General features: G+C 40.9%; 39 protein-coding genes, 2 pseudogenes and 1 riboswitch. Of the genes and pseudogenes, 29 read left to right on the forward strand and 12 right to left on the reverse strand.

The genetic code is table 11. The features are described 5' to 3' along the window. The first annotated feature begins 75 nt into the window (after positions 1 to 75). Both tnpA and B2V22_RS02395 read left to right on the forward strand, forming a co-directional pair. A complete protein-coding gene (tnpA, locus tag B2V22_RS02390) occupies positions 76 to 498 on the forward strand; it encodes an IS200/IS605 family transposase (RefSeq protein WP_290490264.1) in 423 nt (140 codons plus the stop codon). Positions 499 to 564: 66 nt separating this feature from the next. Next, positions 565 to 1,407 (forward strand): glycosyltransferase family 8 protein, encoded by an 843-nt coding sequence (locus B2V22_RS02395; RefSeq protein ID WP_290490266.1) that lies wholly within the window; start codon positions 565 to 567, stop codon positions 1,405 to 1,407. 156 nt (positions 1,408 to 1,563) lie between these two features. Here B2V22_RS02395 and B2V22_RS02400 read toward each other — a convergent pair whose 3' ends face one another. Together B2V22_RS02400 and B2V22_RS02405 are read right to left on the reverse strand one after the other, a co-directional pair. Next, complete coding sequence (locus B2V22_RS02400) at positions 1,564 to 5,517, reverse strand: ABC transporter permease (protein WP_290490268.1); 3,954 nt, start codon at positions 5,515 to 5,517, stop codon at positions 1,564 to 1,566. A gap of 13 nt (positions 5,518 to 5,530) precedes the next feature. Continuing rightward, positions 5,531 to 6,232, reverse strand: a complete 702-nt coding sequence (locus B2V22_RS02405) for an ABC transporter ATP-binding protein (RefSeq protein WP_290490270.1) — start codon at positions 6,230 to 6,232, stop codon at positions 5,531 to 5,533. A 179-nt stretch (positions 6,233 to 6,411) separates the two neighbouring features. Between B2V22_RS02405 and B2V22_RS02410 the strand changes: the two genes are divergently transcribed. Then, entirely contained in the window at positions 6,412 to 6,996 is a 585-nt protein-coding gene (locus B2V22_RS02410; protein WP_290490271.1) for a TetR/AcrR family transcriptional regulator, read from the forward strand. A 121-nt stretch (positions 6,997 to 7,117) separates the two neighbouring features. Here B2V22_RS02410 and B2V22_RS02415 read toward each other — a convergent pair whose 3' ends face one another. After that, on the reverse strand, positions 7,118 to 7,990 hold the full coding sequence (locus tag B2V22_RS02415; RefSeq protein WP_290490273.1) for an alpha/beta hydrolase: 873 nt from the start codon (positions 7,988 to 7,990) through the stop codon (positions 7,118 to 7,120). Between the two features lie 446 nt (positions 7,991 to 8,436). Here B2V22_RS02415 and B2V22_RS02420 point away from each other — a divergent pair, with 446 nt between their 5' ends. Continuing rightward, positions 8,437 to 8,571 carry a hypothetical protein gene (locus B2V22_RS02420; protein ID WP_290490275.1) on the forward strand — a complete coding sequence of 45 codons (135 nt, stop codon included), beginning with the start codon at positions 8,437 to 8,439 and terminating at the stop codon, positions 8,569 to 8,571. A 156-nt stretch (positions 8,572 to 8,727) separates the two neighbouring features. Further along, a pseudogene (locus tag B2V22_RS02425) lies at positions 8,728 to 10,167 on the forward strand (6-phospho-beta-glucosidase). 83 nt (positions 10,168 to 10,250) lie between these two features. Here the strand turns inward: B2V22_RS02425 and B2V22_RS02430 are convergent. From B2V22_RS02430 to B2V22_RS02440, 3 genes are all read right to left on the reverse strand, one after another. Beyond that, positions 10,251 to 11,612: a DNA/RNA non-specific endonuclease gene (locus B2V22_RS02430; RefSeq protein ID WP_290490277.1), complete on the reverse strand. Its 1,362-nt coding sequence runs from the start codon at positions 11,610 to 11,612 to the stop codon at positions 10,251 to 10,253. Between the two features lie 449 nt (positions 11,613 to 12,061). Continuing rightward, positions 12,062 to 12,349, reverse strand: coding sequence for a YkvA family protein (locus tag B2V22_RS02435; protein ID WP_227869132.1), 288 nt, complete (start codon positions 12,347 to 12,349; stop codon positions 12,062 to 12,064). 74 nt (positions 12,350 to 12,423) lie between these two features. Then, positions 12,424 to 12,921: a GNAT family N-acetyltransferase gene (locus B2V22_RS02440; RefSeq protein ID WP_290490280.1), complete on the reverse strand. Its 498-nt coding sequence runs from the start codon at positions 12,919 to 12,921 to the stop codon at positions 12,424 to 12,426. Between the two features lie 232 nt (positions 12,922 to 13,153). Further along, positions 13,154 to 13,244, forward strand: a riboswitch (TPP riboswitch). Positions 13,245 to 13,428: 184 nt separating this feature from the next. On the opposite strand from B2V22_RS02440, the gene B2V22_RS02445 reads away from it, so the two are divergent. The 14 genes from B2V22_RS02445 (at position 13,429) to B2V22_RS02510 (ending at position 30,501) form a co-directional block, all read left to right on the forward strand. Continuing rightward, entirely contained in the window at positions 13,429 to 14,268 is an 840-nt protein-coding gene (locus tag B2V22_RS02445) for a hydroxyethylthiazole kinase (RefSeq protein WP_290490281.1), read from the forward strand. Beyond that, positions 14,268 to 14,894, forward strand: coding sequence for a thiamine phosphate synthase (gene thiE, locus B2V22_RS02450; protein WP_290490283.1), 627 nt, complete (start codon positions 14,268 to 14,270; stop codon positions 14,892 to 14,894). Before B2V22_RS02445 ends, thiE begins: the two co-directional genes overlap by 1 nt. Then, positions 14,895 to 15,719 carry a bifunctional hydroxymethylpyrimidine kinase/phosphomethylpyrimidine kinase gene (gene thiD, locus B2V22_RS02455; RefSeq protein ID WP_290490284.1) on the forward strand — a complete coding sequence of 275 codons (825 nt, stop codon included), beginning with the start codon at positions 14,895 to 14,897 and terminating at the stop codon, positions 15,717 to 15,719. Positions 15,720 to 16,463: 744 nt separating this feature from the next. Continuing rightward, positions 16,464 to 17,600 (forward strand): glycerate kinase, encoded by a 1,137-nt coding sequence (locus B2V22_RS02460; RefSeq protein WP_290490286.1) that lies wholly within the window; start codon positions 16,464 to 16,466, stop codon positions 17,598 to 17,600. A gap of 154 nt (positions 17,601 to 17,754) precedes the next feature. After that, the gene (locus B2V22_RS02465; protein WP_290490287.1) at positions 17,755 to 18,852 is read left to right on the forward strand and encodes an SLC13 family permease; all 1,098 of its coding nucleotides are present in this window, start codon (positions 17,755 to 17,757) and stop codon (positions 18,850 to 18,852) included. A 338-nt stretch (positions 18,853 to 19,190) separates the two neighbouring features. After that, a complete protein-coding gene (locus tag B2V22_RS02470) occupies positions 19,191 to 20,369 on the forward strand; it encodes an ABC transporter substrate-binding protein (protein ID WP_290490289.1) in 1,179 nt (392 codons plus the stop codon). Positions 20,370 to 20,635: 266 nt separating this feature from the next. After that, positions 20,636 to 21,793, forward strand: a complete 1,158-nt coding sequence (gene nagA, locus B2V22_RS02475) for an N-acetylglucosamine-6-phosphate deacetylase (RefSeq protein WP_290490291.1) — start codon at positions 20,636 to 20,638, stop codon at positions 21,791 to 21,793. A 438-nt stretch (positions 21,794 to 22,231) separates the two neighbouring features. After that, complete coding sequence (locus tag B2V22_RS02480; protein ID WP_290490293.1) at positions 22,232 to 23,458, forward strand: M20 metallopeptidase family protein; 1,227 nt, start codon at positions 22,232 to 22,234, stop codon at positions 23,456 to 23,458. After that, a complete protein-coding gene (locus B2V22_RS02485; RefSeq protein ID WP_290490295.1) occupies positions 23,430 to 24,716 on the forward strand; it encodes a M20 metallopeptidase family protein in 1,287 nt (428 codons plus the stop codon). Before B2V22_RS02480 ends, B2V22_RS02485 begins: the two co-directional genes overlap by 29 nt. Next, positions 24,709 to 25,659 carry an ABC transporter permease gene (locus B2V22_RS02490; protein WP_003142184.1) on the forward strand — a complete coding sequence of 317 codons (951 nt, stop codon included), beginning with the start codon at positions 24,709 to 24,711 and terminating at the stop codon, positions 25,657 to 25,659. The genes B2V22_RS02485 and B2V22_RS02490 overlap by 8 nt, the downstream gene beginning before the upstream one ends. Before the next feature lie 81 nt (positions 25,660 to 25,740). Then, the gene (locus tag B2V22_RS02495) at positions 25,741 to 26,685 is read left to right on the forward strand and encodes an ABC transporter permease (protein ID WP_290490298.1); all 945 of its coding nucleotides are present in this window, start codon (positions 25,741 to 25,743) and stop codon (positions 26,683 to 26,685) included. A gap of 20 nt (positions 26,686 to 26,705) precedes the next feature. After that, complete coding sequence (locus B2V22_RS02500) at positions 26,706 to 28,334, forward strand: ABC transporter substrate-binding protein (RefSeq protein WP_290490299.1); 1,629 nt, start codon at positions 26,706 to 26,708, stop codon at positions 28,332 to 28,334. A gap of 23 nt (positions 28,335 to 28,357) precedes the next feature. Next, the gene (locus B2V22_RS02505; RefSeq protein ID WP_290490301.1) at positions 28,358 to 29,542 is read left to right on the forward strand and encodes an ABC transporter ATP-binding protein; all 1,185 of its coding nucleotides are present in this window, start codon (positions 28,358 to 28,360) and stop codon (positions 29,540 to 29,542) included. An 11-nt stretch (positions 29,543 to 29,553) separates the two neighbouring features. Next, positions 29,554 to 30,501: an ABC transporter ATP-binding protein gene (locus B2V22_RS02510; RefSeq protein ID WP_290490303.1), complete on the forward strand. Its 948-nt coding sequence runs from the start codon at positions 29,554 to 29,556 to the stop codon at positions 30,499 to 30,501. A 76-nt stretch (positions 30,502 to 30,577) separates the two neighbouring features. Here the strand turns inward: B2V22_RS02510 and B2V22_RS02515 are convergent, their stop codons facing one another. Genes B2V22_RS02515 through B2V22_RS02530 form a run of 4 tightly spaced genes read right to left on the reverse strand, consistent with a single transcriptional unit; the run spans position 30,578 to position 33,659 of the window. Beyond that, positions 30,578 to 31,771, reverse strand: a complete 1,194-nt coding sequence (locus tag B2V22_RS02515) for a hypothetical protein (RefSeq protein ID WP_290490304.1) — start codon at positions 31,769 to 31,771, stop codon at positions 30,578 to 30,580. 16 nt (positions 31,772 to 31,787) lie between these two features. Next, positions 31,788 to 32,603, reverse strand: coding sequence for a hypothetical protein (locus B2V22_RS02520; RefSeq protein ID WP_290490305.1), 816 nt, complete (start codon positions 32,601 to 32,603; stop codon positions 31,788 to 31,790). Continuing rightward, positions 32,603 to 33,289 carry an ABC transporter ATP-binding protein gene (locus B2V22_RS02525; RefSeq protein WP_290490307.1) on the reverse strand — a complete coding sequence of 229 codons (687 nt, stop codon included), beginning with the start codon at positions 33,287 to 33,289 and terminating at the stop codon, positions 32,603 to 32,605. Before B2V22_RS02525 ends, B2V22_RS02520 begins: the two co-directional genes overlap by 1 nt. Next, positions 33,282 to 33,659 (reverse strand): GntR family transcriptional regulator, encoded by a 378-nt coding sequence (locus B2V22_RS02530; RefSeq protein WP_290490309.1) that lies wholly within the window; start codon positions 33,657 to 33,659, stop codon positions 33,282 to 33,284. Before B2V22_RS02530 ends, B2V22_RS02525 begins: the two co-directional genes overlap by 8 nt. 751 nt (positions 33,660 to 34,410) lie before the next feature. Between B2V22_RS02530 and B2V22_RS02535 the strand changes: the two genes are divergently transcribed. The 9 genes from B2V22_RS02535 to B2V22_RS02575 all read left to right on the forward strand — a co-directional run bounded on the left by B2V22_RS02535 (position 34,411) and on the right by B2V22_RS02575 (position 41,509). After that, complete coding sequence (locus B2V22_RS02535; RefSeq protein ID WP_290490311.1) at positions 34,411 to 35,217, forward strand: ATP phosphoribosyltransferase regulatory subunit; 807 nt, start codon at positions 34,411 to 34,413, stop codon at positions 35,215 to 35,217. Further along, complete coding sequence (gene hisG / locus B2V22_RS02540) at positions 35,214 to 35,822, forward strand: ATP phosphoribosyltransferase (RefSeq protein ID WP_290490313.1); 609 nt, start codon at positions 35,214 to 35,216, stop codon at positions 35,820 to 35,822. Before B2V22_RS02535 ends, hisG begins: the two co-directional genes overlap by 4 nt. Next, positions 35,823 to 37,073 (forward strand): histidinol dehydrogenase, encoded by a 1,251-nt coding sequence (hisD, locus tag B2V22_RS02545; RefSeq protein ID WP_290490315.1) that lies wholly within the window; start codon positions 35,823 to 35,825, stop codon positions 37,071 to 37,073. A 3-nt stretch (positions 37,074 to 37,076) separates the two neighbouring features. Next, positions 37,077 to 38,117, forward strand: coding sequence for a pyridoxal phosphate-dependent aminotransferase (locus B2V22_RS02550; protein ID WP_290490317.1), 1,041 nt, complete (start codon positions 37,077 to 37,079; stop codon positions 38,115 to 38,117). Continuing rightward, complete coding sequence (hisB, locus tag B2V22_RS02555) at positions 38,107 to 38,691, forward strand: imidazoleglycerol-phosphate dehydratase HisB (protein ID WP_290490320.1); 585 nt, start codon at positions 38,107 to 38,109, stop codon at positions 38,689 to 38,691. Before B2V22_RS02550 ends, hisB begins: the two co-directional genes overlap by 11 nt. Before the next feature lie 99 nt (positions 38,692 to 38,790). After that, entirely contained in the window at positions 38,791 to 39,489 is a 699-nt protein-coding gene (locus tag B2V22_RS02560; protein WP_290490322.1) for a HisA/HisF-related TIM barrel protein, read from the forward strand. A 3-nt stretch (positions 39,490 to 39,492) separates the two neighbouring features. Beyond that, on the forward strand, positions 39,493 to 40,239 hold the full coding sequence (hisF, locus tag B2V22_RS02565; RefSeq protein ID WP_290490324.1) for an imidazole glycerol phosphate synthase subunit HisF: 747 nt from the start codon (positions 39,493 to 39,495) through the stop codon (positions 40,237 to 40,239). 3 nt (positions 40,240 to 40,242) lie between these two features. After that, positions 40,243 to 40,881, forward strand: coding sequence for a bifunctional phosphoribosyl-AMP cyclohydrolase/phosphoribosyl-ATP diphosphatase HisIE (hisIE, locus tag B2V22_RS02570; protein WP_290490326.1), 639 nt, complete (start codon positions 40,243 to 40,245; stop codon positions 40,879 to 40,881). A 490-nt stretch (positions 40,882 to 41,371) separates the two neighbouring features. Continuing rightward, positions 41,372 to 41,509 (forward strand): hypothetical protein, encoded by a 138-nt coding sequence (locus B2V22_RS02575; RefSeq protein WP_290490327.1) that lies wholly within the window; start codon positions 41,372 to 41,374, stop codon positions 41,507 to 41,509. A gap of 55 nt (positions 41,510 to 41,564) precedes the next feature. Here the strand turns inward: B2V22_RS02575 and B2V22_RS02580 are convergent, their stop codons facing one another. After that, positions 41,565 to 42,287, reverse strand: a complete 723-nt coding sequence (locus B2V22_RS02580) for a GntR family transcriptional regulator (protein ID WP_059134355.1) — start codon at positions 42,285 to 42,287, stop codon at positions 41,565 to 41,567. A gap of 592 nt (positions 42,288 to 42,879) precedes the next feature. On the opposite strand from B2V22_RS02580, the gene B2V22_RS02585 reads away from it, so the two are divergent. Further along, positions 42,880 to 43,344, forward strand: a complete 465-nt coding sequence (locus tag B2V22_RS02585) for a glutathione peroxidase (RefSeq protein WP_290490330.1) — start codon at positions 42,880 to 42,882, stop codon at positions 43,342 to 43,344. A 280-nt stretch (positions 43,345 to 43,624) separates the two neighbouring features. On the opposite strand, the pseudogene B2V22_RS02590 reads toward B2V22_RS02585, so the two are convergent. Continuing rightward, positions 43,625 to 44,245: pseudogene (locus B2V22_RS02590) on the reverse strand (metal-binding protein ZinT); the annotation flags it as partial. Positions 44,246 to 44,476 lie beyond the last annotated feature (231 nt).

Raw genomic sequence — 44,476 nt, forward strand, 5'->3', positions numbered from 1 at the left:
TATATTATACCATACGTATGACTGTTGTTTATAGCGATAGCAATTGCTATAATGTAGTTGAAGAGGTGTTTACATATGATTGTGAAAACAAGGACAAATGTCTATGATTTTAATTTCCATTTGGTTTGGGTAACAAAGTATCGTAAGGAAATATTTACAACCATTGAAAAACAAAACGCCATGCAAGATATGTTGACGCACATTTGTGATGAACATGATATTGTGATCCAATCGCTGCAAGTTATGCCTGACCATATTCATATGTTGATTTCGTTCAACCCTAAACATGCCGCAAGTAGTATCGTCAAGACACTTAAAGGGAAATCTGCACGTCTATGGTTCAAAGCATATCCAGAAACAAAAGCAGTGTTATGGGGTGGCCATTTATGGACACCTAGTTATTTCATGTCAACAGTAGGCAGTATGTCTAAAGAAACTGTTAAAAAGTATATAGAAAATCAATTAACGGAATACAATGACGGTCGACCTAGAACTTGATTCATCCATGTAATGAATTACACGGTTTTCTCAAGAAGCGACTTTAAATAAATAAATTGGAGGATTATGCTCTTGGACAAACAGATTGAATTATTATTTACCATAGATGAAGGCTATTTGAATCCCTTAAAAGTGGCTTTAACATCGATTCGCCAAAATAATCCAGGCCAAGCCATCCGTATTTGGTTGATTCATGAATCAATTGCAATGCCAACTATTCGCGAATTGCAGAAATTAACGGATTATTTACAGTTTGGCTTTGAAGCGATTAAAATTGATGGTAGTCGATGGAATAGCGCTAAAACTGAAGATAGGTACCCAAAAGAGATGTACTTCCGCTTGCTTGCGGGTGAAATATTACCTAAAGAAATGAAACGTGTGATTTATTTAGATCCAGATATTTTAGTGGTTAACCCTTTATTAGAGCTGTGGCAAACCGATTTAGAAGGTCATATGCTAGCAGCTGCTACACATGTTGGATTGACGGACGTTTCTACCCGAGTAAACCAAGTGAGACTTGACGTTGACCATGCTTATTACAATTCTGGTGTGATGGTGATTGATTTAGATAAAGCGAGAGAAATTGTCAAATGGTCAGATATTGCGCAAATGATTGAAAAATATAACTTGCTATTAATCTTACCCGACCAGGATATCCTCAACCGATTATATGGTAAGTACACTAAAGAAATTCCAGAAGAAATTTGGAATTATGATACGCGCAAATATATGCGGTACTTCACCAAAAGTTTCGCTCAACATGATATTCACTGGGTGATGGCGAATACTGCTATTCTCCATTTCTGTGGCGGACCAAAACCATGGGACGATAAACATGACAATCGCTTTACCAGTCTTTATCTTAACTATCAAAACCAATTAAAACGTATTGAAGATTCGATAAAGTAAATTGAATTAAGTGTTTTTCATTACCTATGGAGGTTAATTTCATATTTACTGTCGTCAATTCAGTCATAGACACTTTGGCATCTAATAAAAAATCCCTAGAAGTAAACATATACATGCATACTTCTAGGGATTCTTTTTTATAGAATTATGAGCCAACTAATCGACTGATTTTAATGCTTCTAGCATATCTACGTGTTGTAAACGTTTATAAATGATATAGGCGAGAACGGCTGTAATTGATCCAATAATAACAGCTGGAACAATAAAGCTTGTCGCTGCTAGTGCAGGGTTAAACATGACATCAGCAGGTGGAACGATTCGAATAATATATTGATGGAGCATTTCACCAATACCGAAACCTACTAATATACCTAGGGCAGTTAAAACAATCGTTTCACGGTAAATATATAAGGTAACTTCATTATCAAAGAAACCAAGTACTTTGATAGTGGATAATTCACGCATCCGTTCAGAAACATTAATATTCGTTAGGTTATATAGGATAACGATACCTAGTAAACCGGCAACAACAATGAGTACAGTCATGATTTTATCCAATGAATGAACAATTGTATCGATTTGATTCATTAGGGTAGTGTTTTGTACTACACCGGCAACACCGTCTAATTCAATGAATTTCGCCGCTTGATTTTCTGTGTTATTAATTGAATCATCTTTTAAGTTGACTAGATAAGCATTAGATTGGTAATCCTCACCATAAATTGTTTCATAAACTTTCGGACTAGCGAAGACAAAGTGACCAATATACATTTCTGTAATTCCTGATACTTTCATTTCACGGTCTTTGCCGTTCGTATCTTGAAGGGTAATTGTATCACCCACTTCAGCATCTAATAGGTTGGCTAGTCGTTCAGAAATCACTACGCCATCATCTGGTAAGTTTAGCGTTTCATCAGAACCACGTTCAGTTAATTGAATATAGTCTGAAAATTCATCTATATTTTCAGGGGAAATTAAAGTGATATCTTGTGTATCGTTTTGTTTTCCACCGACAGTTGTTAACTCTTGATATGCTACTTCACCGAATTGATCAATGTCTTGAGAAGATAAAGTATCCTTAATCTCATCATTTTGTTGATCAGAGACATAGTCATTTTCTGCTACAATCATATCGTATTGGATTAATTCACCAAATTGACGTTGGTTAATTTCGCCAATAGATGATTGGACGCTAAGTCCTGAGAATAATAATGCAGTAGCACCGGCAACACCAAAGATTGTCATTAGCATCCGTTGTTTATAACGGAAGATGTTTCTTGCTGTTACTTTATGAGTGAAGGACATCCGGTTCCAAATTGGTGTAATCCGTTCTAATAAAATCTTAGATCCAGCGCTAGGTGCTTTTGGTAAGAGCAGTTGCGCAGGTTGTTCTTGTAATTCTCTCTTAGCGACTAAGTAGGCTGGTAAAACAGCTGCTAATAAGGCTAAAAGAATGGCAACCAAGGAAATTGCCCAGTGGAAGTGTAATTCAATGGCTGGCAAGGTATAGCTTGCACTATAAGCATTGTAAACTATATAAGGGAGTAGGGTATGTCCTAAGATAATCCCTAAAATAGTACCGGATAAGCTGGCGGTTAAACCGTAGAAAGTAAATTTCTTAATAACGTCTTGGTCATCATAACCAAGGGCTTTCAAGGTACCTGATTTAGTCCGTTCTTCGTCTACAAAGCGTGTCATGGTAGTAAAGGTAACGAGTGCAGCAACAAAGTATAAGAAGATTGGGAAGATATTTGCTAGGGAATCTACAATATTTGAAATGGTACTGTAGATTTTATATCCATCGCTTCCTGGAATCTCCCGACGACTATTTACGGAATAAGTTGGTAAGGATAAATTATCCACCTTTTCTTGCGCTTCGGCTAGTTCATCTTCTTTATCTGCTATCTCATCTTCAGCATCCGCTTTGGTTTTAGCGAATTCAGCGGCTTTATCTTCGTATTCTGCCTGACCCTCAGCAAGCTTTTCTTTGGCATCTGCAATTTGGGCTTCAGCATCCGCAGATTCAGTTGCTAATTGGTCTTCTGCTTGGGCTAATTCCGCTTCTTTATCTGCTAATTCCGCTTTTGCTTGGGCTAACTTATCTACATTCGCTTGGTATTCCGCTGATTTCTTATCTAATGTCTCAACACCAGCAGTCCATTGTGCTAGACCATCATAGTAAGTATTTAACCCGTCATTATAAGATTGAATACCGGCATTGTATTTGGATAGGCCATCTTGGTATGACGCTTCTTTTTCTTGTAAGAGGGCTTCATTCTCGCTTAAGCTAGCAGTTGCTGCTTCAATTTGAGCTTTACCATCATCAATTTTGGCTTGGTTGCTAGATAACGCTGCGTATCCATCACTTAATTGTTTGTTAGCAGTGTCTAGTTGTGCTTTGGCACTGTTTAATTGTTCTTGGCCAGCATCTATCTGACTTTTAGCACTTTCTAATGCTGATTTTTGTTGATCTAACTCAGCTTGACTAGCCTCTATTTTTGCCATTCCAGGAGTGTAGGTTGAATTCATGAAAGATTCATATTCACTTTGGCTAGCATCTAATTTTTCTTGTAAGTCAGCAATTTGTTCTTGAAGATCAGCAGTATCAGCTTCATTTAAATCGCCTGCATCTAATTTATTTTGTAGGCTAGTGATTCGTTCGGTTAAAGCTTGAATACCTTTTTCGTAACTTGCTTTTCCATCCGTCAATTCTTGCTTGTTTTGATCAAGTTGATTTTGTGCGTTAGTTACTTGACTGGCTTTTGCTTCATAGTCAGCTTGTTTTTCCTCAAAAGCATTTAAGTTTTCCGTGTATTCATTGTACTTGTTATCGTACTCAGCTTGTTTGCTGTCGAGCGTTTCTTTGGCTTTGGCAACTTCTGCCTCAGCGCTATTTATTTGAGCTTTCTTTTCAGCTAATTGACTATAGCCATTAGCAATCGCTGTTTGACCTTGATCTAATTGGCTTCTTGCTGTAGTTAACTGACTTTGACTATCATTTAACTGTTTCTTTGCTTGGTTTAATTTAGCTTTACCATCTTGTAGCTGGTTCCACTTTTCGTCCAATGTAGCTTGCCCATTAGCTAACTGGGTTTTAGCAGCATCTAATTGTGCTTGACTATCATCAATTGTCGTTTGAGCATTTGCAATTTGATTGGCGCCATCATTAATTTGTGCAGTGGCGTCAGCTACTTTAGTGTCTAATTGATTTTGTGCATCTTCAATCTCAGCTTGGCCATCAATTAATTGTTGTTTGGCATCATCTAGTTGTGCTTGTCCATCTGCCAATTGTTGTTTGGCATCATCAATTTGTTTTTGGCCATCATCAATTTCCGATTGATAATCATTTTTAATTGCTTCTAGACGATTTTCTGGTTGGTTTGCTAGGGCAGTATCTAAATCGTCTTTGTGAACTTGAAGTCTTTCAGTGTAAGTATCTGAATAAGGATCGACATCAATTAAATCATCGAATCGTAGTCGAGCTAGCATGTAGACATCTGAATCAAACGCAGATTCAGGTACAATCGCGTAACCTTTTAAGGCACCAGTTCCGGCTGTAGAAGCACCTTGGTTTAGATTGGATAAAATTTCACCAGAATAAACAAAACCGACAATTTCATAGGTGTCTTCTTTTAGTACAGTATCGCCAGAGGCATCTGCTTGTTCTGATAGGTCAATTTTATCGCCTAATTGATATTGATCATCAAAGCTTGCATCTATCGCTATTTCGTTATTTGCTTTTGGTAATTGACCTTCCACTAATTCATAATCTGAGATATCTTCTCCCATTGAGAATACGCGAATAGCTGTATGGCTATCATCAATAGTGACATCCTTTAAATAGCCATATTCAATATCTGCCAAGCCAGAGGTTTTATCCAAGATGTCAACATCATCATCATCAATCCCCATTGAACCAATTACAGTAATATCTGCAACGTTTAAATCATCAAAATAATGTTCACCAGTTGTTCGCATATCTGGTCCAGTCACTTTTAAACCAATTAAGGCAAAAGATCCTATCAACATTAACCCCATGATAGAGAAAAATCTACCTTTAGATTTAGTGATTGATTTTCGAATATCCTTCCATAACATTTTCTTTTTCATGTTTATTTGTCACCTACCATTCGATATCTGAGATATTTTCAGGTGCATCATTTACTTCAATGGATTCCACTGTAGCGTTACGCATGTGAATAACTCTATCTGCAATAGGTGCTATGGCTGCATTATGTGTCACGATAACTACAGTGGCACCATTCTTGCGACTCATATCTTGTAAGATTTGTAGGACTTGTTTACCTGTCTCAAAGTCTAAAGCACCTGTTGGTTCATCACATAATAAAATTTTTGGTTTTTTAGCAACCGCTCTAGCGATCGAAACGCGTTGTTGCTCACCACCGGATAATTGTGCAGGGAAGTTATTGATTCTCTCACCTAAACCTACACCCTCTAATACCTCGATAGGATCACTCGCATCTTTAACTATTTCAGAAGCCAACTCTACATTCTCCTTAGAAGTCAAGTTAGGCACTAAATTATAAAATTGAAATACGAAACCTACATCTTCTCGGCGGTATTTTGTTAATTGTTTCTTGTTATAAGTAGAGATGTCATTGCCATCAATTATGACTTGACCTTCATCATTTGTGTCCATTCCACCAAGAATATTTAGCATGGTAGATTTTCCGGCACCGGATGATCCTAGAATAATGGCTAATTCACCTTCTTCAATTGAAAAATTTACATCATTATTCGCAGTGATGACATTCTCACCCATTTTATAATGTTTAGAACTATTAATAACCTCTATGTAACTCATTTTCATTTCCTTCCTTATAAATATAAAATGATTGCTCAAGTAAATGAACAACGTGTTGATTTATTTACTTAGAGAGTATATAATGATTGTGCAAGAGATTCAATAAACAAAATACAAAAAAGTGTTCATTTTATAACAAAATTTGTCAATTAATCTATTCAAAGAAAGTAGGGTAATCAATGAGCCGGAAGATAGAAACAAAAGAAAAAATTAAGGCAGCCTTTATTGATTTAGTACACGAAAAGGGATTTGAAGCGATGACTGTGAGTGATATCGCCAGAAAATGTGATATCAATCGTGGCACCTTTTATCTGCATTATGTAGATAAGTATGACTTAATGAACAAGCTGGAAGAAGAAGTGATGTTCGATTTAGAGGCGATTATTTTAAAGGATTCTGGTCAAAAAGGAGCCGAGGATTCTTTAGAATTGATTCCTTATGATGAAATTTTAGAAGCCTTAGTCTATGTTAAAGGTGAATTTGACTTTGTAAAAGCGATTGCCAGCCCAGGTGGGGATCCCAATTTCATGCAAACCTTAAAGTCTATTATTGGACAACTTATTGATATAAAGGTGAAGCAGTCTAATCGCGTAAAGTTTGAGAAACTAGACCTGCCTGAAGACTATGCGATTGAAATCTTACTATCATCAATTGTGGGGATCATGACTTTGTGGATTAAAAAAGATGGAAAAGAGTCACCGGAAGAAATTACGCACATGATTACCAAAGCGAAACTATTGTCGCCATATGAACTGCTAATGTAGAAAAATATACAGGATAAAGGATTGATCGTCGTTTTTAATGGATATCTATCCTTTTTCGATGATATAAAAAAATAAAGCCAGTAAACCATGATGAACATGATTACTGACTTTATGTCATTTTCTAACACATATGTTTTCTAAAGAAACCAATTTGATCTAGGTTACAGTCTTTTGCAACACCGGATTTTTGATCAATGTGAAATACATGGTTTAGTGGTGTACCATCAGTGTTTCTATAGATTTTAAAGTAGACTTCATTCCCTTTAGAAATTAAAAATTGACCAAATTGGATAGCAGTTTCTTTTAGGAAATCATGGCTTGATGTCATGACAAAAGCAGGTGGAAAGTTGGTAGTGATGTTTTGTTCAACGGGTAACTGAGCTTTTAGTTGATCAGTCATCTTTCCATCGAGGTAATAAGGAAAATCATCAGCGGAACCGATATTATTGCCGATGTAATAGGCACCACAATTTAAACCAACAGCGTTAAATTGGATGTTAGGTACTTGAAAGTCAAATAAATTTTGATAATTAGGATTTGAAGCAATTGTAGCGTACTGTTGAGTGAGTTGACCACCTGCAGAATCGCCCAATAAAAATAAATTGTCTAAATCGATGTAGTATTCTTCGCTATTTGCAGTCATCCATTGTAGCACTTGGTTGATATCTTCAAGCGGTGCTGGGTATGTATGGTCTGGTGCGAGACGGTAATTGAAATTAATTACCGTTAAGCCTTGCGTAGCTAAAAACATGGTATAAAAACGATAAAGTTCCTTATCGCCGTAAAAGAACCCACCCCCATGAATATGAATTAAGGTTGGTAATTTTTGGCTTGTTCCAATTGGATAGTAAACATCCAAAGTATTCTCAATACCATGAGGGCCATAAGAAATATCACGAAACTTCTCAATTGATGTAGGCTCAACTAGACCTGCATCTCTTTTAGCATCGACTTCTTTAAGTTCTATACGCATTTTTTCAATATCGATTTCCATGAGGCATAACTCCTTCTACTTTAATTTCATTTCGTTTGATCGAAATTATTCCAATTGTAAGTAATATAAATAATAATCGAAAACCTAAACTATCAGTTATCATGCTAAAGGCGATATACATGTAAAATCACTTAAAATATTATCGATATGATAACGTATTCATTAACTATTGTATGGTTCTAATGACGACATTCCGATTTCTAAGGTTACATTTTAAGTATACGTTAATTGAAAAAATGTCAGGGTACAATGTATCATTGAATCATCAAATGAAAGGGCTACCATTTTGATGGTGAATAGTAGAATTATATTTTGAGGAGGAAAAAAATATCTGCAGCAAATGAAATGCAAGCGGTTAAGGATGAAGATTTAATCAAACCGCTAAAAAAAGGAGCAAGATTATCTTTAGACCAAGTAGAAGATTCAGTATTTTCATCAGGAGAGCTATGGGTCAAGAGGTAGCCGTTGAACCAAGCGAAGGGATCTTAGTAGCACCAGCTGATGGTGAAATGAGGCTACTAGCGGATACATTACTCGAAATTGATTTAGCGACGATAAAAGCAGTTGGAAAGCCGCAATAACCACAATAACACCAGTCATTGTAACAAATGCGCGAGACTATACTGAAGTAAAAGTGAATAACGATGCTGCAGATGGTCAACCATTGATTAAATCAGGTATTAAATTGAATCAGTAAATATGTAACTAAGTGAGTTTAAAAAAGGAGATTTAATATTATGGCGAAATTACCAAAAGATTTCTTATGGGGTGGCGCAATCGCTGCTCATCAAGCTGAAGGTGGCTGGGATGCTGGTGGGAAAGGGCCAAGTGTTGCTGACGTAATGACTGCCGGTGGGGCTAACCAACCGCGTGAAATTACTGATACAGTTGAAGAAGGTCGCTACTATCCAAACCATGTGGCCGTTGACTTATACGGTCACTACAAAGAAGACGTGGCTTTATTTGCGGAAATGGGCTTAAAAGCTTTCCGTACGTCAATCAACTGGACGCGTATTTTTCCAAATGGGGACGACGCTGAACCAAATGAAGAAGGGTTACAATTCTACGATGACTTCTTTGATGAATTATTGAAATACAACATCCAACCAGTCATTACCTTATCGCATTTTGAAGTACCTTTAAACTTGGCTAAAAACTACGGTGGTTTCAAAAACCGTCAAGTAGTGGACTTCTTCGTGAAATTTGCAGAAACAGTCTTTGAACGCTACAAAAACAAAGTCAAATACTGGATGACCTTCAACGAAATCAACAATATGATGGACTATTCAAATCCTATCTTCTTGTGGACTAATGCAGGTGTCACGGTTGAAGAGGGCGAAGACGCCAAACAAGTGATGTATCAAGCAGGTCACCATACTTTAATTGCCTCAGCCTTAGCGGTTGCAGCTGGTAAGAAAATTAACCCAGACTTTGAAATTGGTGCCATGGTATCTCACGTGCCGGTTTATCCAAAAACGGGTGACCCAGCCAACGTATTCTTAGCTGAAGAAACGATGCGTATGCGTTATTTCTTCCCAGACGTACAAGTTCGTGGGTATTATCCAAACTAAGCCTTGAAAGAATTTGCCCGCGACGGCATTGAAATTTCTTTCCTAGATGGCGATGAAGAAATCCTTAAAAACGGTAAAGTTGACTACCTAGGCTTCTCTTACTACATGTCGACAATGGTGGACAAAGATGCCCCGTTAGCACCAACAAATAAGGTTCATGGTGGTATACCGCATGAAGTTGAGAACGAATATATCGAACGCTCAGACTGGGGTTGGGCGATCGACCCAATCGGTTTACGTTATACCCTAAACCGCTTCTACGACCGTTATCAAGTGCCATTATTTATCGTGGAAAATGGCTTGGGACTTGGTCATGAATTTGACGCTGACGGTCAAATCCATGACCAAGCACGGATTGCTTACTTACGCGATCATATTGAACAAATCAAATTAGCTGTTGACGAAGACGGCGTTGATTTAATGGGTTACACACCGTGGGGCGTGATTGACATCGTATCCTTTACAACTGGAGAAATGAAAAAACGCTATGGTATGATTTACGTTGATCGTGACAATGAAGGAAACGGAACGCTAGCCCGTTCTAAGAAAGCATCATTTGCATGGTACCGTAAAGCCATTGATTCAGACGGCGAAGACTTAGCTTAATCATTACAATAATAAAAGACGAAATGCACTTTTCTTGAAGCGCATTTCGTCTTTTTTCGCGTATATACAACTTGTAGGGCGGATTACTCACCAACCATACCATCGCCGTCACGGTCGTCCATATATGGATACAACCAATGGTCTGAATAAATAGGCATTGAAAATCCTGCTGCTTTGGCTTCTTTAATGGTTACCTGACCGTTGCCATTGGCATCAACCGAACTGACATCACCGCCGGAAGCGGGCGCTGTAGTAGCGGGTGCACTTTCGGCTGCAGGGGCAGTTTCAGAAACGGTTGAAGATTGGTTTAAGTTTGGTAATGATTCATCTTGTGTTGGGCCTTCAGGACCTACTGATGAGCCGTCTGCATAATTGATTTCAACGTCTGGTTGGATGTTTGGTACATAGATATTGAATTGGATAGTCGCTCCGTTATCTTCAATAGAGAAACCTTCCATGTAAACACCGGATGCCAGTAGGTTATCACCTTCGAATGCTGGTGTAATGCGGTAGCGGACATGGTTTTCTGTTTGCTCAATATAGTTAGCCACAAAGTTTTCAAATGGCAACATCCCTTCAACATTAAACCATCTAGTACCAGTCATCAAGTTGCGGGCATTGGCATCTTCACCAGTTAGTTGGTGGCCAATCAAATGAGATCGGTTATACAACCAACCACCAGAAACGTTGGCATACTTAGCTTGTTGCCAGCCAGTGGGTTTGATATCTGAAATATCACCACGTTCTGTAGTAGGCATCAGTTCGACCCCGAGGACAGCGTTTGCGGCGGTTACCCGACCTAAACTATCCAGTTCACCATATGATTCGTAGGCTTCAGTCGATGTAATATCCGCATCTGTAAAGTAAGGGATATTATTGTTAATTTCTATATAAGTTTGCCCAGCAGGTACTGTACGTACTTTTGTGAATTCAGCGCTTGCTTGGCTGGCAATTTCACTTTCAGCTTTTGCTTTAGATTCAGCTGCTGCTTTTTCCTTAGACTCTGATTCAGCACGTTTCTTAGAAGAGGCTTGGCGTGCACTTGATTCAGCGGCTAATTTTTTGTCATAAGATTCCTTGGAGGATTTTTGTGACGCATCTTTAGCGGACTTAGCAGCCGCTTCTTCGGCCGCTGATTCAGAATCATCAGCGGAATTCTCATCAGCATCTTGATCTGAGGATATGACTTGTTCTTGTGGTTGAAGGTCGGATTGATTGGCTTCGGTTTCACCTGTGTCTATTGAAAAGATGACAATCGTACCGATTAATGCAGCTGCTGAGGCAATCAAGCTGTTTCTCAACCATTGATTATTTGGCTTAATCTTGTAGAAAAACAAGGCCAGAATAGGCGCAACAACTAAAATGAATGGTGATAACAAGATAAATATTATCAATAGAGCCAAGTAAGCCAACAAACGTAACCAGTTAATATTCTTTTTCTTCATTATTTATATTTCTCCCAAATGTATCTAAACTTTCCCATATTGCCTAACATTATATCGGCCGTCATTAGAAACTGCAATAACTATCGTACTTTTATTTATAAAATGTAAAATAGACAAAGGTAATTCTCGTCAAAGGGTCACTAAATCGATGTCTGTAGTCTTTTAACAATAATTATCAGGCAAGTTTCTGGTATGATACTTGTAACAGAAAGTCGATTGAGGTGAAATCATGTTAGCGAAAGAAGAATTACCGGTATGCCCAGTGGCGACAACACGATAACTGTTTTAGCAGCCGTCGGAACGCAATGGCATACGGATGTCTATGCGTAAGAAGAGCCCAATATTGAGACTAGAGTTAGTCTTAAAAATGTTAGAGCATAAATCAATAAAAATAAGCCGTGATACCCGGGGTACTGGGTTTCACGGCTTTTAGGGGTAGGTATTTTAATCTAATTGATCACTTTATTTGGATCAAAGTCTGTGTGTGTATTGGCTGTTTGTGTAGCTTGTTTTTCATTGTAATTATCTAATAAGGACATGGCAATCGTCGTCAAGACACCAATTACAGCTGCGTCATCCACGAATCCTAAAGGACCAAAGATATCCGGCAACACATCAGCTGGGAAGACGGTATATGCGAGTGCTAATCCAGTAATCGCCTTGATGTAGGTAGGTGTTTCCTTATTAAATAAGGCTTTGGCGAACTTGCCCAAGGTCATTTTTGATGTTTGTTTCATTGCGTACATCATCCTTTCTCATGTCTATATATTAAATGGAAAAGGGCTTTGATGTATCCGTCCAAAGACCTAATTTAGAGATTTGTCTTCGCTAAGTCTAGATACATGATGTGTATGTCCACATAACGACTGTCTTTCACTTGGAAACCGCCTGGAATCGTACCCACAATTTCAAAGCCAAATTTCTCGTAAGTATGGACAGCAGCCTTGTTTTCGGCCACAACTGCGTTGAATTGAATCCCTCTAAAGCCACACGCTTTAGCTGTTTCAATCGATTTTGCTACCAAGTCATTGATTAAACCTTGACCACGGAAGGCTTGATTCACTGCGTAAGTCCCGTTGGCTACGTGACTTGCCCGACCTTCGTTATTTGCTTTAATCAGGTAGTAGCCAGCAATCTGATCATCCACCAACAAGACGTCAACTTGATCATAAGCAGCCAGTTTCTTCTCAAATGCGGCACTTGAATAGAGGTCTAAACCAGGGAAAGCGACACCGTCCACCAAAATATCGTTCCATATTTTTCTAAGAACTTCCGTGTCGACTTGTGTGTAATTTTTAAAAGTTTTCATACTTTTAGGCCTCCTATAAATTTGTATCGCATTCCCTTATTATACCCATACCAATCATATGCTTACAACAGTCCGTAAACAATAGCATTCTTTGGAAAGACGATATGCCATCTATGGTTATGGTAGATGAAGCATAAGACCGAAGGCTTAATTTTTAAACTATCGTTCAATAATCCCTCAAATTGAAAGGGTTGACATTCCTTTAAAAAATTGTTTGAATAGAGTTAATTCATAGAGACATTTGGGGTGCTGTGACAGCTGAGATTATACCCATGGAACCTGATACAGTTAATACTGGCGAAGGAAAATGTAGTAAATATTGTCAAAAATATGATTCGTTTGGCTTTTTGCCTTGCTAACATTCATTTGGACACTGTTTCCCCCTTTTGTCGAATACTGACAGGAAAGGGGGCTTTTTTTGTTTTCCAAAAGGTGTCTAGATAATTGAATACCAATGATACTTCACCATATTGATTTAAAAGATGCGATATTGAAAGGATTTAAAAGATGACAATCGATTTGTATACATTGAAAGCTTTACCAACTTACGACAACCCCTTCCCATTAGCCAAAAGCCCGCTAATCCAGTGCTTAACCAATACCGTGACGGTGGAATCGGTGGCCAACGCCTTATTATATGTGGGGGCGGCACCAGTCATGGCAGACCAGGCAGCTGAGATGGAAGATTTCTTCAATCAGAACGATGGGGCCTTGATCAATATTGGGAGTTTATCGCCTGAAAAAATCCGCAACATTTTATTGGCTGCTAGAACAGCTGACGAAACAGACACGCCTTTCGTTCTGGATTTAGTAGGGGTTTCAGCCAGTCCCTTGCGTAACGACCTAGCCCAAGAAATCAGCACATCCGCACCAGATGTTATCAAAGGCAACTTGTCTGAAATGCGGACTTTCTGTGGTTTAGGGTCAACTGGACGAGGTGTTGACGCAGGGGCCGATGACCAAAGCGAGGCGGCCTTAGTGGAACTGGGCCAAGCTATGCAAGAATGGGTGTCAGACCATGCGGGTACAACCTTATTAGCGACAGGACCAGTAGACGTGGTCGCTGATGCGTCAGGCATTTACTACTTGAAAAACGGCGTAGACAATCTTGGTCGCTTTACTGGGACGGGAGACATTGTCGGTGCCTTGATTACAGCCTTATTAGGTGCTGGCCAACCCGTCCTAGATGCTGTGATTTTAGCGGTATCTTACTTTAATTTATGTGGTGAAAAAGCGGACGCCACAACAAGAGGACTAGCCGATTTTAGACAAGCAACATTGAATAACCTGTCCCTATTGTTAGAAGACGATGATTGGTTAACAGGTATTAAGGGAGGTCAGCTATAATGGATTACAGTTTATACCTAGTCACAGCGGGTTTTGATTACCAAGAAGACGCCTTTTTACAAGTGGTTGAAGATGCGGTCAAGGCGGGGATTACTTTGGTTCAATTCCGAGACAAAACGGCAACCAGCCACGATGCTTATGCCTTAGCCAAAAAATTGAAAGCCATCACTGACCGATATGATGTGCCATTGATCATCAACGACCGGGTGGACTTAGCGCTAGCGGTGGATGCAGCGGGCGTCCACATTGGTGACGACGAATTGCCAGTTGACGTGGTCAGAAAACTCATCGGACCAGATAAAATTTTAGGGGTTTCAGCCAAAACCCTAGCGCGAGCTGAAGAGGCCTACCAACAAGGGGCGGATTATTTAGGCGTGGGAGCCATCTTCCCAACAACCACCAAGGATTCCAGCCTAGTGACGGTGGATACATTACAGACAATTACCAACCAAGTAGCTATCCCAGTTGTCGCAATTGGCGGCATTCAGCTAGACAATGTCAAAACATTAGCCGGAAGTGGGATTGCAGGGATTTCAGTCGTTTCTGAAATCATGCTGGCAGATTCGGTGACACAACGCGTAAGGGACTTAAAAGCTGAAGTAGCAGATATGTTGGAGGTGGACTAAATGGTAAATTCAACACCACAAGTATTGACAATCGCTGGGTCTGACTCAGGTGGGGGCGCAGGCATTCAAGCTGACTTGAAAACTTTCCAGGCCCTTAAAGCCTTTGGTATGTCGATTGTGGTCGCCTTGACTGCACAAAATACTTTAGGCGTCCAATCGGCCTTACCAGTGCCACTGGACTTTATTGATGCCCAATTTGCCTCATTGAAAGCGGACTTCAAAATAGGCGCTGTCAAAACAGGCATGTTATTTAACGGGACATATGTAGAGAATGTGGTTAAAAATCTGAAAGAGGTAGACTTTGGACCTTTAATCGTTGACCCAGTCATGGTGGCTAAGGGTGGTCACCAATTGTTGGACCAAGACGCCATCGACGCCATTCAAAATAAATTACTCCCTCTTGCAACCTTAGTTACACCAAATATTCCAGAAGCAGAAATTATCGCTGACATGACTATCAAATCAGAAGCAGATATGTTAAAAGCTGGTTTACAACTACAAGGATACGGGGCTAAAAACGTGATTGTCAAAGGCGGCCATTCAAAAGCAGAACAGGCCAGAGATTTAGTTCTCTTTGAAAATGGGGAACACTTATGGCTGTCTAGTCCACGGGTTAATACGGAAAATACCCACGGGACAGGGGATACCTTGTCAGCTGCGATTGCAGCTGAATTGGCTAAAGGAACTGACTTGAAGGATGCCATCATTATCGGTAAGCAATTTATCCAGGGTGCTATCTCAGACGGCATCGACGTCGGTCATGGACACGGACCAACCAACCACTGGGCTGATTTGTCAGATGATGTAGTCGTTGAAAGTAAATAAAAAATAAGAAAAAGGACCTAGACTAGGGACGAAAGTGCAGGCGCACTATCCTAGAGCTGGGTCCTTATTTTTATATGTTCAAGATTTATTACAGCTTAAAAACCTAACGTTTCTATCATCTCTTGGTGAGGTATACTTTCATCTTTTAACTTATGCTGTGCAATTGCTTTCTCTTGTAAGGTTAAATCCATTTGCTATTCTAAACTAGTAAGAAGACTTGTTCTCGCTAATTCTGAAACACTCAACTTATTAATTTGGCCATATATTGAATAAATAAGTATGCTTCATCCGTAACGCTTAAGGTAATGATATTCATACTTATACCCTCCTAGGGTGACTTTTTCTTCTGACGTCTATTAACCACAAAATCATAGATGGTTAAGATCACCATGTAGATAAGCGTTGCGATACTACCCATATTCATCATTTGACTACTCTGTGATACCAAGCCATAAAGTATGAACAGAGATAAGCAAAAACTAATAAAAAATCTTGTTTTAGACATGCCTAGCAAAATTATCACCTCATCAGTACGCGAAACGCTGATTTTTTTGGAATTTATCTAGCTTTTCCATCAACTTATGCGTTAAAGATTGCCTATATTAAATCCTTACCACTAATATTAACCTTAAAATATCACAAAATATTATCACTTTCAAGTTTACAAAAGCCTTCTATCTAGGTTTTGTAATCGCTTTTTTGGTAGAATGAAACAAAGACATTCAGGACGGGAGTGACAAGTATATGCATAAAATTTTAGTGGCACCGGATTCTTTCAAGGGGTCATTGACAGCTTTGGAGGCTTGCGAGGCCATGGCAACAGGCATTCGTCGAGCTCTGCCGGATGCGGAAATTGTGGAGATTCCCATGGCGGATGGTGGTGAAGGCACTGTCCAATCCCTAGTTGACGCAACGGATGGGAAAGTCATTGAAACGGAAGTGATTGGTCCCTTAGTAAATCTAGTAAAAGCTAAGTATGGGCTTTTAGGTAATGGCAAAACGGCCATCATTGAAATGGCTGAGGCATCTGGCTTAGGACACGTTACTGAAGAAACAAGGAATCCAATGGTGACGACAACATACGGAACTGGTCAATTGATTTTGGCTTGTCTTGACCAAGGTATTCAAGAGATTATTATTGGCCTTGGCGGTTCTGCAACCAATGATGGGGGTGCTGGAATGGCCCAAGCACTAGGCTACCAACTGATAGATAAGGGCGGCAATGAAATTGGCTACGGTGGTGGTGCCTTGGCTGACTTAGCAACCATTAAAGTTGACCAAGTAGATAGTCGTTTAAAAGATACCCACTTTATCATCGCTTCCGACGTCAACAATCCCCTAGTTGGACCATACGGGGCTTCAGCTGTTTTTGGCCCACAAAAGGGTGCGGATGAAGAAATGGTTGCTTCTTTAGACAAGAATCTTCAACACTTTGCGGACATTATCCAAAAAGATTTAAACAAATCAATCGCGAATACTCCGGGTGCTGGTGCGGCTGGTGGGCTTGGTGGTGGTTTTTTAGCCTTTACTGAAGCAGAGATGAACAAGGGGATTGAAATCGTTTTGGCCTATACAAAGTTGAAAGAAGCAGCTGTGGGCTGTGACTTATGTTTGACAGGTGAAGGGGGTATCGACTTCCAAACGAAATTCGGGAAAACCCCATTCGGTGTGGCACAGGCATTTAAAGCCGTCAATCCTGATAAAATAGTTATCGCTCTGGCAGGTAATGTTGGTAAAGGAATTGATGAGCTCTACACTGAAGGTATTGATGCGGTCTTCGGGATTGCACCAGGTGCTGCAAGCTTGGATGTCCTGATTGCTAATGCGAAAGATAATTTAGCGTCTACAACTGAGAATATCATTCGCGCTATTGAATCATAGTAAAAGTTCCTCTCGAATTAGCTATAAATGATGGTTATTTTACGTAGGTAATCCCACTTTCTTTTGGTAAAATAATGTATCATTTAATAGAGTCATCGCCGGTTTTTAGGCTGGTGGCTTTTTTATGGGAATACAAATTTGAGGGGATTTACTTATGCATAAAATGAACATTTGGGTACGGCAGAACATGCTTTTTGTGATTGCCGCAAGCTTGGCCATAATCGCTGTGATTTTCGGCCAATTTAATCCGACTTATATCAAATATGACGTCCTAGTCAGTTTATTCGGCTTGATGATTGTCCTAGCCTTTTTCCAGACGTCAGGCTTATTACGGTGGGCATCGATAAAACTGATCGACTGGTCTGGAAATAGCCGCGTCATCGTCCAATCCATGGTCTTGACCTCATTCTTTGGGTCTTTCCTGTTGTCCAATGACATCGCCGTCCTAACCCTACTGCCGATTTACTTGAACATCCTGCGTCACCTAAAAGCCTTCAAAGGGCGGGTGCTCGGTGCAGCCCTGATCGTCGTGGCCGCAAATCTAGGAGGTGTCTTCTTCCCCTTCTCCAACCCACAAAACCTTATCATCTATTCTACCTATCCAGTCGATTTCGTCAGCTTCATGTGGTGGACCCTACCCCTGATGGTAGCTGGGTTTGTTCTAGTGATGGCCGCTACTTTCTTCGTGGAAAAAAGGGAAGCCCACACACAAGTTGAGGGCCATGAAGTAGATAGGTCGATTGTTATTCAAGCTAGTATTGGCATGGTGCTTATGGTCATTGCTATCTTTGGCTTATTCAATGTTTTTTGGACCGTGACCTTTATTGTGGCCTATGTCCTCCTGACTAACTGGCGGTATTTACTGCAAGTGGATTATTTATTGCTACTGACTTTTGCGTCATTTTTTGTATTAGTCGGAAATATTACTGACTTAACAGTGGTCCAGTCTTGGTTGTCGGCCAACATTTCAAGCAAGGCCACGGCTTACCTAACAGGACTCTTGGCTTCGCAAGTCTTTTCAAATGTCCCAACCACTATTCTGGTGTCGCCCTTTACAGACCAGGCTCATAGCTTATTAATGGGGGTTAACATTGGGGGCTTAGGGACCATGGTCGCTTCATTAGCCAATTTAATCGGTTTTACCATTATTCGAAACGCTATGTCTGTGGATTCTAGGGCTTATTTCAAGATTTTCACCATCATAAATGTGGTTTTCGTCCTGATTTTAGGCCTCTTTTTCTTCCCATGGTAGCTTTTTCTCACTTTTTTATCATTATCCTTTAATTAAACCTTGCATTCTTGACCCTTTTAGTATAAATTAAAATTATATTAGAAAACGAAAGAGGCATCTCATTATGTTAGGTACAACACAAAATAATAAGCATATTGTCATTATTATTATTGATTCTAGGACTTAGGGAATTCGGCAGCAGCCAATTTCATATGTCCTATTTGTGTTGAAACACTAGATGGGACCTAAGCTTCCCATTTAGGGAGGCTTTTTTTATTGCTATAAGCAAATTTTTAGTCTATTTGATAAAGGTTTGCATTGTTGGTTTTTATTGGTTGGGTTTGTTTTAGGAGGAAAATATGAATTTGAAGAAATTTGGTTTAACATTATTATCTGCAGCCACTTTAGCTGCCTGTGGTTCAGTTACACAAACGTCTAACAACGCTTCTTCTGCAGGATCAGAAGATGCTGAGACGATTAACATCGGTGGGGACTTTGGTTTAACTGGCTCAGCATCTGCTTACGGTTCTTACATCAACGATGGTGCAACACTTGCTTTTAATGAAATTAATGAAGCCGGTGGTATTGACGGTAAAGAGATCAATTATGTAGTAACCGACAACAAGTCAAATGTTCAAGAGTCTGCTAATGAAGCCACTCGTCTGTTAGCAGAAGAAAACTTGTCCGTATTATTAGCGTCAGATATCGCAGCGTCAACAGAAGCAGCGATTCAACCAGCTGAAAACGCACAAGTGCCAATGATTATCCCTTCAGCAACCGTTGATGATTTAACATTGGATTCACAAGGAAATGTATTTGACTATGTCTTCCAAATTGCCTTCCAAATCTCTAATCAAACAGAAGCACTTGGTCGTTTTGCGGACGAGAAGGGTTGGAGTACGGCTGCCGTTTTACAAGATAACTCATCGGATTATGGTCAAAACTTAGCTTCTCAATTTGAGGAAGACTACTCAGGTGACGTTGTCATCAAAGAGTCGTTCTTATCAGGAGACACAGACTTCAGCTCAATCTTGAACAATGTAAAAGCCCTAAATCCAGACGTATTATTCATCGCTGGTTACTACCCTGAAGGAGGGGCTATCATGAAACAAGCCCGTGAAATGGGCATCGACGCTGCAATCTTAGGACCAAACGGATTAGGTAACGACGAATTCATCAACCTAGCTGGCGCAGAAAACGTTACTGACTTCTACTATGCAACAATCTTTGTAACAGGAGAATACGGTTCAGACTCAGCCAACGAATTCGCAGAGAGATACCGTGCAGAATTTGACACAGAGCCAGACTTGTTCTCAGCAGGTGGTTATGACGCAGCCCGCTTAGCAGCTGACGCCATTGACCGTGCTGGTTCAACAGACCCACAAGCCATCCGCGACGCTCTAGAAGAGACCCAAGATTTTGAAGGGGTAACAGGAAACATCTCATTCGATGAAGACCACAACCCAGTAATGGACTCATTCGTAGTAGGCTACACAGAAGGCGAAATCTCATCAGTAGAAGCCGTTACTGCAGAGTAACATCCACTTTTTTTCAAAAAGGATACCAAGACCAATTTGGGTCAATATTAGTAGAAGAGTCGCGATTTTCATGTCGTGGCTCTTTTTGTCGAATACAGCTAATATTGTAAGCTATTTCTACACATAGCAGCTGAAACATTTTTAAGATATACGAAAATTGATTGATTGTCTTAGGATGATAGGATCAAGTAGCGTATAATATATAATGGATTAATAAATCAAATTGAAAATGTATATTATATTATAGAAAGAAAGTGTAGGACATCTTGATAGAAGAAAACAAATATTATATCTATGCAGATCGGATTATCTTAGCGGATGAAGTGGTAGAAAAAGCTTATTTAGAGGTTCATGACGGTAAGTTTGGCTATGCAACTTTAGAGAAACCCGTAAAAGGTGAGGTTAAAGATTATACGGGCTATACAGTGGCCGCTGGTTTAGTGGATACCCACATCCATGGTTTCCAAGGGGCAGATGTGATGGACGATGATTTTGAAGCGGTACAAACCATGTCTAAAGGTCTGCCATCAACAGGTGTGACTGCCTTTTTGCCAACGACCTTAACGTCTTCTGCTGACTTATTGACTTCAGTGGCTGAAAAAATCGGTGACCACTACGAGGAAGCTGAGGGGGCGAAAATCTTAGGCATCTTCTTTGAAGGACCATGGTTCACGGAAGAACATAAAGGCGCGCAAAATCCAGCCTATATGGGCGATCCTGACTTAGGTCAATTTGAAATCTGGCAGTCAGCTGCTAAAGGATTGATCAATAAAATTGCCTTAGCGCCAGAGCGGCAAACGGCCAAAGCTTTCACAGAAACCGTCACGAAAGAAGGTGTTCGTGTAGCCCTAGCCCACTCGTCTGCAACATACGAAGAAGCGACTGCAGTGGTCGATGCGGGTGCTAACATTTTCATCCATACATATAACGGGATGTCTGGTTTACACCACCGCAATCCTGGAATGGTTGGGGCGGCGATAGCAACGGATGAAACTTATGCGGAAGTAATCTGTGACGGGAAACATGTTCATCCAGGAGCAACCAAGGCTTTGGTGAAAGCCAAAGGCTGGGACAAAACGGTCTTAATTACAGATGCTATGTCAGCGGCGGGCATGCCGGATGGCCACTACCAATTGGGTGAATTCCCGGTTATTGTCAAAAATGGTGAAGCACGACTTGAGTCAGGTAATTTAGCCGGTTCAGTCTTAACCTTGATTCAAGCGGTTAAGAATGTGGTGGATTGGGGCGTTGTTGACAGCGAACATGCCCTGCGGATGGCGTCACAAGTGCCAGCAGCCTCTGTTGGTTTAGAAGACCAAGTTGGTGTGATTGCACCAGGCCGTGCGGCAGACTTTATTGTGGTTGATGCTGATATGAACCTAAAAGAAACCTACTTAAACGGTGTTTCTGTATTTCAAGATTAAAAATTAGATTTAAAAATGCGTTTGTGCAGGGGAACGACTTTCTACTCACCGCCAATTTTTAGCACCAAGCTAGCTGACATGAGTCAGCTAGCTTGGTGTTTTTGTTTACCAAAAAGCAAGATCCTCACAAAGTCGCCTTATCTACTTTATTGTAATGTTACATTATATAACAATGACTGTCACAATTATGCGTAAATCAGGCTTGTGCCTACATCAATTGGTAAAATATTTTAAGGCACCAAAAGCTTGAAACGACCGTGAAAATGAGCGAAAAATTAAAATATGATGATAAAAAGGGCTTGCACATAATATTTTTTCAATCTATAATCTAGTCATCGGTTAATAAATCTTACATTTATGACATTATATGTTAAGTAATATAACATAAAACGTCATAGCAGTATAGATAATCAGACAAGAAAATTAGGGGTGGAGAAGATGAACCAAGAATCCAATCATCATGCTTTGAATTATCAAGCGTATGCCAGTGAAACATTCGAACATTTACACCGTCATCCAGAAATATCTTTTCATGAATACCAGACCAGAAAGTTTATTCGCCAGGAGTTAGAAAGTTTTGGCTACACTGACATTGAAACGGATGTTGGTGGAGGTGGGGTGGTCGCCAGACTTAAAGGTGACAAGCCAGGTCCGACTATTGCCTTTCGGGCCGACATGGACGCGCTACAAATTCAGGAAGAGACAGACTTAGCTTATAAGTCGGCAGTTGACGGGGTGATGCATGCCTGTGGTCACGATGCGCATACGACGATCTTGCTGACGGCTACCCAGTACTTGATTCAATTAAAAGAAGAAATCGCTGGAACATTGGTATTCCTTTTCCAACATGCGGAAGAAGTGAAACCAGGTGGTGCCAAGTCCATTATGGCATCCGGCGCCCTAGACGATGTGGATAAAATCTTTGGCCTTCATGTGTCAGGTGAAAAAGCCTTTGACGGCACCATCTCTTACCACGAAGGGTTTGCGACCGCCAATTCAGACACATTCGCCATCGAAATTCATGGTAAAGGCGGTCACGCAGCCAGTCCTCACCACAATGTAGACGCGACTTTAACAGCTGCGTACTTAATCCAGCAATTACAGTCCATTGTCTCCCGCCATAAAAACCCTATGGATCCTGGTGTTGTTACAATTGGAAACTTCCATGCAGGTAACGGAGCAGCTAATGTCATGGCCGACGTTGCTAGCTTAAATGGGACGATTCGGACTTATAATCCTGACTTACGTGCCCTTGCAAAAAAAGATTTATTCTCCCTATCTGAGGATATTGCGTCAGCCCACGGGGCTTCAGTCAAGATAGATTTCATCGACGGCTATCCAGCCCTCTACAACCATCCAACGGAAACGCAAACAGTAGTTGAAATCTTTAAAGACCGGTTTGGTGCGGGGATGGTTAATGAAAAGCCAGCCAGTATGGGTGGGGAAGATTTCGCCTACTACGTCCAAAAAATTCCAGGACTATTCTATTTTATTCCAGCGGGTGCCCGTCCTGACGGAGAGAATTACCCCCATCACCATCCAAAATTTGAAATTGACCAAAGATGTCTCATGTTGGGACTAGAAACCATCTTAACCATCGTCAATCATTATGTCATCGAAAGTGAGGTTGAAGCCTATGTTGAAAGCAGATATAGCGAGTACTAGTCGAATCGAAAGTGAAGTCAGCCAAGCCACGGCAGCCCTTTTGGCCAAATGGTTAAAACATGCAGCGTCTATTGAATCAGATGTTGTCCAAGTCCGGCGCCACCTACACAAAAATCCTGAATTGTCTTTTGAAGAGGTGGAAACAGCCAATTTCGTTTATATGGAATTGCTGTCGGCCAAAATCTTTGATATCGACCGGAATGTGGGTGACGGCTACGGAATTGTCGCACGGGTTCATGGGGCTAAACCGGGACCGACTATTGCCTTAAGAGCAGACATGGACGCCTTACCAATCACTGAAGAAACAGATTTACCCTTTGCATCGGAAAATCCAGGTGTCATGCATGCTTGCGGGCATGATATCCATACCGCAACACTTTTAGGAGTGGCTCAAGTCATTCAAGCCCACCGCGATGAATTTGCGGGTACGGTTATTTTCATCTTCCAACACGCTGAAGAGAAGAAACCAGGCGGTGCTAAAGCCATTGTAGACGCTGGTTACTTGGCGGGTGTGGACGCGGTATTTGGCCTGCATGTTGATCCTTCAAAAGAGTCCGGCACTGTCGGTTATTCACTGGGTTATGGGTCAGCTGCTTCAGATGCCTTTGAAATTAAGATTCAAGGTCGGGGCGGTCATGCATCATCTCCTCATACAGCTATCGATTCTGTGGTCATTGCTGCTGAAACGATCGCCAACCTACAAACTTTAGTATCTCGGGTATCCAACCCCATTGAACCCTTGGTCGTGACTGTTGCAGGGGTGGACGCTGGTATGGGTGCGCCAAATATTATTGCCGACACAGCGACTCTTGTCGGCACAGTTCGGTCCTCTTCGCCAGAAGGTCGGGTCACAATCAAGGACCAATTCATTCAAATCGCTGAGATGACAGCAGCCATGCATGGTGGATCAGCCAGTGTGGATTACGACGAGGGTTATCCAGCCATTCAAAACACCGCAAGCATCGTGACTGACTTAGTGGCCGCCATCGACTACTCAGCCGTTTTCACAGAGGTTATCGAAAATACGGCCGCAACAGGCGCTATGATGAACGGTGAAGACTTTGCTTACTACCTTGAAGATACACCAGGCGCCTTCTTCACTGTCGGTTGTGACTTCCTGGAAAAGGATAAGCAAGGTCAAGCTAGCTATCCTTTACATAACAGTAAATTCGTAGCCAACGAAGCTTGTATCCTAAACGCTATGTCGCTATTTCTGGTTATTTTAAGTCAATATTTAAAGGTGGTGCCTCATGATTAAATACCTCAGCAAACGATTACTACTAATTGTGCCAGTCTTGTTGATTATCTCCATTTTAGCCTTCGCCATGATTCAAATGGCGCCAGGTGACATTGCCGATTTATACCAATCACCGGATGCCACCCCTGAACAAATAGAAATGATTCGGGAAAACTTAGGGTTAAACGATTCAATTGTGGTCCAATATTGGCGGTGGTTAAGCAACCTATTTACAGGCGACTTAGGTTTCTCATTTAGAACGAGAACAGCCGTTACAGGTTTAATCGGTGAAGCGCTCTTACCAACTTTACAGTTGATGTTTGGGACCTTGATTGTTGCCTATATTGTGGCTATTCCACTAGGGATTTATGCAGCTAACCATAAAAATACCTGGATTGACCACTTATTGACGACTTTTTCTTTTGCCGGTGTGTCTATGCCTAACTTCTTCTTAGGGATGCTATTGATTTATTTCTTTTCTGTGGAATTAGGTTGGTTACCCATTGGTGGGATGGAAAACTTGTCCGGAGATATGACTTTCTGGCAGGCTCTTTCTTACTATGTATTACCTACTTTAGTATTGGGGGCGTCGTACTGTGCCAACATGACCCGGTATGTCCGGTCAACCGTTATTGGGATTAACGAACAAAACTATATGCGGACAGCAGTTGCTAAAGGATTAAAAGAAGAGGAAATGATCAAGCGTCATACCTTGCCAAATGCCCTAGTGCCGATTTTAACCGTTATTGGGTCTGATATTCCCCGTTTAATCGGTGGGGCAGTCGTAACGGAACAGGTATTCCGCTGGCCAGGGATTGGGTCATTGATGATGGCGTCTATTAATGCACGGGACTATCCAGTCATTATGACTATTACCTTGATATCAGCCTTTGCCGTATTAGCATGTAACTTATTAGTAGATGTATCCTACGCTTACGTCGATCCACGTATTCGTTACGAATAAAAGTAATTGTGCGAAAAGGTGCCTTTCATGGCATCGGCGCTCACACATTAACAGGGTATTAGGTATTAGGAGGGGAAAGAGATGGCTGAAGACCACTTATTTAAAGCGACTTATGCGAGTCCAAAAGATTTTATGGATCAACATATACTTGCTCATGAGACACAAAAAAAAGATACAAGCATCAAGCAAACTGGTTACTGGACTATTATTTGGCAACGGTTTGCCCGCAACAAGGCGGCTGTATTTGGCCTAATTTGTTTTACCATTTTATTAGGCGCAACAGTATTTGCTGGGGTAATTGCCCCTTTTAATCCAGATGAAATTGTAGGTGGGTTTCTACAAGCCCCTACAGCGACCCACTGGCTAGGAACAGATGAAATTGGCCGAGATGTATTTTCTCGTTTACTTTATGGTGGCCAAGTCTCTATGTTTGTTGGGATTGTGTCGGTGCTGATTTATGCAGCTATTGGGACTAGCTTAGGTTTATTAGCTGGATTTCTAGGCGGTGTTTGGGACTTTTTAATTATGCGTTTAACTGAAGTGATTATGTCCTTCCCTTATTTCTTAGTAGTCCTAGTTGCAGTTGGAATCCTTGGACCATCTATTTGGAACGTGACGATCGTGATCGGTTTATTTGGTTGGGCACCGCTTTGTCGAATAGTCCGAGCAGAAGTGATGAAACTAAAAGGTGCTGATTATATTCAAGCAGCCGTTGCTTCTGGTTATTCAACAAGCAACATTGTCTTTAAGCAAATCGTTCCAAATATTTTGTCACCAATTTTAGTCAATATGACTTTTGGGATTTCAACTTCTATTATCACAGAAGCTTCGCTTTCCTTCCTAGGTGTAGGGGTTGTACCACCTACTGCCTCATGGGGGAATTTGTTGACTGCAGCTCAGTCCCTATCGGTATTAACCATGCAATCTTGGCGGTGGATACCAGTTGGATTGGCCGTATTCTTAGCCGTTTTATCCATCAACTTTATTGGTGAAGGCTTACGTAGCGCAGTTGAAGGTGAGATATAAGACTGGGAGGAGGGAAAACCATGAAAACAAAACGATTATCGCTAGTTATCGCAACAGTGGCCGCCTTTGTACTTGCCGCCTGCGGTACATCCAATGATAGTTCAGTGGGTCTAACGACTGAAGTCCAAGCCCAAGAAACAAGCACTACTGACAATACACTGGATATTGGGACAACTAACACCATTTCCGGTTTTAACGTTTTTAACACCACAGACGTTGCTGGGCAATGGATTCAACGGTTCATGTACCCATCATTACTAGACCAACCTGAAGCAGGCGTGTTTGAACCCAATGTCGCTTCAATGACAACAGAAGACAACTTAGTTTATACCATCACCATAAAAGATGACGTTGTTTGGTCAGACGGGACACCTTTTACAGCGGGTGATGTGGCTTATAATTTCAATGTCATCGCTAATCCAAATGTTGAAACTTCTAACTCAGCCAATCTGAAGTCTATCGAAGGGTTGGATGATGCTGGTAAATTAGCGGAAGGGACTGAAATCATTTCCGGTGTTCAAGTAATTGATGACAAGACCTTAACCATTACCTTGAAGACACCCACTGACCCAGCTTACGTTTATGAAAACATTGGCTTTAAGATTATGATTGCCCCTAAGCATGTTGTAGAAAAAGAAGATATCTATAACCTGGGTTCTTCTGAATTTGCCACAAATCCGACTGTTTTTGCGGGCCCTTATAAATTCGTGAAATATGAGTCAGGATCTTACGTCAAGATGGTGGCCAATGAAAGCTACCATAAAGGCAAGCCAGCTATTGAAAATGCCATCGTTCATATTATGGATTCAACCGGTATGGTGATTGCCCTTCAAGCAGGTGAATTAGACATGACTGCTGGTGGTGGGATTGCTTTGATTCCAATTTCAGACATCAAATTCCTTGAACAAAATGAGGACATCTATGTCGAATCTAGCTACGGAACCTCAGTCCAGTTTATGTATATCAACAATGAAAAATTCGATAATGCCACTTTTAGACAGGCCCTTTTAGCGGCTATTGACCGCGACCGGATGTCAGACGGCTTATTGCAAGGGGAAGGGGAAGTTATTCCAACTACCTATACCTCAATTTCAGCCTATAAAGACCCGGACTTAGACCCAGTGGCCTATGACCCAGATCGTGCCAAAGAATTGCTAGCAGAATCAGGGTTTGATACTAGTCAGACCATTAAATTGGCTGTCCCAACCGGAAATATTACCCGGATGAATGCCGCCAACTTGATTGAACAAGACTTAGAAGCCATTGGACTAGATGTTGTCCAAACATCAGCCGACTTTACCACCCACGCGGCCAATGTGACAGCAGGCGACTACGACCTAGCTATGATGGGGTTAGCGTTAAACGTTGACCCAGACCAAGGCTCTTACTGGTCATCATCAGGGTCAAACCAAGTCAATATTAACGACCCAGAGCTCGACCAATTAATCAGCCAAGGTGCATCACAAACCAACTTTGAAGACCGTTACGAAACCTACAAAGCCATCCAAGCCCGTTTCCAAGAACAAGCTTACCTAGTGCCACTGTATTCTGATTACCAATTCACCATTCAAACCACCGACCTGAATGGTGGTATCCAGCCATTCTGGTTTGGATCCCTAACAGATATTCAAGGATGGACCTTCAACTAGGCCACAGAAAGGATTTGATCGACATGCGCAACGACAAGATACTCGAAGTTAAAAACCTCAAAATTTCCTTTAAAACTCTAAACGGCGTCCTACCAGCTATTCGCGACGTATCCTTCTCCTTGAAAAAAGGGGAGACACTGGCGATTGTTGGCGAATCTGGATCAGGGAAGTCTGTATCCACCAAAGCCATCACGGGTTTATTGGCTAAGAACGTGACCAATATTGAAGGTGGCGAAATCCTTTTTAAAGGACAAGACCTTTTAAAAGCCAGTAAGTCCGACTTAACCAAGATTAGAGGGTCTGAAATTGCCATGATTTTCCAAGACCCAATGACCTCACTGAACCCAGTAATGACAGTTGGCATGCAAATCGCTGAAGCTGTGATGGCCCATACTAAAGTCAATAAGGCAACGGCCATGCGCCGAGCCATCGACCTCATGGATAAGGTAGAAATTAAAGACCCAGAAACAAAGGCCTACCATTATCCGCACCAATTTTCAGGCGGGATGCGCCAACGGATCATGATAGCCATGGCCCTTGCTTGTAAACCAAAAATCTTAATTGCAGATGAACCAACGACAGCCTTAGATGTGTCTGTTCAAGCCCGCATTATTGAATTAATCAACCAATTAAAAGATGAATTTAATACTTCCGTTATCTTTATTACCCATGATTTGGGCGTCGTGGCCAATGTGGCCGACCGAGTAGCTGTCATGTATGCTGGCCGTGTTGTTGAAACAGGGACTACTAATGAAATTTTCTACCACCCACAACATCCTTATACATGGGGCTTACTAGAAGCGACCCCAACCTTGTCGACAGAAGATGACAACTTGTATACTATTCCAGGTAACCCACCAAATATGGCCAAGTTGGCAGCGGGGGACCCTTTTGCCCCACGGAATCCTTATGCACTAGATGTTGATTTTGTAAAAGATCCACCTATGTTCGAGGTCTCAGAAACCCATCAGGCAGCAACCTGGTTACTAGATGAACGGGCACCAAAAGTGACTTTACCAGTAGGTATTCAAGCGCGTTACGTGGTCTACCAAAGTATTTTAGACCGGACTGAGGCTGAAAAAGCCCAAGTTGACAAAGAATCATCGCGGTCAGCTTATGGCTTGGCGGCCTTTGAAAATGCCGACCCAACAAATGGGCCTTATCTATATGAAGAATTAGCCGAAGTTATACCAGCTTATGAAAATTAGGAGGGGATTTGATGACAGATATTGTGTCAGTGAACCATGTGAAAAAAGTCTATGCTGAGGGGCGGGCGGAAGAAGTAATCGCCGTAAATGACGTATCTTTTACCATTAAGGCAGGGGAAACCTTTGGCTTGGTAGGAGAATCAGGGTCTGGTAAGTCGACAACAGGGAAACTTTTGATGAAATTAGAAAACCTAAGTGATGGCGAAATCAATTTTTTGGGTCAGGATATTGCCCAAATAAAAGGTCGGCGTGACCTATTGGCCTTTAGAAAAGATATCCAAATGATTTTCCAAGACCCCTTTGCCTCTTTAAATCCTAGGATGACAGTGGGGGAAATTATTGGTGGGCCAATGCGGATCCATGGCTTGGTGAAAACTAAGCAAGAACAAGAAGCTGCTGTAGCAGAATTAATGGCTCAAGTTGGTTTAGACCCACTATATGCTAACCGGTATCCGCGGGAGTTTTCAGGGGGTCAGTGTCAACGGGTCGGGATTGCCAGAGCGCTAGCCCTTAGACCAAAATTAATTATCGCAGATGAAGCCATTTCAGCCCTTGACGTATCCATTCAAGCCCAAATCGTTAACTTATTGAAAGACTTGAAAGTCACCAATGATTTAACCTATTTATTCATTACCCATGACTTGTCTATGGTCAAATATATTTCTGACCGGATTGGCGTCATGTGCCAAGGGCGGTTGGTTGAAATCGGTACAGCTGATGAAATCTATAACAACCCCTTGCATGACTATACCAGGTCCTTGTTATCGGCAATTCCAACAGCGGATCCAGAGTCAGAAAAAGTCCGTCAACGACTTCACTTTGACGGCTTAGCTTATAGTGAGGATCAATGGGCGGACTGTAGCTTAGTTGAAGTGGCTCCTGACCACTTTGTCTATTGTCACCCAAGCGAAGTAGCTGGATACAAAGACCAGGTAAAACCGGCTTTGGCATTGGTATAAATATAGGCGCATACGAAAAAGGTGGTCTGGAATTTTTCCAGGCCACCTTTTTAATATTTTTCACGACATCATTTTCTTATTGAAGGAATTGTTGTTCTTCAACACTGGTGATTTTTGCGAAAGAATATGGACTATTTTCTTCTATAGTATATTCTTCTACAGTGGTCGTTTCACCAGTGGCAATATCCACTCGTTGCAATTGGCCTGTTTTGCCATCTGCAATGGTTTGGAAGATATAGCCATTGTCAATGTAGTAGTCAGAGGCTTGTTCAAGGTCTGACTGCCATATTTGGTCAAAGTTTTGGCTCTCCATGTCGTAAGCGTAAATACTTAATTGACTAGGATAGCTACCGTAGTCATTCTCCACATAATTATTGGTTAAGACAAAGATTTTATCTTCAATAATCATCGGCGTAAGGTCGGTTTCACCAGATTGTTCTTCTAAAGCACTTACTAATGATGACGTGTCCATGAATTGTTTGTTACCGTTTGTTGGATTGATAATCTCATAAGTAGTTGGAGAGATATAGTCTTCACTGTCTTCATTATTTGTTGCTGCTATTGGCAACAAGTGGTACTTAGGGTTACGGCTTAACCCGTCAACACTGCCTAAGTACAATTCATAACTCGCATTGTCCATGGTTGCAACTTCCGTGATTTCGCCATCTGCCTTGTTTAATTCAAAGGTTTTTAAATAGTCTGCTTGGTCGTAGTCTTGTAGGAAGGCATATACCAGGTAAATGGTCGTGTCATCTTCAGCGATTGACATCAAGGTATTACCAGTCCGGTCTGCTTGGTCTAACTGAAAAGACGGTGTGGTATAGGTCCAGTTGCCTTCATCATTTTTTTGAATTAAGGTCAAGTCTAATTGGGCTTTGTTATCACCTAAGAGGGTATCAGCCTGCCATAATTGTAGGTCATCATCTTCCAAAATCAAACGTGCATTAGACAAATTTGGGCGGTCGAACAAGGAGAATTTTTTGTAGACCGCATCTTGAACTTGGCTGGTAAACATACCATAGCTATCATTGATCGTAGGAATTAGCACGTCACCTCGTCTTGATAGAGGAATCCAGTTAATTGAATTCGAATCATCTTCGGTTGATAGATAAAGGCTCGATACCTGGGTTTCTTGCCCGCTTGCTTCAGAGTTTACACTGGTTACCTTTACAGGTTTAAAGGTGCCAACCCTAAGCCAGACGAATAAGGACACACCAGCAATTACCGCTAGGAAAATAAGGGTCAGCCAGTTTTGTTTACGCATTTTCATCATGATAGCTCCTTTCTTAAACACTGACATAATGGTTCATCAACCATGACATCATGTAACCGTTGATAATATTTGCGGCATAAATGAAGACTAAGACGATAATAGTTGCTTCAGTCGCTGTAAGAGACAGGGTGAGTGTTGAAAAGGCCATCAGGTAGATAAGGGCAATAGATACCAACCAGTAAATGACGATATGTATAATCGTCCGAGCCCATGTATAACCTCTCGCACTTAGTAAAATGATCATGCTATTCATTAAGGTGAATAAGAACCATAAACCACCACCATAGGTCAGAAAAGTTTGTCCTGGATAGGGCGGGAACAAGACTAAACTCGTTTGCATCTTAGTCGCAATTTGAATCAAAACTGGTGTCGTCGTATAGTTATCAGCAAACATGATAGAAAAAGCGGTGTTTGCAACATAGAATACAGCCAATTGTAAAATCAAAATTCCAGCCATCATGATTAAGGTAGAGATTAGCTTGGCGTAGGCAATTGGTGCCCGGTTCCCAGGTAAACTTAACAATCGGTAAATAAAGCTTCCTTGAAAATGCCAGTCGCGAATCCATGAAAATACCGCGTAAGCGAGTAAAGCAAAACCAGTGGCTCCAATAATCAAGGTAAAGGCCATGCTATCGTCAAAAGCCGATGCTAAGTTGGTAATTGGGAAGCGGTAATCTGTGGTATTTCCGGATGCAATCGCCTTATAGCTTGCCCTGACGTTTCCAAATACCATGATTCCTTCAGTCACTAAGACAAAAGCGATTAGCAGGAAATAAAACCCTTTTGCTCGTTTTAATTCGTCCGTGATTAAATTCAGTAATTTTATCATTAGCGATACACCTCCCACATCTTATCGGTAATCGACTTGCCTTCTTCTAAACGTAAATCTTCCGTATAGAAATCTTGAATAATTCGGCAATCTTTTAACATGACTACCCGGTCCACCAAAGTTTCAATCTCATTAATTTCATGGGTTGAAATTAAAACGCCACGTCCAGCCATCAACTTACTCGTGAAGACATTGGCAATTTCTTCTCTAGTAAAGATATCAATCCCAGAAAAAGGTTCATCCATAATGAGGTAATCCGAGTTTAAAGTTAGACCAAGCAGCAAGTTCACCTTAGCCGTATTTCCCTTAGACAAGTGTGAAATCTTTTCATCAGGATTTAAATTGAAGAAAGTCAGCAAGTCTTTAGCTAAGACTGGATCATAAGTACTGTAGTAAGTGGCCATAAAATCTAAAGCTTCTTGAATAGTCATCTCTTTCGCCACGATGATGCTGTCAGGAATGTAAGAAATCCGGTTAAAATCATTAAAATCGATCGGTTTACCATCAATTAAAAATTGACCAGAGGAGATAGGGGTTAACTTCATCAAACCATTCATCAAACTCGTTTTCCCAGACCCATTCTCCCCTATTAAAGCCGTAATTTCTCCAGGTTTAATAGAGAAAGACACATCCTCGAGAATTTTCTTTGCCCCATAAAATTTATTCACCTTTTCAATCTCAATCATCTTGTTCACCTCGTTTTTGGAAATATTCTGTCATGTAAGTGGCAATCTCATGCGGGTCCATATTCAGGACCTGTGTGGTATCATAGAAGACCGCCATGGCCTGCTCCAAAGCATCACGCTTTAGTTGTTGAATAATCATTTGGTTTTCCGTCACTCGACTTGGCACATTTGCTTCTGACACAATAATCCCTTCTTCCTCTAATGATTTAAACGCCCGCTGAACCGTATTAGGGTTGATCTTGAACATTTTGGCGATATCACGACGAGAGGGCAACTTATCCCCAGCCATCAATCGGCTAGCAACAATCTCCCTCTTATAATGGTCGGCTAATTGTATATAAATCGGCGTCTGCTTATCAAACACAACCATGAAGACCCTCCTTTCAAAAATACTTTATCAAAAGTGTATTATCCAATTGATACACTTTCTCTATCTGTATTATATGGTTGATACACTTAAAGTGTCAATAGCGGGATGCTATGAAGATCATTTAATCATTTTTATTGGCAAAAAGAGAATAGGTTGACAAGCATATGGGTATTGAGGGGGATACAAATCAATTCGCTACAGAAGAGCGCAATCGTGTATAAAAATTCAACTAAGACAGATTAGTCGCGTACGTTCTATTTCAGTACTTTTTTGACAAAGCATTGACGACGTTGGTTCAGGGGGAAAAGCAAACAGATTTAAAGAAACAGTTGAAAAGTATAGTGAATGTTTACTAGCATAATGCTTACGCTTAACCAAAATCAGCAAATTAAGAAGAATGATTTATGTATAAATTAGAATACTATTAAAAATCACTTGACTTTTTAATTTGAACATTTTATTATGAGTGTAATCAAGTGAGAGACAGTAAAGATTAAGAGATAGGATCAACATTTCCAGAAAGTCTGTGGTTGCTGTGAACAGATAATGTCCCCTATGAAGACACGCCTTTGCTTAAATGACACGTAGTCCGGTGGCACCGTTATAGCCAGACTAGCGGATAAAGACTAGTCAATGAGGTTATAAGTGTGAACTTATGACGAATTAAGGTGGGAACACGTTTCGGCGTCCTTGATCCAGTGATGGATTGAGGGCGTTTTTTTATTATTTTACATTTTGAAGGAGGGGCAACATGGCAGCATCTTACGTATTACAACGAATTTCGTTAGCGAGAGATTATCTTGAAACAGTATCGAATGCAGGTTTCCAATTAATTGATTTGAATATGGTGGAACCATTTGATGGGGACGGCAAAGCCGAATACCCGAGCAACATTGTATTTGAAAAGGAAGGGCAACTATATGCCATTCGTAGTGATTGGACTCGGTCCATTTTAAATTACATGAAGACTTACGATCTTAAACAAGATAGCTTCGCTTACTACGGTCCAATGGTGAGAGATCACCAATCAACTTACCAAGCAGGGGTTGAATTAGTGGCGCCAAGTGCTAGTCAAATGGCTAATACCATTGAACTACATTTAGATTTCGTTGAACAGATGAGCCAAGCGTCTTTCAATATGATTGTTGTGAATAATGAAGAAATTTTAGACAAATACATTGAAAAATTTGCTTTTGGTCCTGAAATCAAAGGCTATGTAATTGAGAAGAACCTATCGGCTCTTGGCAACACTATTGGTAAAGACCATTATTTCTACCAATTGATGGCTAAACCAGTTTCAGAGCAGTTTGACCTAGTGAAGAAGGACTTTGGTGATAATGAAGAAATGGCTGTGATTCACTTGTTGAAAGAGACACTTGAAAAACGCAACACCAAAATGGTGCTTGATTTATCATTCCGGTCGCCACAAAAATACTATAACGGCTTTTATTTCCAAGCCTTTCTACAAGGGAATTCCAAACCTATCTTCTCAGGTGGACAGTACGCTAATGGCTGGTTTGGTATTGGATTGAATTTATCTAAAGGAGGATTTCTATGATTACTGTGGCTTTAGCAAAGGGTCGTGTTTACAAGGCTTTCAATAAATTTTTAGCCGATAAGGGTTTAAATGACTATGCGGAGGCCTTGACAGATGGTGGTCGTGATCTCTTCCGTGAAGTTGGCGGTGTTAAATTCATTTTTGCAAAAGGAAAAGACGTCCCTACTTATGTGGAGCAAGGGGTTGCAGACCTTGGTGTTGTAGGATCTGACACGATTGCTGAAAAGTCATTTAATGTCTTGAATGTGTCTGAATTGCCGTTTGGCCAATGTCGACTAGCGATCGCTGGACCTATCAACTTGGATGAGTCGGATATCAAAGTGGTGGCAACGTCATTTCCAAATATTACCCGCAAGTACTTTAACCAACAAAAGCAAGATGTATCCTTAATTTTTTTAAATGGTTCGGTTGAATTGGCACCGATTCTAGGTTTAGCTGATGCGATTGTGGATATTGTCCAAACAGGGACAACGTTAAAAGAAAATGACCTTGAGGAGTACAAAACCATTTTGCCGGTACAAGCACGACTGATTGCCAACAAGCAGTCATTCTATACGAAAGAGAAGGAAATCTACAAATTTATGCAAGAAATTGAGGTGGTATAAATGGATGTAGCAGCATTTCAAACGACGTTTAGCGCGAAAAATCAAGAGACAGGGGACCTTAACCGGTTGGTGGCTGTGCAAGAGATGATTCAAGTGGTTCGGGCAAATGGGGACCAGGCAGTCATTGACTATACCAATCAATTTGATGAGCAGGCTTACCAAAATGCGGAAGATTTCAAAGTGTCATCTGAACGGTTGAAGGCGTCTTGGGACAACTTAGACCCAACTTTACAAACAGCGCTAGAAAAGGCTAAAGACCGGATTGAAACTTACGAACGAGCGGGCTTATATGCGGACCGACCTGGAGAAGAAATTTCCTATGTTTACAACGCTTTAAATAGTGCGGGATTTTATATTCCTGGTGGGAAGGCCTTGTACCCGTCTACGGTTTTGATGACGGTTGTGCCAGCCATTGTTGCGGGTGTTGAAAACTTGGTAGTGACAACGCCTGTTTTCACGGAAGAATCAGTGACTTTCGCAGCCTTATACTTATGCGGCATTCGTGACAATGTGTATGCGATTGGCGGAGCGCAAGCAGTTGCTGCCATGGCTTACGGGACTGAAACCATTCCTCAAGTGGACAAGATTTGTGGCCCGGGGAATGCCTATGTGGCGACTGCCAAACGGTTGGTTAACGGGGATGTATCGATTGATGCCATTGCTGGGCCGAGTGAAATCCTCCTGTATGTAGATGAAACGATTCCGGTTGATGCCATTGTTTACGATATTTTCGCCCAGGCGGAACATGACCAAGACGCTCGAACTTTCCTCTTGTGTGAGTCAGAAGATTTTCTTGGCAAGATAGCCGACCGAATACAAGTTTTGTTACCTAGCCAAAAACGAGCGGATATTATTGAAGCTTCAGTTAAAAACAACCACTATGCAATCTGTGATACGAGACAACAATTGATCGCCGTCTTGAATGATATTGCACCAGAGCACGTGTCCATTCAACATGCAGCTCAAGATGAGATTGTTGATCAAATCAAATACGCGGGGGCTGTTTTCAAAGGCTACTACGCTATGGAAGCAATTGGTGACTATGTGGCAGGGCCATCGCATGTCTTACCAACTGGTCGTACTGCCCGGTTCTCGCATGGTTTAACCGCTAACGACTTCCGGACTTCGCACGCCATTATCAATACATCAAAAGCCACCTATGAAGCTATTGGGCCGGCGGGTCAAGCGATTGCTGAGGCTGAAGGACTGGAATGTCACGCTCGGTCAATTGCCATTCGAAAGGAAGGTTAAGCTATGAAAACAGAGGATTATTTAAAAACGGTTGAAGTGAATCAAGACGGGGACACGGTTATCATGAACCGCAACACCTCTCCCATTCGTCCCTTGTCAGATCAAGACATTGTGGACGCAGTCTTGGCAACACCTTTTAACCAGTATCCTGAAGACGAAGAAACTAATTTTATTGCAGCGTATGCAAATTACGCCGGTCTTGACCCAAAGAATGTAGCTGTTGCTAACGGGTCAGATGAGTGGATTCAAAAATTGATTATCCAGTTTGGCCGCGGAGGTGTCTTGGCGGTTGATCCTGATTTCTTTATGTATCAGGATTATGCCAACCAGTTGGACTTCCCATTTTTCCAGGTGGAGAGTGAAATGGACTTTACTTTTGATTTAGATACAATTATTGGGGCATTAGACGAATTTAAGCCGTCCTTATTCTTCTTGTCTAATCCGCAAAATCCTACGGGCCAACAGTTTTCTGAAGAATTTTTACAGAGATTAGCGGATGAAACGGCAGATCGAGATATCACTTTTGTCATCGATGAAGCTTATATTGAATTCGGTCAGGACTACCAGCGACCAAGTAATGACAACGTCCTATTTATCCGGACCCTATCTAAGATATATGGGGTAGCGGGTTTACGGGTCGGGATTGCTTTTGGGCAGGGACCGCGTTTCGACAAGTTGAAGGAGATTAACCACCCTTATCCTATGAATAGTGTTTCGCTAAACCTTGCCAGCAAGCTGTTTGAGGACACCAATCGACTGGATGAATGGGTAAATTACCAACGTGATATTAAGCAGGAATTGCAGGAAGCTTTCAACCTGGTTGCTAATCTAGTCACTGTGATTCCGTCCGCAACGAATTTCGTGTTTATCTTTGGCGATTTGGTTCCAGATTTAGACCAGTATTTAGCAGACAATGGTTTCGTTGGGCGTAAGTATGCAGATGGGAAAATGGCAAACTCGGCGCGATATTCGGTGATCGATTCAGCTGACTATCCCAAGTTGAAAGCGACAATCAAAGCTTGGAGGGAACAATTTGGAGATTAAACAACGGAATACCTTAGAAACGCAAATCAAGCTGGGCCTGGCTAAGGCGGATGGGTCAGGACAAGCACAAACGTCTATTAATACTGGCGTTGGTTTCTTAGACCACATGCTAACTTTATTTACCTTCCATTCTGGTCTTGATTTATACGTTGAAGCCGAGGGGGATACTTGGGTTGATGACCACCACGTGACTGAAGATATCGGGATTTTACTGGGTGAAGCTATTCGTGACTTATACCAATCTCAGCCTTCATACGAACGGTACGGATCATATTTCTTACCCATGGACGAAACCTTAGCGCGTGTCGTATTAGACTTATCAGGCCGACCAGTTTTAGTTTATGACGCCAACTTTTCAGCTGAAAAAGTGGGGACCTTTGACACTGAACTTGTCAAGGAATTCTTCTACGCCGTAGCTATGAACGCTCGCATGACCCTACATATTGACCTATTGAAAAACGGCAATACCCACCACGAAATCGAAGGTATTTTTAAAGCATTCGCCCGCGCCCTAAAAATTGCTTTGAAAGAAACAGATGGCGGCGTCCCATCCTCAAAAGGATTGATTCAATAAGCCAGGGGCGTTTTGATCACGAATAAGGGGCATATTGTTGGTGACAAGCGCAAGTATCGAAATAAAGTTAAATACTAATTTAAAAGGAGGCAAATATCCATGGAGATTATCCCCGCAATTGACCTGATAGATGGCAAGAGCGTTCGCTTACAACAAGGAGACTATGACAAACAAGTCGTTATGCCTATGTCAGCAGCCGAAGCGGTGACCTACTATAGCCAATTCCCACAAGTGACAAGAATACATGTGGTGGATTTAATTGGTGCTACAAAACAAGCTGCTGTTGAAGGTGATACTGTTGAAGTTTTAAAATCCTTAACCGATATTCCTTTAGAAATCGGTGGCGGTATCCGCGACTTAGAAACCATTGAGTTGTACGATAAATTAGGCATCGACTACTTCATTTTAGGTACAAGAGCCATCATGGATGTGCCTTGGCTAAAAGAAGCTGTCAAAAAATATCCTGGTCGTATCTATGTTGGTCTAGATTGTAAAGATGAAGCGATTTATATCAATGGTTGGAAAGAGGCATCTGGCCGCTATATCCAAGAATACCTTGATGAAATTGCCGACTTAGATATTGCCGGTATTATTTATACCGATATTTATAAAGATGGCATGGAGGCCGGCCCTAATGTAGAGAAGACGGGTCAAATTCAACGTATCACCAGACATCAAGTCGTTGCGTCTGGCGGTGTGAGGAGCCGACATGATTTAGATGCCCTCCAAGCACAAGGCGTAAGCCAAGCAATTGTCGGAAAAGCTGCACAGAATCCAAGTTTCTGGGAAGGACTGTAAAAAATGAAAAAAATTATTCCATGTTTAGATACGCGCGACGGTAAATTGGTCAAAGGTGTTCACTTTGTAGATGTAAAAGAGTTAGGGGACCCCGTTGATTTTGCCAAAAAATATTCAGACGCAGGTGCTGATGAATTAGTCATCCTAGATATTACGAAAACAACTGACGGGCACCAATTACGTACGCAAATGATTGCGGATGTTGCGAATGTTATTGATATTCCATTAACTGTTGGTGGGGGAATTGCCTCTGTTCAAGATATTCAAGATGCGCTTGATGCAGGTGCCAGCAAAGTCGGTATTAACTCAGCAGCTGTAAAAAATCCTGACTTTATCAATGAAGCAGTGGACAAATTCGGTTCAGAAGCGGTAACGATTGCCGTAGATATGGCTTATGATGAAGCGAAGGGTGACTACTTTGTGTACACGAACGCTGGTCAAACGCAAATCGACATTAAGGCCCTTGAATGGTGTAAAGAGTGTGAACAACGCGGTGCTGGTGCCTTACTAATCACTTCAATTGATACTGACGGTGCCTACACAGGTTTTGATATACCATTCTTGAAATTGGCATCTGAGGCCGTTTCTATTCCAATTATCGCTTCAGGTGGTGCGAGTGGTATTCAAGATTTCATCGACTTGTTCCAACAAACAAACCTAGAGGCAGGACTTGCTGCATCTATTTTCCACAAGGGAGAAGTAGCGATTGAAGATTTAAAAGCAGCACTTATCGCAGAAGGGATTGACTAGTAAATGACAGCAATTGATTTTGGCAAGAACGACGGGCTTGTTCCAGCTATCTTGCAAGATTACCGGACAAATCAAGTCTTAATGTTGGGTTACATGAATCAAGAAGCTTACGAATTAACGGTAAGTGAAGGTGTAGCTTGGTTTTATTCACGGTCTAAAGGTCGTCTTTGGAAAAAGGGCGAAACTTCTGGTAACTTGCAAGAAGTGGTCAATATCGAATTGGACTGTGACCAAGATACCCTATTGGTACAAGTGAGACCAACTGGCCCAACGTGCCATACCGGTAGCCAGTCATGTTTTGGGGATGATTTCTTCAACTTGAATATCCTAGAAAATACAGTGGCTGACAAAGTGGATAACCCTAAAGAAGGGTCGTATACGACATACTTGATGGATCAAGGTTTAGATAAGATTCTTAAAAAATGCGGTGAAGAAATGACGGAAGTTGTGATTGCCGCAAAAAATGCCCAAGCGGGTCAAGGAAATGATGAGTTGGTATCTGAAACTAGTGACTTACTTTACCACTTGTTGGTTTTATTAGTTGAAAGAGGTCTGTCATTAACAGATATAGAAGCAGCCTTAAATACCCGTCACGGCCAATATCATACCTATTCTGTCCGTAAAGAAATCGAAGATTATTAAGATATAATGAATTATATTAGAATTATATTAAAATTGCTGTTGACACTTATTATAAATTTTAATATACTGATGTCAGTAAATAAAACAAGTTGATGCGTTGAGAAGTAGAAGTAAGTTAGACGCTTGTGCACAGAAAGTACCGATTGTTGAGAAGGTATGACAAGCCCTAATTGAAAAGTAGACTTTGAGCTGTAGATGCGATCCACCTAAGGGGTGGTTGAGTGTTTACCGGGTGCTGCCGTTAAAATGCCAGTTGATCGGATGAATGTCCCGTCAACGTGAGTCTAATAGTCTAACCAACTATTAGAAAAATTAAAGGTGGTACCGTGCAGAAAGCGCCCTTTGACTTAACCAGTCAAAGGGCGCTTTTTTTATTTACTAAAAACTTAAAATATATGTAAAAAACTAGGAGCAATAAAGATAAGACGAATCAAATTGTCACTAGTAAGCCATATAACAGACTTGTAGTAGTAATTAGGAGGATTTATCAATGACATTATTAGCAGATTTAAAACAAGCTCCCACAGCAATTATTCCCGCTTGTGGCGACGGCCATACTTTTCAAATGTTAGCCAACAGCAAGGCAGCCATTACTGCTTTAACCTTATCAATTATCCACAGCATTTAAGCACAAAGACAAAGGACGCGAGCCAATCGCGTCCTTTGTCTTTGGTCAATTTCAATTAATAACGGTATTGAGTGCTCGCACCTTGAATAAAGAATTGTGTTTCTTCAAAGTGATAAGTGATTTTAGAATAGTCGAACGGTTTCCCATTATTTAAATGGAAGATCGACTCTGTTTTTAAACAAGGCTCGCCTTCACTTAAATTTAAATGGTCAGCTTGCTCAGCCTTCAATTTCCCAACACGCAAGAAGTGGTCACCATAGCCAATTGGAATTTCCAGATCTTCTGTAATATAGTCGAAGATGGAATTCGAAGCAATTTCTTCACTTAAGTAAGGGATTATATCCTTGTCAAAATAAGACTCCTCCACACAGAAGGGGCGCCCTTCGATGTAGCGGATGCGGGTAACATGGTAGACCTTTGTTTTTGCTGGGTCATCAATTTTTAAATTTTCTACCGCTTCCTCAGTTGGTGCAATTAAAGCAAGGGATAAAACTTTAGAATCGATTTTAAATTGGCTCAAGGTTGAATTAAACCCACCTAGGTTTAATAGGTTGATATAACCCTTACGTTGATTACCGCGTACATATACTCCAGAACCACGTACTTGGTAGATCAACCCTTGTTTCTCTAAGTCATTTAAGGCAGATAATACCGTATTCTTACTCACTTGGTAGTAGTCCACCATTTCTTGGATACTGGGTAACTTATCATCTGCATTTAATTCATTTTCATTGATGTAGCGGACCAACGCGCCAGCTACCTCTTCGTATTTAGCCATATATAAAGAACCTCTCTCTTAGGAATTTGATATATTATACCATGAAAGCTCTTACATTTACAAATGGTTAGGGTATAAAAATGGATACCACCATATAATACAAGTTTCTCAATTTTCCTTTATCATTTATATAATAAAAAGATATCAGTTAGCCATTGACTTAAACTTTGTGTTAGTACTTGTTACTTTGCATATATAAGCCTTCGGGTTACACTTTTCCTATCATTGCCTCAAAAGCAGTGGGAAACTCATCAGCCAAGGTCTAATGGCTTGGCTGACTATTTAATCTGTAAGGGCCGAAGTCCAAAGAATGAATAGTCAGACCATCCTCTTTCACTGCTAAGGTATGCTAGGAAAGCTCCAGACTCTGGCTTAATAACGTAAGTTAACGATAGAAGCTAATAAATTTTAGTAACGTGGGTACTAGTACAAGCAAATATTATTGATGCAAGACTCAAGAACTAGCGAAAGCACATTGATGATAAATAATCAATATATAAACGTGATTGTTCGCTTTCACAGGTAAAAAGGCGTATCATTTAGCCTAAGATGCAGAAGGCTTTGAAGCGTTTCTACTATAAAAAGGAGAAATATGATGACTATCTATGATTACACTGTAAAAGATGCTAATGGGCAAGATAAAAACCTAGCGGATTATGAAGGGGACTTGTTGTTGATTGTAAATACAGCAACTAAATGTGGACTAGCGTCTCAATTAGAAGGACTTGAAGACTTACACCAAAAATATCAACGTGAGGGCTTTAAGGTACTTGGATTCCCTTCAAATTCATTCATGCAAGAACCTGAGGATAGTAAAGGGGCTGCAGAAGCATGCGCACTAAACTTTGGCACCTCATTTCCTATGTTCGATAAGGTATCCGTAAACGGACCTAAAACAATACCATTATTTTCGTATCTGAAAAAAGCATCTGGTAATGGTCTAGTAAAATGGAATTACACTAAATTTTTAGTAGACCGGCAAGGCAACTTTATTAAACGGTATGCCCCAACAACAAAACCCGCAGATATTGAAGCAGATATCCAAGATAACCTGTAGAGAATAAGCGTCTACAAATCAAAAAGGAAGGCCTGTCAAAAGCAGATCTTCCTTTTTGTGTATGTATGGGTAAAACAAGTCAATATAGTTTAGAAACCACTTCGCAAATAGGTTTCGTGATCTGCCATCACTACAACTATTTACGCCAGTACTGCGAGCCTGAACGATTTTGTCTCACCTTTTGCAGTCCAGTGGCTTTTAATTGGCTAGTACTCCTGGGAGTTTAGAAAAACACTATGTATTTTGTTTATATGTAAAATATGAATCATTATATTCTAGGTTAGTGAGCCATCATTTCTTGTGCAATTTCTGAGCCAGACATATCAGTTGGATAGTATGTTGGCCAGTGGTCTACTTCTTCAAGAAGGGCTTCTTGTGATTCGCCACCCCAATAAATATGGTAGTGTCCTGTTTCAACGGGTGCAATATTATGGTCTGAGAATTGCACGTATTTGTAGTCGCCGGCTTCCGGGTCGTTTGTTTCAAATAAGAAACGAACACCACGATTTCCTTTTTCATAGGTTAAGATTTCATAACCAACATAGTTATACTCGAATGTCTTGCTTTCACCGGCCACAATATATTCAATTGTATTGTCAGTAATGTTGATATTATCGACGTCAGTTTGGTAACCAGTTGTGTAGTATTCTTTATGCTCTTCAGTGGTCATGCCGTTGTTTAATTTAGACTTGTAGTCAAAGACTTGGTCTAAGGTACCGTCTTCAAGGAATGGGTGAACAGATTGCCATTCACCTGCATAGTCAGATAAGGTACGGTCTGCTACATCAGCATCTTCAAAGTAGTCATTGTAGACTGTTTGTTCAGTTTCTTCTTCAGCAGTTTCTGCGTCTGCGGCTGGTAGGTCTGTTGTTTTTTGTAATGAAGTTAGGTTTTCCTTCATTTACAAGCTGTCAGCTAAGGAAACCTAGGTATTGATACCCAGGAGGAATTAGCGAAATAGACTGCTCTTTTTGTTGATTTTACTAGGTTATCTTTTATGTTTCCTCTAAATAGAGGGTATAATGTATTTGAGAGAAAAGAGGTGACAAGATGCAGTTAACGAAAACGATTAAAGTGCAATTATACCCAAGTGCTAGTGATATTGAAAAATTCGAAGAAACGCAACAACAGT

This window comes from Aerococcus sp. UBA6277, from assembly GCF_002440555.1.
In the GTDB taxonomy this organism is placed as follows: domain Bacteria; phylum Bacillota; class Bacilli; order Lactobacillales; family Aerococcaceae; genus Aerococcus.

Excerpts from the sequence above, each read along its gene's own strand:
- B2V22_RS02460 (WP_290490286.1), top strand. The coding sequence starts at position 16,464 with ATGCATAAAATTTTAGTGGCACCGGATTCTTTCAAGGGGTCATTGACA.
- B2V22_RS02490 (WP_003142184.1), top strand. The coding sequence starts at position 24,709 with ATGATTAAATACCTCAGCAAACGATTACTACTAATTGTGCCAGTCTTG.
- B2V22_RS02415 (WP_290490273.1), bottom strand. The coding sequence starts at position 7,990 with ATGGAAATCGATATTGAAAAAATGCGTATAGAACTTAAAGAAGTCGAT.
- B2V22_RS02485 (WP_290490295.1), top strand. The coding sequence starts at position 23,430 with ATGTTGAAAGCAGATATAGCGAGTACTAGTCGAATCGAAAGTGAAGTC.
- B2V22_RS02445 (WP_290490281.1), top strand. The coding sequence starts at position 13,429 with ATGACAATCGATTTGTATACATTGAAAGCTTTACCAACTTACGACAAC.
- B2V22_RS02430 (WP_290490277.1), bottom strand. The coding sequence starts at position 11,612 with ATGAAGAAAAAGAATATTAACTGGTTACGTTTGTTGGCTTACTTGGCT.
- B2V22_RS02505 (WP_290490301.1), top strand. The coding sequence starts at position 28,358 with ATGCGCAACGACAAGATACTCGAAGTTAAAAACCTCAAAATTTCCTTT.
- B2V22_RS02480 (WP_290490293.1), top strand. The coding sequence starts at position 22,232 with ATGAACCAAGAATCCAATCATCATGCTTTGAATTATCAAGCGTATGCC.
- thiE (WP_290490283.1), top strand. The coding sequence starts at position 14,268 with ATGGATTACAGTTTATACCTAGTCACAGCGGGTTTTGATTACCAAGAA.
- hisIE (WP_290490326.1), top strand. The coding sequence starts at position 40,243 with ATGACAGCAATTGATTTTGGCAAGAACGACGGGCTTGTTCCAGCTATC.
- B2V22_RS02405 (WP_290490270.1), bottom strand. The coding sequence starts at position 6,232 with ATGAGTTACATAGAGGTTATTAATAGTTCTAAACATTATAAAATGGGT.
- hisF (WP_290490324.1), top strand. The coding sequence starts at position 39,493 with ATGAAAAAAATTATTCCATGTTTAGATACGCGCGACGGTAAATTGGTC.
- hisG (WP_290490313.1), top strand. The coding sequence starts at position 35,214 with ATGATTACTGTGGCTTTAGCAAAGGGTCGTGTTTACAAGGCTTTCAAT.
- B2V22_RS02585 (WP_290490330.1), top strand. The coding sequence starts at position 42,880 with ATGATGACTATCTATGATTACACTGTAAAAGATGCTAATGGGCAAGAT.
- hisD (WP_290490315.1), top strand. The coding sequence starts at position 35,823 with ATGGATGTAGCAGCATTTCAAACGACGTTTAGCGCGAAAAATCAAGAG.
- B2V22_RS02400 (WP_290490268.1), bottom strand. The coding sequence starts at position 5,517 with ATGAAAAAGAAAATGTTATGGAAGGATATTCGAAAATCAATCACTAAA.
- B2V22_RS02560 (WP_290490322.1), top strand. The coding sequence starts at position 38,791 with ATGGAGATTATCCCCGCAATTGACCTGATAGATGGCAAGAGCGTTCGC.
- B2V22_RS02440 (WP_290490280.1), bottom strand. The coding sequence starts at position 12,921 with ATGAAAACTTTTAAAAATTACACACAAGTCGACACGGAAGTTCTTAGA.
- B2V22_RS02465 (WP_290490287.1), top strand. The coding sequence starts at position 17,755 with ATGCATAAAATGAACATTTGGGTACGGCAGAACATGCTTTTTGTGATT.
- B2V22_RS02420 (WP_290490275.1), top strand. The coding sequence starts at position 8,437 with ATGGGTCAAGAGGTAGCCGTTGAACCAAGCGAAGGGATCTTAGTAGCA.
- B2V22_RS02575 (WP_290490327.1), top strand. The coding sequence starts at position 41,372 with ATGACATTATTAGCAGATTTAAAACAAGCTCCCACAGCAATTATTCCC.
- B2V22_RS02395 (WP_290490266.1), top strand. The coding sequence starts at position 565 with ATGCTCTTGGACAAACAGATTGAATTATTATTTACCATAGATGAAGGC.
- B2V22_RS02495 (WP_290490298.1), top strand. The coding sequence starts at position 25,741 with ATGGCTGAAGACCACTTATTTAAAGCGACTTATGCGAGTCCAAAAGAT.
- B2V22_RS02535 (WP_290490311.1), top strand. The coding sequence starts at position 34,411 with ATGGCAGCATCTTACGTATTACAACGAATTTCGTTAGCGAGAGATTAT.
- B2V22_RS02500 (WP_290490299.1), top strand. The coding sequence starts at position 26,706 with ATGAAAACAAAACGATTATCGCTAGTTATCGCAACAGTGGCCGCCTTT.
- thiD (WP_290490284.1), top strand. The coding sequence starts at position 14,895 with ATGGTAAATTCAACACCACAAGTATTGACAATCGCTGGGTCTGACTCA.
- B2V22_RS02435 (WP_227869132.1), bottom strand. The coding sequence starts at position 12,349 with ATGAAACAAACATCAAAAATGACCTTGGGCAAGTTCGCCAAAGCCTTA.
- B2V22_RS02525 (WP_290490307.1), bottom strand. The coding sequence starts at position 33,289 with ATGATTGAGATTGAAAAGGTGAATAAATTTTATGGGGCAAAGAAAATT.
- tnpA (WP_290490264.1), top strand. The coding sequence starts at position 76 with ATGATTGTGAAAACAAGGACAAATGTCTATGATTTTAATTTCCATTTG.
- B2V22_RS02530 (WP_290490309.1), bottom strand. The coding sequence starts at position 33,659 with ATGGTTGTGTTTGATAAGCAGACGCCGATTTATATACAATTAGCCGAC.
- B2V22_RS02470 (WP_290490289.1), top strand. The coding sequence starts at position 19,191 with ATGAATTTGAAGAAATTTGGTTTAACATTATTATCTGCAGCCACTTTA.
- B2V22_RS02515 (WP_290490304.1), bottom strand. The coding sequence starts at position 31,771 with ATGAAAATGCGTAAACAAAACTGGCTGACCCTTATTTTCCTAGCGGTA.
- B2V22_RS02550 (WP_290490317.1), top strand. The coding sequence starts at position 37,077 with ATGAAAACAGAGGATTATTTAAAAACGGTTGAAGTGAATCAAGACGGG.
- B2V22_RS02510 (WP_290490303.1), top strand. The coding sequence starts at position 29,554 with ATGACAGATATTGTGTCAGTGAACCATGTGAAAAAAGTCTATGCTGAG.
- B2V22_RS02520 (WP_290490305.1), bottom strand. The coding sequence starts at position 32,603 with ATGATAAAATTACTGAATTTAATCACGGACGAATTAAAACGAGCAAAA.
- B2V22_RS02410 (WP_290490271.1), top strand. The coding sequence starts at position 6,412 with ATGAGCCGGAAGATAGAAACAAAAGAAAAAATTAAGGCAGCCTTTATT.
- B2V22_RS02580 (WP_059134355.1), bottom strand. The coding sequence starts at position 42,287 with ATGGCTAAATACGAAGAGGTAGCTGGCGCGTTGGTCCGCTACATCAAT.